We start from the raw sequence: 55,119 nt of genomic DNA on the forward strand, positions 1-55,119 counted from the left end.
TCGACCGCCCGCACCGCGCCGATCTGCCGCTTGAACAGCACGCCCCGGGTGATCGGGAAGTGCTTGACCAACTCGTCGACCGCGAGGATCGTCTCGCCGCGAACCTTGCCCGGGTCAGCGGTCATCGTGGACCTCCTGCGCGAAGTGGCACGCGCTGGTCCGGCCGTCGCCGAGGACGAGGTCGTGCGGCACCTCGTCCACGCAGACCTGCCGCGCGTACGGGCAGCGGGGGTGGAACGGGCAGCCGGAGGGGATCCGCATCAGGTTCGGCGGCAACCCCCGGATGGTCGACAGCTCCTGCCCGCGCACGTCGAGCCGGGGGATCGACTCCAACAACCCCTTGGTGTACGGGTGGGCGGGCGCCCGGTACAGCGCGCGCACGTCGGCGTGCTCGACGATCCGGCCGGCGTACATGACCGCGATCCGGTCCGCCACCCCGGCGACCACCCCGAGGTCGTGGGTGATCAGGATGAGCGCCATGCCGAGGTCCCGCCGCAGGTCGGCCAGCAGGTCCATGATCTGGGCCTGCACGGTGACGTCGAGGGCCGTGGTGGGCTCGTCGGCGATCAGCACCTTCGGGTCCAGCGCCAACGCCATGGCGATCATGACCCGTTGCCGCATCCCGCCGGAGAACTGGTGCGGGTGGTCGCCGAGCCGCTTCGCCGCGGCCGGGATCCGGACCAGGTCCATCAGCTCGACCGCCCGCCGGCGCGCGTCGGCCCGGGACAGCCCGGCCCGCTGCCGCAGCGACTCACCGATCTGCCAACCGACCGGGAAGACCGGGTTCAACGCCGACAGCGCGTCCTGGAAGATCATCGCGATTTCCGCGCCGCGCACCTGCCGGCGCTCGGACTCCGACCGGGTGAGCAGGTCCCGCCCCTGGTAGCGGATCTCACCGGCGCGGACGTACGCCGGTGGGGTGTCCAGGATGCCCATGATGGCCTGCGCGGTGACCGACTTGCCGGAGCCGGACTCGCCGAGCACGGCGAGCGTCTCGCCGGCGTCCAGGTGGTACGTCACCCCGTTGATCACCCGGGCCACACCCTCGCGGGTGCGGAACTCGACGTGCAGGTCCCGTACCTCAAGCAGGTGCCCGCCGGGCGGGGTGGGGGAGGCCGGCGTCGGCATCTGTCTCACCGCAGTTTCGGGTCGAAGGCGTCGCGGACCGCGTCGCCGAGCATGATGAAGGCGAGCACGGTCAGCGCGAGGAAGGCCGACGGCACGATCAGCGGCGTCGCCGACTCCCGCATGTGCACCCGGCCGGCGTCGATGTCGATGCCCCAGGAGATGGTCGGGGCCTTCAGGCCGATGCCGAGGAAGCTCAGCGTCGCCTCGGCCGCGATGAACGACCCGAGCGCGATGGTGAGCACCACGATGGCCGGGGCGAGCGCGTTCGGCAGGATGTGCCGCCACATGATCCGGCCGTTGCCGGCGCCGAGCATCCGGGCCGCGGCCACGTAGTCCTGCTCCCGGGCGGTGATGACCGAGGAGCGCACCACGCGGGCCGCGGTGGTCCAGCCGAGCAGCGCCAGCACCAGGATGACCGCGAACAGGCGTACCGTCTCGCCGCTTGTGCTCACGCGCTTGAGCAGCACGATGGCGGCCAGCAGCAGCGGGATGCCGAGCACGATGTCGATCACCCGGGAGAGCACCGCGTCCACCCAGCCGCCGAAGAAGCCGGCGACCATGCCGACGACGAGCGCGATCACGCCGGTGATCAGCGCCGAGAACGCGCCGACCAGCAGCGACGCGCGGGCCCCGTAGACGGCGCGGGCGAACGTGTCGCAGCCCTGGAAGTCGTACCCGAAGATCGCCCCGCCGGACGGCCCGGCATGCTGCCGGGACAGCACGCAGTCGCGCGGGTCGTTGGCGGCGAACAGCCCGGGCGCGACGGCCATCGCGGCGACCAGCGCGACGAGCAGCAGACTGAGCCAGAAGACCGGGTTGCGGCGCAGGTCCCGCCAGGCGTCGCCGGCCAGGCTGCGGGGTCGGCGCGGCTCGCCGGCCCGGTCCGGGGTGGCCGGCTCGCCGGAGACGCCGCGTCGTGCCGACTGGTCCTCGGTCGCCGCCACCGTTTCGAAGTCACTCATAGCGGATCCTCGGGTCGAGTACGGCGTAGAGCACGTCCACCACGAGGTTGGACAGCAGGTAGACCACGACGAGCACGCTGACGATGCCCACCACCAGCGGCCCGTCCTCGGTGCGGATGCCGCGGAACAGGTTGAAGCCGACACCGGGGATGTTGAACACGCCCTCGGTGATGATCGCGCCGCTCATCAGGTTGCCCAGCTCGACGCCGAGGAAGGTGACCACCGGGATGAGCGAGTTGCGCAGCACGTGCACGCCGACGATGCGCCGCCGCACCAGGCCCTTCGACCGGGCGGTGCGCACGTAGTCGGCGCGCAGGTTCTCCGACACCGACGTCCGGGTCAGCCGCAGCGCGGTGGCGAGCGACAGCGAGCCGAGCACGAGGCCGGGCAGCAGCAGCGCCCACAGCGAGGGCTGGGCGCCGGCGGTGGGCGGGAAGATCGGCCAGCGTACGCCGAGGAAGTACTGCGCCAGCGGGGCCAGCACGATCGTGGGTATGCCGAGCACCAGCAGCGTGAGCACGAGCGTCGCGTAGTCGAAGACGCCGGCCCTCCGGATGCCGGCGATCACCCCGGCGGTGACTCCGACTCCGATGGTCACGGCTATCGCGATCAGCGCCAGCTTCACGGTGACCGGCCAGGCGGCGGCGAGGATGTCGCCGATCTGCCGGCCGGTCAGCGACTCGCCGAGGTCACCCCGGAGCAGGCCGCCCAGGTAGTTGACGTAGCGGTAGAGGAAGCCGCCGATCCCGGTGGCGTCCAGGTGGTACTTCTCGGTCAGGTAGGCGCGCTGGGCCGCGGTGACGGGCCGTTCCCCGGCGAGCGCCTGGATCGGGTCGCCCTGCCCGGCGAACATCAGCGCGTAGACGATCAGCGTGGTCCCGAAGAAGGCGAGGACCATCTGGAGCAGTCGCCGCAGGATGAAGCGGAGCATGCTGGCAAGTCTGCCGAAAGCGCACGAAATGCGGGCCAATGCCAGGGCCGGGCCACCCGGTGGGGGTGGCCCGGCCCGTGCCGAGGGGTGTCAGGCGCGTTCGATCTCCAGCAGGTCCACCCGGTCGAAGAGGTCCACGTGCACGTTCGTGACCTTGGTGGAGTGGCCGAAGTTGTTCTGCCCGTACCGCAGCGGGATCACCGGCAGGTCCTGCGCGAGGAGGTCCTCCGCCGCCTGGTACTTCTTGATCGCCTCGTCCTCGGTCGCCGCGCGGGCGCCCTCGGCGAGCAGCTTGTCGAACTCCGGGTTCGAGTAGCCGTAGTAGTTCGACGAGCCGTTGGTGCTGTACAGCGGGCCCAGATAGTTCTCCATGGACGGGTAGTCCATCACCCAGCCCATCCGGAACAGGCCGACCGACTGCTTCTGCTTGAGCTTGGTCAGCAGGTCCGCGAACTTCGGCTCGGCGTTGCCCACGCACTCCACGCCCAGGTTGGCCTTGAGCTGGTTGCAGGTGGCGTCGATCCAGTCCTTGTGGCCGCCGTCGCCGTTGTAGGACAGCTCGATCTTCTGCGGGCCGCCCGCGGCCTCGTACATCGCCTTGGCCTTGGCCGGGTCGAACGCGCCGGCGGTGCCGATGGTGTTCTCCCGGTAGCCCGCGACCACGGGCGAGACGAACGAACGGGCCGGCTGCTGCGAGTCCTTGAAGATCGACGTGGTGATCTCGTCCCGGTCGATCGCCATCGAGATGGCCTTGCGCACCTCGGGCTTGCTGAACTCCTTCTGGAACGTCGGGAACGCCAGCACCTGGAGCGACGAGGCCGGACTCTGCTGGAACCGGTCGCCGAGGTCGGTGGCGGCGGTCGACAGGTTCTCGGTCGGGATCGTCTTGATCACGTCGAGGTTGTCCGCCAGCACGTCCGCGTACGCGGCGGTCGGCTGCTGGTAGATCCGGAACTCGACGCCGCCGACCTTGGGCTGCTGGCCCGGGAAGGCGTCGTAGCGCTCCACCTCGACCTTGGCGTCGTGCTGCCAGGTGCCCTTCATCTTGAACGGGCCCTGGCCGATCGGCGCCTGCTCGTAGCCCTCGGCGAGCACGCCCGGCGCGGAGAAGGCCGCCTCGGGCAGCGGGTAGAACGCCGTGTAGCCGAGCATGGTCTTGAAGTCGACGTACGGCTCGGTGAGCGTCACGGTGAAGGTCAGGTCGTCGACCTTCTTCAGGCCGCTCAGCGTCTCGGCCTTCGGCTTCTCGCCCTGAAGGTCGTCGTAGCCGGCGATCTTCTCGAAGAAGTAGCTGGAGTTCTGCCCGTTCGGGGCGTACGCGCCGTAGTTCCAGGCGTCGACGTAGTTGTCGGCGGTGACCTTCTCGCCGTTGTGGAACGTGTAGCCGGGCTTCAGCTTGATCGTCCAGACCTTGTTGTCCGACGACGTCACCGACTCGGCCGCCACCTCGTGCGGCTTGTTCGCCTCGTCGTAGTCGACGAGCGGGCTGAACAGGGCCGACAGGACCTGCGAGCCACTCGTCTCGTTGGTGTTTGTCGGCACCAGGTGCTGCGGCTCGGCGATCTCGATCCGCACGGCCGCGTCGGGGTCGCTTGCGCCGCCGCTGCCGCCGCCCGGGCCGCAGGCCGTCAGGCCCAGCGTCACCGCGAGCGGGAGAGCGGCCCAGGCCGCGAGCCTACGAACACGCATGGGGTCTCCTCGTCTCCTCACGCTGCGCGGTCGGCCCGACGTTGGGTGACTCTGCGCAACGAGCCGTAACGGTAGGTCGCGGTGCGGCGGATCGACAACGGAAGCGTTGCGAGCTGGTAACGGAGTGTGTCCCGATGTCCCGTTTCGGTCCCTGATCGGTGACCCTGAGTGACGGAACCCACGCTGCGGAGCGTGATCACCTGCGGTCGTCGTCCGGCCCGGTCGCGGGCGTGAGACGATCACGACGTGACGGCGACGATCCTGGACGGCAAGGCCACCGCGGCGGAGATCAAGGACGAACTGCGGGCGCGGGTCAAGGCGCTCGCCGAGCGCGGCATCACCCCCGGGCTCGGTACGGTCCTGGTCGGGGAGGACCCCGGCTCCCAGGCGTACGTCAACGGCAAGCACCGCGACTGCGCCGAGGTCGGCATCGCCTCGCTGCGGGTCACGCTGCCCGCCGACGCGGGCCAGGCGCAGCTCGACGCGGCGCTCGCCGAGCTGAACGCCGACCCGGCCTGCCACGGCTACATCGTCCAGCTCCCGCTCCCGGCCCACCTGGACACCCAGCGGGCGCTCGAATCCATCGACCCGGACAAGGACGCCGACGGCCTGCACCCGGTCAACCTGGGCCGACTCGTGCTCGGCTACGACGCGCCGCTGCCCTGCACCCCGCGCGGCATCGTCGAGCTGCTGCGCCGGCACGACGTGCCGCTGCGCGGCGCGAACGTCGCCGTGGTCGGCCGCGGCAACACCGTCGGCCGGCCGCTCGGCCTGCTGCTCACCCGGCGCAGCGAGAACGCCACCGTCACGCTCTGCCACACCGGCACCCTCGACCTCGCCGGGCACACCCGCGCCGCCGAGATCGTCATCGTCGCCGCCGGGGTGCCGGGACTGCTCACCGCCGACATGGTCACCCCCGGCGCGACGGTGGTGGACGTCGGCATCACCCGGGTGATCGGCGACGACGGCAAGGGGCGCTACACCGGTGACGTCGACCCGGAGGTGTTCGAGGTGGCCGGCAAGGTGGTGCCGATGCCCGGCGGAGTCGGCCCGATGACCCGGGCCATGCTGCTCACGAACGTGGTGGAGCGGGCCGAGCGGGCCGGCTGACCACCCAGACAGGTCATAACCGTCCGCCCCTCGCCCGATCGGTGCCAGGATGGCTGATACGGTCCGGGAAACCGACTGGTAACAGGGAGTGGGACGACCATGGGTAAGAAGGTCACTGTCGTCGGGGCCGGCTTCTACGGCTCCACCACGGCACAGCGTCTGGCCGAGTACGACATCTTCGACACCGTCGTGATCACCGACATCGTGGAGGGCAAGCCGGCGGGCCTCGCGCTGGACCTCAACCAGTCGCGTGCGGTCGAGGGCTTCGAGACCACAGTCGTCGGCGTCACCACCGGGCCGAACGGCGAGGGGTACGAGGCCATCGAGGGCTCCGACGTCGTCGTCATCACCGCCGGCCTGCCCCGCAAGCCGGGTATGAGCCGGATGGACCTGCTGGAGACCAACGCCAAGATCGTGCGTCAGGTCGCCGAGAACGTCGCCAAGTACGCCCCGAACGCCGTCGTCATCGTGGTGTCGAACCCGCTCGACGAGATGACCGCGCTGGCGCAGCTCGCCACGCAGTTCCCGAAGAACCGGGTACTCGGCCAGGCCGGCATGCTCGACACCGCCCGGTTCACCAACTTCGTCGCGGAGGCGCTGAGCGTACCGGTGAAGTCGGTGCGGACCCTGACCCTCGGCTCGCACGGCGACACCATGGTCCCGGTGCCGTCGCAGAGCACCGTGAACGGCAAGCCGTTGCGCGACGTCATGCCGGCCGAGCAGATCGAGGAACTGGTCGTCAAGACCCGCAACGGTGGCGCCGAGGTCGTCGCGCTGCTGAAGACCGGGTCCGCGTACTACGCCCCGTCCGCCGCCGCGGCCCGGATGGCGAAGGCCGTGGCCGAGGACTCCGGCGACGTCATGCCGGTGTGCGCGTGGGTCGACGGCGAGTACGGCATCTCCGGCGTCTACCTGGGCGTCGAGGCCGAGATCGGCGCCGGGGGCGTGAAGCGGGTCGTCGAGACCGACCTGGACGCCGACGAGCTGGCCGCCCTGAAGGAGGCCGCCGAGGCCGTCCGCGCCAAGCAGGGCGACATCTCCTCCCTCTGACACCCCAGCACCACCCGCCCAAGGGCGGCCGGCGTCCCGCCGGCCGCCCTTCCGCGTCCCCGGGCGTGCTCAGCGCGCGTACCCCCGGGGTGATTCCGGGTCCCCGAGTGTGTGCCGGCGGCATCCGGGAAGGATGCCCTCGCGACCCGTTCCGGGTGATCCCGTTCTCCCCGGGTGAGGCCGGCTGGGGCGCCCCGAGCCGTTTCCAGTACGCTCGTACTGCTTGAGCACGTGTCCCCCGAGAGGAGCGCCGGCCGATGGCGAAGATCAAGGTAAACAACCCGGTCGTGGAGATCGACGGCGACGAGATGACCCGGATCATCTGGAAGCAGATCCGGGAGCAGCTGATCCTGCCCTACCTCGACGTCGACCTGCACTACTACGACCTGTCGATCCAGTACCGCGACGAGACCGAAGACCAGGTCACCGTCGACGCCGCCAACGCCATCAAGGAGCACGGCGTCGGCGTCAAGTGCGCCACCATCACCCCGGACGAGGCCCGGGTGGAGGAGTTCGGCCTGAAGAAGATGTGGCGGTCGCCGAACGGCACCATCCGCAACATCCTCGGCGGCGTCGTGTTCCGCGAGCCGATCATCATGTCGAACGTGCCGCGGCTCGTCCCGGGCTGGACCAAGCCGATCATCATCGGCCGGCACGCGCACGGCGACCAGTACAAGGCCACCGACTTCGTCGTGCCCGGCCCGGGCAAGGTCACCATCACCTACGCCCCGGCCGACGGTGGCGCGCCGATGGAGATGGAGGTCGCCAACTTCCCCGGCGGCGGCATCGCCATGGGCATGTACAACTTCGACGAGTCGATCCGGGACTTCGCCCGCGCCTCGTTCCGGTACGGCCTCGACCGCAACTACCCGGTCTACATGTCGACCAAGAACACCATCCTCAAGGCGTACGACGGTCGGTTCAAGGACATCTTCGCCGAGGTGTTCGAGGCCGAGTTCAAGGCCGAGTTCGACGCCGCCGGGCTCACCTACGAGCACCGGCTGATCGACGACATGGTCGCCGCCGCGCTCAAGTGGGAAGGCGGGTACGTCTGGGCCTGCAAGAACTACGACGGTGACGTGCAGTCCGACACCGTCGCGCAGGGCTTCGGCTCGCTCGGCCTGATGACCTCGGTGCTGCTCTCCCCGGACGGCCGTACCGTCGAGGCCGAGGCCGCGCACGGCACCGTCACCCGGCACTACCGGCAGTACCAGAAGGGCGAGAAGACCTCCACCAACCCGATCGCCTCGATCTACGCCTGGACCCGGGGCCTGGCCCACCGGGGCAAGCTGGACGGCACCCCCGCGGTCACCGAGTTCGCCAACACGCTGGAGCAGGTCATCGTGGAGACCGTCGAGGGCGGCCAGATGACCAAGGACCTGGCGCTGCTCATCTCGCGGGACGCCCCGTGGCTGACCACCGACGAGTTCATGAGCGCGCTCGACGAGAACCTGTCCCGCAAGCTCGCGGCCTGAGATGTAAGGAAGGGCCCCTTCTTAACGCCTCGCGTTGTGGAAGGGGCCCTTATTAACACCTCCCCCCGCCTTCACGCGGCGCGCAGCAGCTCGGCGGCGCGCTCGGGGGCGATGTCGTTGATGAAGACGCCCATGCCGGACTCCGAACCGGCCAGGTACTTCAGCTTGTCCTTCGCCCGCCGGACGCTGAACAACTGCAGGTGCAGGTGGCCCAGCTCCCGGTCGACCCGCACCGGTGCCTGGTGCCAGGCCGCGATGTAGGGCATCGGCATCTCGAACAGCCCGTCGAAGCGGCGCAGCAGGTCGAGGTAGAGCGGCCCGAAGGCGTCCCGCTCGGCGTCGTCGAGCGCCGGGATGTCCGGCACCGGCCGGTGCGGGGCCAGGTGCACCTCGAACGGCCAGCGGGCCGCCGCCGGCACGTACGCGGTCCAGTGCTCGTTGCTCGCCACCACCCGGTCGCCGGCGGCGCGCTCGGCGGCCAGCACGTCGGCGTAGAGGTTGCCCCCGGTGCGTTCGGCGTGCCGCCGGGCGGCGGCGAGCAGGCTCCGGGTCCGCGGGGTGACGAAGGGATACGCGTAGATCTGCCCGTGCGGGTGGTGCAGCGTCACCCCGATCTCCACGCCCCGGTTCTCGAACGGGAACACCTGCTCCACGCCGGGCAGCGCGCTCAGCGCGGCGGTGCGGTCGGCGAGCGCGTCCAGCACCGTCCGCACCCGCAGCGGGGAGAGCCGGGCGAACGAGGCGTTGTGGTCGTCGGTGAAGCAGACCACCTCGCACCTGCCGACCCCGGGGCGGACCGGGGTGAACGGCGTGATCTCGGCGGGCTCCTCGGCCACCCGCTGGCTCAGCGACGGGAACCGGTTCTCGAAGACGACCACGTCGTACTCCGGCGCCGGGATCTCGCTGTGCCGGTCACCGCGGGAGGGGCAGAGCGGGCACTGGTCGGCCGGGGGCAGGAAGATGCGGGTCTGCCGGTGCACCGCCACCGCCACCCACTCGTCGGTCAACGGGTCGTAGCGCAGCTGCGAGGCGGGGGGCGGCGGGGGTAGTTCCCGCCGGTCCGGCTGGTCCCGTACCGTGTCGTCCCGCTCGTCGAAGTAGATCAGCTCGCGGCCGTCGGCCAGCTCGATCTGCGTACGCTTCACGCCGCCCCCCTCGTCGCCGGGACCGTCACCAGCTCACCCACCCTCTCCTCGAGTACCCGCCGTGCGTCGGGTGGCAACCGGTCGTCGGTGACCAGCACGTCCGCCGCGTCCAGGCCGACGATCGAGGAGATGCCGACCGTGCCCCACTTGGTGTGGTCGGCCAGCACCACGAGCGCGTCGGCGGCTGCCACAAGTGCCCGGTTCGTGTCCGCCTCCATCAGGTTGGGCGTGGTGAATCCGGCCCGTTCGCTGATTCCGTGCACGCCGAGGAAGAGCAGATCAAGGTGGAGCGCGGCGATCGCGGCCACGGCCAGCGGACCGACGAGCGCGTCCGACGGGGTGCGTACGCCGCCGGTGAGCACGACTGTGTGGTCCGGCCGGCCGGCGGTGTGCAGGATCTCCGCCACCGGCAGGGAGTTGGTGACCACCGTCAGGCCGGGGACGTCGATCAGGCGGCGGGCCAGCTCGGCGGTGGTGGTGCCGGCGGAGAGGGCGATCGCGGCGCCGGGGCGGACCAGCCGGGCGGCGTGGGCGGCGATGGCCGCCTTCTCGGTCGACTGGCGGACGGACTTGGCTTCGAAGCCGGGCTCGTCGGTCGAGCCGGGCCCGGCCAGCGTCGCCCCACCGTGCACCTTGGCGAGCAGGCCCTGACCGTGCAGCGTCTCCAGGTCCCGCCGGATGGTCATGTCCGACACGCCGAACTCGGCGGCCAGTTCGGTGACCCGGACCCCGCCGGCGGCGCGGACCCGTTCCAGGATGGCGGTCTGCCGCTGCCGCGCCAGCATCCCCGGTCACCTCCCGAGCCTCCCCGACCGCACGAACGTGGTCGAACGCGTTCCAACAAAGCCGAACACTACCGCGCAGGTGAAGGGGACGCGAGGTGGGACTACGGCGACGCGGGGCAGATCAGGCGGGCTGCAGGCGGGGCTCCACCCAGCCGGTCTCGGTGAGGTGCTCCATCACCCGCTGCACCGCCTCCTCGACGGTCAGGTCCGCGGTGTTGACCACCAGGTCGGCGTCGGTGGGCTCCTCGTAGGGGTCGTCGATCCCGGTCATCCCGGTGATCAGGCCGGCGCGGGCCCGGGCGTAGAGGCCCTTGCGGTCGCGCTGCTCGCAGACCGCCAGCGGGGTCGCCACGTGGACCAGCAGGAAACCCGCCCCGGCCGCCTCCGCCATCTCCCGGGCGGTCGCCCGGGCCGCCGCGTACGGCGCGATCGGGCAGCAGATGCCGACCCCGCGGTGCCGGGCGATCTCGGCGGCCACCCAGCCGATCCGGCGCACGTTGAGATCGCGGTCGGCCTTGCTGAAGCCCAGCCCGGCCGACAGCTCCCGGCGCACCACGTCGCCGTCGAGCAGCGTGAGCGTGCGATCGCCCTGCTCCCGGAGCGCGTCGGCGAGACCTCGGGCGACCGTCGACTTCCCCGAGCCGGAGAGGCCGGTCAGGAAGATCACCAGACCGCGGTGCCGTCGCGGCGGGCGGGCCCGGGCCAGTTCCCGGGCCACCGCGGGCGGAGTGTGCCACTCCGGCAGCGGGAAGCCCCGGTCGAGCAGGTCGTCGATCTCCTCCTGGCTCAGCGCCAGCCGGCGGTTGCGCGGCGGGATGTCCTCCCGCCAGCGCCACTGCCCGTCCCGGTTGTCGTACGCCAACTCCCGGGGCACCAGCACCCGCAGGCCGGCGCCGGAGAGCATGCCCTCGGTGGAGAGCAGATGGGTCACCCCGTATGCGGCGGCCACCCGGGCCCGCAGCAACGCGTCACTGATCTCGTCGGCCCGACCCGCCAGCGGCACCGCCACAAGCGTCGCCGGCGGCATCCGGTCGCGGGCCGCGAACACGCTGCGTACCAGTGCCTCGGCCGGCAGGCCACCCGTCGACTCCTCGCCCACCGGGATGAACACCAGCAGGTGCGCACCGAGCGTGCGGGCCGCGTGGGCGATCTGGGCCAACTGCGGTCGGTGCAGCGGGCGGTCGGCGAAGACACCGAGCACCCGGCCCGGTGGCAGCAGCCCCCGCACCTCGTCCGGGCCGCGCCGCAGCCGCTGGAACGGACCGTGACCGCCGTCACCCAGCCGGTGTACCGCGCCCCCGACGCCGACCGTGCCCGCGCGGGCCGGCCAGACGTCTGTCACGTCCATGGCCGCCACCGGGGCGCCCTCGCCGTCGGTGAGCACCAGCGCCCGGCTGGCCGGATCGGCCAGCTCCAGCCCTTCGACGAGCGCCGCCGGCACCTGCAACGTCACCGGCACCGGCCAGGGCGTGCCGTCGGCGAGCCGGCCGCGCCGGCCCAGCGACGCCAGGTCCGCCCGGGTCATGAAACCGCTCAACGGCGCGTACGCCCCGGTCAACAGCAGCTCGAGATCGGCCAGTTCAGCGGGTCTGGGCGCGTACGCCGGCGCATCCCGCAGCACATCCTCGGGCAGGATCCACCCGTTGCTCATCGAACCCCCAACTCGCCGGCCGGCACACAGTTTCGCAGCCCACCGGCGATCGGTCGAGAGCGCCACTCCACCCGCCGGTAACCGCACGTCCCGGGGACCGTCGGTGAACTGGTCGCGGATGGAGTCAGGGACACCGAATCCTCACCGACGGGACCCGACCGGTCGATCGGGCGACCGGCTGCCGACGCGCGCCGTCCGGCGGAGCGCCCGGCGGATCCGCCGGGCCGGGCCGGCGGGCGCGTGTGTCGGGGCGGAATCAGGGACAACCCCGAGCGTTTCCTGGTGCCCTGACGGGACCGGGGTTTCTAGGCTGTCAGCGTGACACTGCTCGCGACCGAGTCGCTGACCAAGACGTACGGAGGCCGGGTCACCGCGTTGGCCGACCTCACCGTGTCGGTCGAGCCGGGGATCATCGGGCTGGTGGGCGCCAACGGCGCCGGCAAGTCCACCCTGATCAAGATCCTGCTGGGTCTGCTCCCGCCGACCAACGGCCGGGTGCAGGTGCTCGGCCTCGACCCCACCACCGACCCGGCCGCGGTCCGCGCCCGGGTGGGCTACATGCCCGAGCACGACGCCCTCCCGCCGGACCTCTCCGCCGCCGAGCTGGTCACCCACCTGGGCCGGATGAGCGGGCTGCCGCGCACGGTCGCCCGGGAACGGGCCTCCGAGGCGCTGCGCCACGTCGGCCTGCACGAGGAGCGGCACCGGGCCGTCGGTGGCTACTCCACCGGCATGAAGCAGCGGGTGAAGCTCGCCCAGGCGCTCGTGCACGACCCCGACCTGCTGCTGCTCGACGAGCCCACGAACGGCCTCGACCCGGCCGGCCGGGACGCCATGCTCGCCCTGATCCACCGGATCGGCACCGAGTTCGGCATCTCCGTGGTCGTCTGCTCGCACCTGCTCGGCGAGGTGGAGCGGATCTGCGACACGCTCATCGCGATCGACGGCGGCCGGCTGTTGCGCGCCGACCGGGTCGCCGCGATGACCACCGCCACCGACGTGCTCGCCGTCGAGGTGAGCGAGGGTACGGAGGAGCTGGCCGCCCGACTCGCCGCGCTTGACCTGCCGGTGTCCCGGGACGGTCGGCTGCTGCTCGTCCCGCTCGCCGACGACCACACCTACGACCTGATCCTCGGCGCGGTCGCCGAGCTGGACCTGCCACTGCACCGGCTGGACCAGCGACGGCACCGGGTGGCCGAGCTCTTCGCCCCGAGGGAGCCCAGCCATGCCTGAAGCGACCGGCGTCATCCACGACATCGGCTACCAGCGCTACACCGGCCCGCGGCTGGGCCGCTGGCAGGTCTTCGGTGCGCTCTACGGCCACGGCGTGCGTACCGTCTTCGGGTTGGGCCGCAGCGCCAAGGCGAAGATCTTCCCGTGGCTGGTGGTCGCGGTGGTGACCGTGGTGGCGGCCGGGTTGACCGCGGTGCGCAGTCAGACCGGCCAGGTGGTGATGACGTACGCCCAGTTCGCCGACGCGATGAGCTGGCTGGTCATCTTCTTCGCCGCGGTGGCCGCCCCCGAGTTGGTCTCCCGCGACCTGCGCAGCGGCGTGCTGCCGCTCTACTTCTCCCGGCCGCTGCCGCGCGGCGACTACGCGCTGGCCAAGCTGCTGGCGCTTGTCACGTCGCTCTGGCTGCTGCTCGGCGGCCCGCAGTTGGTGATGTTCCTGGGCGCGGCGTTCACCACCTCGCGGGGGGTGCGCGGGGTCTGGGACGAGCTGCTCGACCTGCTGCCCGGCCTGCTCTACGCCGGCCTGTGGGCGGTGGTCTTCGCCTCGATCGCCCTGCTTGTCGCCTCGCTGACCGGCAAGCGTGCCTTCGCCGCCGGCGGCATCGTGGCGGTCTTCCTGATGACCACGCCGGTGGTCGGCGTGCTCTCCATCCTGCCGTCCCGGACGGTCAACGAGTTGGCCTTCCTCGCCTCCCCGTCGTCGCTCGTCAGTGGCGTGGGCAGTTGGGCGCTCGGCGACCTGCTGACCCAGGGAGGGGAAGGGGGCATACCGATCGGGGACTTCGGGCCGGTCTACGCCGTGGTCGCCGTGCTGCTGGTCGCCGCTTGCGTCAGCCTGCTGTTCCTGCGATACCGGAAGGTGGCCGCCCGATGACGGCGATCAGCACGCAACCGGCGGCCGGCGTGTCCGCCGCCGCGGCCAGCACCCTCGACCTGGCCGGCGTCTCCCGCTGGTACGGCAACGTCGTGGCGGTCAACGACGTCAGCATGCGGCTCGGCCCCGGGGTGACCGGCCTGCTCGGCCCGAACGGCGCCGGGAAGACCACGCTGCTGCACATGATGGCCGGTTTCCTCGCCCCGTCCCGGGGCACGGTGACGCTGGACGGGGAGCCGACCTGGCGCAACCCGGGTGTCTACCGGCGGCTCGGTCTGGTCAGCGAACGGGAGGCGGTGCACACCTTCCTCAGCGCCTACGAGTTCGTGCTGGCGAGCGCGAAGCTGCACCGGCTGCCCGACCCGGAGGCGGCGGCCCGGCGGGCGATCGAGCTGGTCGAGATGCAGGACGCGCAGGGCCGCCGGATCGGCACCTACTCCAAGGGCATGCGGCAGCGCACCCGGGTGGCCGCCGCACTCGTGCACGACCCGCAGGTGCTGCTGCTCGACGAGCCGTTCAACGGAATGGATCCCCGGCAGCGGCTGCACATGATGGGGTTGCTGCACCGGCTCGGTGACGCCGGCCGGACCATCCTGTTCAGCTCGCACATCCTGGAGGAGGTCGAGCAGGTCTCCGGCACGGTCCAGGTGATGGTCGCCGGGCGGTTGGCCGCCTCCGGCGACTACCGGACCATCCGCCGGTTGATGACCAACCGTCCGCACGTCTTCGGGGTGCGTTCCACCGACGACCGGGCGCTCGCGGTGGCGCTGATGGCCGAGAACTCGGTTTCCGGCGTCGAGTTGGACCGCACCGGCCTGACCGTGAAGGCGAGTGACTACGGCGCCTTCACCCGGGCGTTGCCCAGGATCGCACTCCGCCACGGCATCCGGGTCCGGCAGCTGCTGCCGGCGGACGAGTCGCTGGAGAGCGTCTTCTCGTATCTGGTGGAGGCCTGATGTCGACCGTTAGCTGGATCACCGCACGCGGCCTGTTCGGCCGCAGCCGGTTCCTCATGCTGCTGCCGTTGCCGCTGATCCTGGTCGGCCTGGCGGTGCTCTGCCGGTCGCTCGGCGTGGACCCGGGCCAGTGGGGGCCGCCGGTGCTCGTCGGTCTCGGCCTGGCCGTGGTGCTGCCGGTGGTCGCCCTGATCGTGGGCACCGGCGTGCTCGGTGCCGAGATCGACGACGGCACCGTGGTGCACATCCTCACCAAGCCGCTGCCCCGCTGGCAGATCGTGCTGCCGAAGCTGGCGGTGGCGGCCGTGGTCAGCGCGGTCACCGCCGGCGTCCCGCTCTACGTCGCGGGCGTGCTTGCCGACTCGGTACGCCTCGGCCTGGCCCTGGTGGCGGCCTCGGCGGCGGGCGCGTTGGCGTACTCGGCGTTGTTCCTGGCGCTCAGCCTGGTGAGCCGGCGGCCGGTGCTGGTCGGCCTGGTCTACGTGCTGATCTGGGAGGGTCTGCTCGGTCGGTTCGTCAACGGCACCAAGGTGCTCTCGATCCAGCAGTGGGTGATCGCGCTTGCCGACAAGATGGCGCCCACCCCGCTGCTCGGCACCACCGTCTCGGTGCCGGTCGCGGCCGTGCTGACCGCGCTGGTGGCGATCGGCTTCACCGCGCTGGCCATCGACCGCCTGCGTTCCTTCAGCGTGGCCGGCGAAACCAGCTAGGAAGGCGGGGGCCCCGCTTAACGCATTCGGTAGAGGCGGGGGCCCCGCTTAACACCGACGTGTTAAGAAGGGCCCCCGCCTAACCGGCGAAAGACTAGAAGGCACAGGCGATGACCAGCTCGGGCGTGCGGTCGGGCAGCAGGTCGAGCGTGGCGATCCGCCCCGCCGCGCGCAGGTCGCCGGCGATCGTGGTGAGCTGGTCGAGCAGGGCCGCCGGCCCGAGCGCCTCGGCCAGCGGCACGTCCGCCTTCATCGACAGCTTCCGTTCCGACTTGGCCCGCCGGACCTGCCCCAGCGCGTCGGCGGCCAGCCGCAGCAACTCCGGGTCACCGGGCGCGGCCATCGCGTGGCCCACCTCGTACGTGGTCGGCCACGTCGACAGGTGCACCGAGCCGTACCGCCACCAGGACCACACCTCCTCGGTGACGAACGGCAGCACCGGGGCGAAGAGCCGCAACTGCACCGACAGCGCGGTCGCCAGCGCCGCCCGCGCCGAGTCGGCCGCCGGCCCGTCGCCGTAGGCGCGTTCCTTCACCAACTCGATGTAGTCGTCGCAGAACGGCCAGAAGAACGCCTCGGTGGCCATCAAAGCGGCCGTGTGGTCGTACCCGTCGAAGGCGGTGGTCGCGGTCGCGACCACGCCGGACAGTTCGGCGAGCATCGCGGTGTCCAGCGGCTCGGTCACCGGGGCCCGCAGCGCGTCGGCGGCGCCCAGCCCGAGCGCGAAGCGGGACGCGTTGAGCAGCTTGGTGGCCAGCCGCCGACCCACCTTGACCTGCGCCGGGTCGAACGCCAGGTCCATGCCGGGCTTGCCGTTCGCGGCCCAGTAGCGCACCGCGTCGGAGCCGTGCCGCTCCAGCAGCCCCATCGGCGTGACCACGTTCCCCTTGGACTTGGACATCTTCTTCCGGTCCGGGTCGAGGATCCAGCCGGAGAGCACCGCCGTGCGCCAGGGCAGCGCGCCGTGCTCCAGATGGGACCGGACCACGGTGGCGAACAGCCAGGTCCGGATGATGTCGTGCCCCTGCGGGCGCAGGTCCATCGGGAAGACCCGGCCGAACAGGTCCGGGTCGGTCACCCAGCCGCCGACGATCTGCGGGGTCAGCGACGACGTGGCCCAGGTGTCGAGCACGTCCGGATCACCGGCGAAGCCGCCGGGCCGGCCGCGCTGCCCCTCCGTGAATCCGGGCGGCGGCTCGCTCGTCGGATCGATCGGCAACGTCGCCTCGTCCGGTGTGAGAGGGTGGTTCCAGTCCGGTTCGCCAGCGTCGTCGAGCCGGTACCACACCGGCACCGGCACGCCGAAGAACCGCTGCCGGCTGACCAGCCAGTCGCCGGTGAGGCCACCCACCCAGTGCTCGTAGCGGTGCCGCATGTGCTCCGGCACCCAGCGCAGCTCGCGCCCGCGGGCCAGCAGCTCGTCGCGCAGGTCGGCGTCCCGGCCGCCGTTGCGCAGATACCACTGCCGGGTCGACACGATCTCCAGCGGCCGGTCGCCGCGCTCGTAGAACTTCACCGGGTGGGTGATCGGGCGCGGTTCGCCGACCAGGTCACCGGCGTCGCCCAGCAGCGCCACGACCGTCCGCCGGGCGCCGTTGACCGTCTGCCCGGCCAGCGCCGCGTAGGGCTCCGCCGGCACGCCGGCCGGCGGCTCCGGCAGCAGCCGGCCGTCCCGGCCGACCACCACCCGGGTGTCCAGCCGCAGCTCCCGCCACCAGGTCACGTCCGCCAGGTCACCGAACGTGCAGACCATCGCGATGCCCGTGCCCTTGGCCGGGTCCGCCAGCGGGTGCGCGCGCACCGGCACCCGGACTCCGAACACCGGGGTACGCGCAGCCGTGCCGACCAGGTCCGCGTAGCGCTCGTCGTCGGGGTGACAGACAAGCGCCACGCAGGCCGGCAGCAGCTCCGGCCGGGTGGTGTCGATCAGCACCTCGCGCCCGCCCGGCCCGGCGAACCGCAGCCGGTGGTAGGCGCCCGGCCGCTCCCGGTCCTCCAGCTCCGCCTGGGCGACCGCGGTGCCGAACCCGACGTCCCACAGCGTCGGCGCCTCCGCCTGGTACGCCTCACCCCGGGCCAGGTTCCGCAGGAACGCGCGCTGGCTGGCCGCCCGGGCCGCCGGGCCGATCGTGGTGTACGTCAGGGACCAGTCCACCGACAGGCCGAGCCGCCGCCACAGCGCCTCGAAGACCTTCTCGTCCTCCACGGTCAGCGTCTCGCACAGCTCGATGAAGTTGCGCCGGGAGATGGCGGTCGGGTTCTTCCGGGCGTCGTCGCCGACCGGGGCGGCCGGCGGTCGCCAGCCCGGGTCGTACGGCAGCGCCGGGTCGGGCCGCACGCCGTAGACGTTCTGCACCCGGCGTTCGGTGGGCAGCCCGTTGTCGTCCCAGCCCAGCGGATAGAACACGGTCCGGCCGCGCATCCGCTGGAATCGGGCCACCGTGTCGGTGTGCGTGTAGGAGAAGACGTGCCCCATGTGCAGCTCGCCCGACACGGTCGGCGGCGGGGTGTCGATCGAGTACACGTCGGAGCGCTCCTTCGAGCGGTCGAACGCGTACGTGCCGTCGGACTGCCAGCGACGGGCCCAGGTCTCCTCGAGCCCGTCCAGGCTCGGCCGCTCAGGGACGCCGGCGCGGGCGGTCCTCGTCGTGTCGGTCATCCGCCGATGGTAGGCACCCGCACCCGGCCACTCCACGGCTTTCGCAGGGCAACCGGCCGGTGCCGCTGGGGCCAAAAGGGCCGTCTCGGGTTCCGAGCCTGGGCGGACTGGCCCTCACCGGACGGCAGGGCCGGTCCAACTGATGAAGCGGGAGAACATCTCGCCCGGCTGTGGGCCGGGGTTCGGGTTGAGCCTGAGTAGATCCCCGGTCGCGTCGAACAGCATGCCCGCCATGTAGACCGCGAGCCCTGCCCGGTCGCCCCGATACTCCATACCGAGTAAGGGGCGGACTGCGCGGGATGGGCGGTTGGGCGCAGATGGAGTCTTGTGCGGCATCGCTTGAGCGTCGCCTCCGGCTCGCCCGTTGTTAAGGTGCAACCTGCACTAAGCCGAGATGTGGTTTGACTACTTCACTTCTGGCTACCCTGCGGCCGTGCCACGCCACCTGTACGGGGCGGGCGAGATCACGGCCCGGCTGGGCGTCAGTCGCCAGCGGGCTCGGCAGATCATCGACCGGCCCGACTTCCCGAAGCCGTACGACCGGCTGGGCATGGGCGCTGTCTGGCTGAAGGCCGATGTCGAGGCTTGGATTCGAGAGCACCGCCCGCATCTCGGTGAGGTTGACGACGAGGCGTAGGCCGTCCGGCTGCCTGGCTCCGCGACAGCGGAATCCGTCCCGAGGCCCGTGGCGTGCGTGGCTCTCGCTCCTCGGCGCGTCGCCATCGAAGGAGAAACACGTTCGAGCGCCATGCCTCTGCGGCGAATGGACGTCACGCTGGGTAATCTGGTGGCATGAGTGGTGCGCAGTGGCGTAAGAGCACGAAGAGCGGCAACAACGGTGGCTCATGTGTCGAGGTCGCCGACAACCTCCCGGGCATCGTCCTGGTCCGGGACACCAAGGACCGTGACGGCGGAACGCTGACCTTCGGGCCGGAATCCTGGCAGGGCTTCGTCGACCTGGCCAAGCAGATCGGTCCCGTGGGCTGACCGAGCTTTCGCACGGTGAGCAACTCCGCCCCAGAGCGGCAGGGGTGGGATTGGCCACCCACATCTTGAGATCTGCGGAGATCTTGGTAGGAAAGTGCCCCTATGGGGGCCGTTTCGTACCAAGATCTACTCGCGCCTCGCGCCTCGCGCCTCGCGCTCAGAGCAGGGAGTCGCGCCACTGGCGGTGCAGGGCGGCGTAGCGGCCGTCGGCGGCGGCCAGCTCGGCGGGGGAGCCGTCCTCGACGATGCCGCCGGCGTCCAGCACCAGCACCCGGTCGGCGATCTCCACGGTGGAGAGCCGGTGTGCGATCACCAGCGCGGTCCGGTCGCACAGCACGTTCCGCAACGCCCGCTGCACCAGCCGTTCGGTCGGCACGTCCAGTGAGGAGGTGGCCTCGTCGAGGATCAGCACCCGGGGGTCGGCCAGGAACGCCCGGGCGAACGCGACGAGTTGCCGCTGCCCGGCGGAGAGCCGGCCGCCGCGCCGGTGCACGTCGGTGGCGTACCCGTCGGGTAGCGCGGCGATGAACTCGTGCGCGCCGATGGCCCGGGCGGCGGCGACCACGGCGGCGTCGTCGGCGTCCGGGCGGCCGAACCGGATGTTCTCCGCGACGGTGCCGCTGAACAGGTGGGTTTCCTGGGTGACGAGCACCACCGCCCGGCGCAGCTCGGCGTCGGCCAGGTCGCGCAGGTCGATCCCGTCCAGGCGGACCGCGCCGGCGTCCGGGTCGTGGAAGCGGGCCAGCAGCTTGGCGACCGTGGACTTGCCGGCGCCGGTGGGCCCGATCAGCGCGACGGTCTGCCCGGCCGGTACGGTCAGTTCCAGGCCGGACAGGATCGGCGTGTCCGGCCGGTAGCCGAAGGAGACCGAGCGGAAGTCGACCGCGCCGCGCGGCGGCCCGGCGGGCAGTGGCACCGGCCGTACCGGTTCGGCCACCGCCGGGCGCTCGTCAAGCACCCCGGCCAGCTTCTCCAGCGCCGCGGTCGCCGACTGGAGCGAGTTGTAGAACTGGCTCAGTTCCTCCATCGGCTCGAAGAAGCGGCGCAGGTAGAGCAGGAACGCGGCGAGCACGCCGACCTCGGTGTGGCCGCCCAGCACCCGCCAACCGCCGTACGCCAGCACCGTCGCGGCGGTGAGGTTGCCGATCAGCCGGATGCCCGGCGAGTAGATCGCGATCAGCCGGAACGCGCTGAGGCTGGCCCGCCGGTAGTCGTCGTTCACCGCGTCGAAGATGCGCTGGTTGCGGGTCTCGCGGCGGTACGCCTGCACCGCCCGGATCCCGCGCAGCGACTCGACGAAGTGCACGATGACGAGCGCCACGGCCTCCCGGGTGCGCCGGTACGCCCCGGCGGAGGCGCGGGCGAACCAGCGGGACAGCCAGAACAGGAACGGGAAGGCGAACAGGGTGACCGCGGCCAGCGGCAGGTCCAGCCAGAGCAGGATGCCCGCCACCGACAGCACCGACAGCACGGCCATCACCAGCCGGTCGATCCCGCCGTCCACCAGCTCGCCGATCGACTCCAGGTCGCTCGTCAGCCGGGACACCATCCGGCCGGACGTGTAGCGCTCGTGGAAGCCGACGTCGAGGCGGAGGAAGTGCGCGTACACCCGGCGGCGGAGGTCGAGCAGGACGGCCTGGCCGATCCGGGCGGCGAGGGCGAGGAACGCGCGCCGGGCCGCGTACTCGACGGCGGTGGCGACGACGAACGCGGCGGCGACCGCGACTAGCGGGCCGGGGTCGCCGGCCCGTAGCGGCCCGATGCCCCGGTCGATGCCGAGCATGACCAGGTACGGGCCGGTCATCGCGGCGGCGTTCTGGGCCAGCAGCAGCGCCACCGCCGCCGCCAGCGGGCGTCGGTGCGGGCGCAGCAGGCGGCGCAGCAGGAGCCGACTGCGGGCGCGGAGCCGGGTCACCGCCGCCGGGGACGAGTCCTCGGCGCGGCTGCGGTCGGCGTCCGGGTCGGTGGCCAGGCCCCGCCACCGGGCCAGCTCGGCATCCGGGTCGGCCGGGGGGTCGCGCGGGGCGGCGTCGCGGCGGCGGGATCGCGGGACGCGGCCGGTCACGACCGCACCAGGCCGACGCCGCCCGGCCGGCGTTCCGGCTCGGCGGAGAGCACCGCGCGGTAGGCCGGCACCCCGGCCAGCATCTCGGAGTGGGTGCCGACGGCGACGATCCGGCCGCCGTCGAGCAGCGCCACCCGGTCGGCGAGCGTCACCGTGGAGGGCCGGTGCACCACGAGCAGGGCCGTGGTGTCGTGCAGCACCTGTCGCAGGGCGGCCTCGACTAGCGCCTCGGTGTGCACGTCGAGCGCGGAGAGCGGGTCGTCGAGGACCAGCAGGGCGGGTCGGCCGAGGACCACCCGGGCCAGCGCCAGCCGCTGCCGCTGCCCGCCGGAGAGCGACAGCCCCTGCTCGCCGATCCGGGTGGCAAGCCCCCACGGCAGCTCGTACGCGAAGTCCGCCTGCGCCAGCGTCAGCGCGGCCCGGATCTCCTCCTCGCCGGCGTCCGGCCGGCCCAGGGTGAGGTTTTCCCGCACCGACATGGAGAACAGGGTCGGCTCCTCGAAGGCCACCCCGACAAGCTGGCGCAGCGAGCCGAGCCGCAGGTCGCGCACGTCGTGCCCGTCGAGCGTGAGCCGGCCGCCGGTCACCTCGTGCAGCCGGGGGACAAGCGAGAGCAGCGTGCTCTTGCCGCAGCCGGTGGCGCCGACGAGCGCGAGCGTCTCGCCCGGCTCGACGGTCAGGTCCAGCTCGTGCAGGATCGGGGTGGGCGCGCCGGGGTAACGAAAGGTCACCCGCTCGAACCGGAGCCGTCCGCGCACCTGCGACCGGTTCAGCGTCCGGGCGCGCGGTCCGTCCACGATGGCCGGGCGGGTGTCGAGAACCTCCTGGATGCGGTCGGCGGCGGTGGCGGCCTCCTGCCCATTCGCGATGATCCAGCCGAGCGACTGCACCGGCCAGATCAGCATGAGCTGGAGGCTGACGAAGGCGACGAGTTGCCCGATGGTGAGCGCGCCTCCGGCCACGGCGGCGGCGCCGGCGACCAGGACCGCGCCGAGGGTCAGGTTGGGCACGAGGTCGAACAGCGCGGAGGTACGGGCCAGCAACCGGGCCTTGCCGATCCCGGTGTCGTGCAGCCGGCGGGCGCCGACGGCGAACCGGGCCGCCAGCTCCGGACCCCGCCCGTACGCCCGCATGGTGCGCAGCCCCTGCGCGGTCTCCTCGACGAGTGTCGCCACGTCGCCCTGCTGGTCCTGCATGCGGCGGGAGGCGGCGTGGTAGTGCCGGGCGAACCGGCGGCTGATCAGGAACAGCGGCACGGCGCTTGCCGCCACCAGCAGGCCCAGCCAGAGGTGCAGCCGGATCAGCAACACCACCACGGCGGCGTAGGTGGTCAGGTTGAGCACCAGGAAGAGCAGCCCGAAGGAGAGGAACCGGCGGATCACCGAGAGGTCGCTCGTCACCCGGGAGAGCAGCTGGCCGGACTGCCAGCGGTCGTGGAAGCTGGGCGGCAGCCGTTGCAGGTGGGCGTAGAGGTCGGCCCGGATGGCGGCCTCCATGCCCACCGAGGAGGACGACTGCGTCCACCGCCGGATGAAGATCAGCACCGCCTCGGCGACGCCGAGCAGCAGCGCCAGGCCGCCGAGCCGCAGCAACCCGGCCCCGTCGTGCCGGGCCACCGGCCCGTCCACCACCCGCTGCACCACGAGCGGGACCGCCAGGCTCGCCGCGGTCGCGGCCAGCGCCGCGACAAGCAGCCAGGCGAACTCCGTCGCGTACGGGCGCAGGTAGGGCCGCAGCCGCCAGAGGTTGCGCAGCGGCTGGGACCGGGCGTCGGGATGCGCCGCGGCATTGCTGTCGCTGGGCGCGGGCACCAGCCGACGGTAGCGGCCGGGGGAGACACTCGGGGTCAGCTAGCCGTCACCCGTCCCTCATGCCCGAGAAGCCACTTCTTCACGTCCAGCCCCCAGCGGTAGCCGCCGAGCGTCCCGTCGGTGCGCAGCACCCGGTGGCAGGGCACGAAGAGCGCGGCGGCATTGCGGGCGCAGGCCGCCGCGGCGGCGCGGATCGCGGCCGGTCGACCGGCCAGCGCGGCGAACCCGGTGTAGGTCACCGGGTCGCCCGGTTTGACGTGCCGCAGCACCTGCCAGGCGTGCGTCAGGAACAAGCCGTCGGTGTGCTGCTCCACCTCGACCGCGTCGAGCGCGACCAGATCGCCGTCGAGGTAGGCCCGCACCGCGGCGGTCACCGGACCCAGGTCGGCCCGCTCCCGCAGGTCGCCGCGCAGGCTCGGATGCGTCAACGGCACCAGGGCCGTCGGGTCGGCGGTGAAGCCGGCCGCGCGTACCGCGCCGTTGGGCCCGGCGAGCACGCTCAGCGGCCCGGCGGGGGTGTCGACGACGGTGCTGTCCACAGTGGTCATGCCGCTCTCCAGAGTCGGATCGTCGCGTAGGACCGCCAGGGGCGCCAGCGGTCCGCGTACGCGGTCAGGGTCTTCGGGTCGTCGGGCAGGCCGAGCGCGGCGGCGCCGCGGCGTACGCCCAGGTCGGTGGCGAGGATGACGTCGGGATCGCCGAGCGCCCGCATGGCCAGGTAGCCCGCGGTCCACGGCCCGACGCCTGGCAGAGCGGCCAGGTGCCGGGCCGCCTCCTCGCGGTCGCCGCCGGGTTCGAGGTCCAGCTCGCCGTCCGCGACGGCCCGGGCCACCGCCCGGATCGTCGCCCGCCGGGCCGCCGGCATCCGGAACGCCTCATCCGGCGCCGCGAGCACCTCCGCCGGGGTGGGAAACGCCCGCGGACCGCCCGGTGGCCCGCCGGCGACCGGGCCGTCGGCGGGGCGGGCGCCGGCGATCAGGCGGGTGAGCGTGGTCCGGGCCGACCGGAGCGACACCTGCTGGGTGGTGACGGCGCGGACGGCCGTCTCGAAGCCGTCCACCGTGTGCGGCAGCCGGACGCCGGGCTCGGCGGCGACCGCCGGGGCCAGGGCCGGGTCGTCGGCGAGGGTGGCGTCCACCGCGACCGGGTCGGCGTCCAGGTCGAGCAGGCGCCGGCAGCGGGCCACCGCGGGCGCCAGGTCGCGCATGTCGGCCAGCCGCAGCGTGGCCGCGACGTGCCCGTCGGCCGGGGTCAGCACCGCCGTGCCGGGTCCGTGCGGCAGCCGCAGGCCCCGGTGGTACGCCCCGTCGCGGACCTCCTCGACGCCTGGTAGCGCGCGGAGCGCGAGGAAGTCCAGCAGCGCGCCGGCGTGCAGCGGTGGCCGGTAGGCCAGGCGCAGTGAGATGGTGCCGGCCCCGCCGGGCGGTTGCCGGCTGCTCCGGGCGACCCGCAGCTCGGACGGGGTGACGCCGTACACCTCGCGGATCGTGTCGTTGAACTGCCGCACGCTGCCGAACCCAGCGGCGAACGCCACCTCGGCCAGGCCGAGGCCGGTGGTCTCGACCAGGATCCGGGCGGTCTGCGCACGCTGCGCCCGGGCCAGCGCCAGCGGGCCGGCGCCCAGCTCGGCCCGGAGCATCCGGTGCAGGTGCCGTTCGGTGTAGCCTAGCCGGGTGGCCAGGCCGGGCACGCCGTCCCGGTCGACCACGCCGTCGGCGATCAGCCGCATCGCGCGACCGACCAGATCGGCCCGGACGTCCCAGTGCGGCGAGCCCGGCGCGGCGTCCGGCCGGCACCGACGGCAGGCGCGCAGCCCGGCGCCCTGCGCGGCGGCGGCCGACGGAAAGAACCGGACATTCTGCCGCTTCGGCGTCATCGCCGGACAGGACGGCCGGCAGTAGATCCCGGTCGACGTCACGCCGGTGTAGAACCAGCCGTCGAACCGCGGGTCGCGGCTGTCGACGGCCCGGTAGCACCGCTCGAAGTCCAGCTCCATGACACCGATACTGCCTCGCAGGCCACGCGCTGGGCTGGCGGGAATCGGACGTGACACGGGGCAGTTGCGCCAGCTCGGCGAAGTGGCGTGATCCCCGGCCCCCGGATGCCGCCACCTCGGCGAGGTGGCGGCGATCTTCGCGGGCGGATCGGAAAGTGTCGTAAGTGGTCGGTACCGTCCCGCCACCAACTCAAGAAGAGGTGCGGGGCATATGCGATCGGGGCGAGCACGAATCGACGCCGCGGTGGTGCAGGGCTTCTACGACCGGATGCGGGCGGTGGCACCGGCCGCCTACGGCGCGATCGAGCGGGACCGGGCCGGCGACCCCGGGCGGCCCTTCGCCGACACCGCCTGCGGGCGCCTGGCCGGTTCCCTCGACCCGGCCGGGCTGCGTGCGCTCGGCATGTGGGCGCACCACTGGTGCATGCGCTTCTACGACGACGACACCCGCGTCGGCCTGCGCCTGGTCCGGGAGATCGCCGCCCGGTCCGGCCTCGGCTGGACCGTCGACGAGGTGCGCTGGCTGCTCGACCAGTCGCACACCAGCAAGGCCGCCGCGCACCGGTTCACCCTGCCGCTCGCCGCGGCGGCGGAGCTGCCGCCCGACGCGCGGCCCGCCGCGGTGACCACCGACGACCACCGGCATCTGCCCGTCCGCTGACCGGTGCCGCCCCCGGCGGGCCGAAGCGGCGGAGTCGGCGTCGGGCGGGGCACAATGATCGCCACCGTCTTCAGCCGGAAGGACGCCCGTGCCCGCCTCCGAACCGACAATCGTCGCCACCAGCATGGGTTACGTCAGCCGGCGTCGTGGCCCGTGGGACGCCCGGCCCAGCCAGCTCTTCGACCACATGGCCGAGCTGGCGCGGGCCGGCGACACGCCCCGGGTCTGCTATCTCGGCCAGGCCGTCGGCGACCAGCCCACCGGCCTCACCGTGTTCTACGGCGCGTTCGCCGGCACCCGGTTCCGTGCGTCCCACATGGCGCTCTACCCGATGCCGAACGTCGCGGACGTACGCGCCCACCTGCTCGCCCAGGACATCATCTGGGTCGGCGGCGGCAGCGTGGCCAACCTGTGCGCGGTGTGGCAGGTGCACGGCCTGCCGGAGATCCTGCACGAGTGCTGGCAGGCCGGCGTGGTGCTGGCCGGCGTCTCCGCCGGCTCGATCTGCTGGCACGTCGGCGGCGCCACCGACAGCTACGGCCCGGACCTGCGGCCCTTCACCGACGGGCTGGCCTGGCTGCCGTACGGCAACGGCGTGCACTACGACAGCGAGGAGCAGCGCCGGCCGCTGATGCACCGGCTGGTCGCCGACGGCACGCTGCCGACCAGCCACTGCACCGACGACGGCGTCGGGCTGGTCTACCGGGGCACCCGGATGGTCGAGGCGGTGGCCGACCGGGCCGGCGTGGCCGCGTACGAGCTGGTCCGCGCCGAGGACGGCACGGTGCGGGAGACGCGGATCGAACCCCGGCTGCTGCCCACCGGGCCGGACGGCCGACCGACCGCGTAAGCTGGCTCGTCGTGAGTCTCACCATCGGCATCGTCGGCCTGCCCAACGTGGGCAAGAGCACCCTGTTCAACGCGCTTACCAAGAACGACGTGCTCGCCGCGAACTACCCGTTCGCCACCATCGAGCCGAACGTCGGCGTGGTCGGGCTCCCCGACGAACGCCTGGGCAAGCTCGCCGAGATCTTCTCCTCGCAGAAGGTGCTGCCGGCGCCGGTCTCGTTCGTCGACATCGCCGGCCTGGTCCGGGGCGCCTCCAAGGGGCAGGGCCGGGGCAACGCGTTCCTGGCCAACATCCGCGACGCCTCGGCGATCTGCCAGGTGGTGCGCGCCTTCTCCGACCCGAACGTGGTGCACGTCGACGGCAAGGTCTCCCCGGCCGACGACATCGAGACGATCAACACCGAGCTGATCCTGGCCGACCTCCAGACGCTGGAGAAGGCGCTGCCCCGACTGGAGAAGGAGGCCAAGCTCCGCAAGGACCGGGCCGCCGCCGTCGAGGCCGCGAAGAAGGCCGCCGAGGTCCTCGACAACGGCATCACCCTGTACGCGGGCGCCGCCGCCGCCAAGGTCGAGCTGGAGCACCTGCGCGAGCTGCACCTGCTCACCACCAAGCCGTTCATCTACGTCTTCAACGTCGACGAGGCCGAGCTGGGCAACGCCGCGTTCCTCGACGAGCTGCGCGCCCTGGTCGCGCCCGCCGAGGCGGTCTTCATGGACGCCAAGATCGAGTCGGAACTGGTGGACCTGCCCGAGGACGAGGCCCGCGAGCTGCTGGAGTCGATCGGGCAGTCCGAGCCGGGGCTGGACCAACTCGTCCGGGTGGGCTTCCGGACGCTCGGGCTCCAGACGTACCTCACCGCCGGCCCCAAGGAGGCGCGGGCCTGGACCGTGTCGATCGGGGCGACCGCGCCGGAGGCTGCCGGGGTGATCCACAGCGACTTCCAGCGCGGCTTCATCAAGGCCGAGGTGGTCTCCTACGACGACCTGGTCGCGGCCGGATCGATGGCGGCGGCGAAGGCCGCCGGCAAGGTCCGGATCGAGGGCAAGGAGTACGTCATGCAGGACGGCGACGTGGTGGAGTTCCGCTTCAACGTCTGATTCCGGTTCGGCGTCCGCCGCGCAGGTCGTGGCATCTTTCCTACTCGTTTGACACACTGTGGTGATGAGTGAAGCGGCCTACGGCATCGGCGAAGGACCTGCGACGCGGGTGAGCCTGTCGCTGCCCGAGGGGACGGCTGAGGCGATCCGGGCGCGGGTGGGCAAGCGGGAGTTCTCCGCGTTCATTGCCGAGGCGGTCGAGCGGGAGCTGCGCGGCCAGGTGCTCGACGAATACCTGGCCGACTACGAGAGCCGTAAGGGGCCGGTCTCCGAGAAGGCTCGCCAGCGGGCGCGGCAGGTTTTCGACGAGGTGTTCGCCGAGGAGAACGAGTGGCCCGTCGCAAGCTGATCCACGAGGGGACGCTCGTCCTCGACAGCGAAGGGCTCTCGAAGCTGCTCTCCGACGACGAGCAGGTGGTGGCACTGATCGCCGAGGCGCGCTCGCGTGGCATGGAGGCCGTGATCAGCGCACTCACCATCATCGAGGTCGCTCATGCCCGCACGAACAAGACTCGCCTGAACTGGGTGCTTTCCGGATTGCGAGTGATTCCAGTTGGCGACGAGGAAGCAAGGGCGGCGTCGAAGCTGCTGATGGATGCCGGTCTGCATGGGCACAAGTACGCGATTGATGCGGCAGTCGCCGAGGCGGCGTTGCGACAGCATCGCCCTGTGGCCATGTTGACTTCCGGCATCGACGACATGGCCAAGCTCTGCGGCGACCGTGTCCGGCTTGTATCGGTGTGAGCTCTCGCAAGGGCGTCGTCGGTCGAGCGCGCGACGTTGCGCGGTACGCAACCCGGTGGAGTTCCGCTTCAACGTCCAGATTCCGGCCTTTTCCGCAGGTCAAGAGGCTGAATTCTCGCCTTGGGTTGTGGTGCTCGGGAGCACGAAAACACCCCGGTCTACTCAGCGACGAACACGCCTACGCCGGGCAGCGTCTCGGTCATGCCCTTGATCCGTAGCACCTGCATGGCGCGGTCGATCACGGGCTCGGTCACGCCGTAGTGCCCGATCAACTCTCGCCGACCGGGCAGCTTGGCGGCAGTGCTCGCCTCCCGTGGATTGTCGCCCACCAAAGCCCAACTGATCATGAAGTTGGCGGCGCCAGATGTTACCGCTAACTTCATGATCAACGGGTCGCGAAGACGGCAGCCGTGAGCACCAACACCACGAGCACCAGGAGCGATACCACCACCGTCGCCATGCCATCGACGCTACGGCATGCGCGCCAGCTCAGGGTGACCCGAGACGGCTGACCGTTTCCTGGTGCGAGATCTTGGAAGCGGAAGGCCCCTCCAGGGGCCAATTTCTTCCAAGGTCTACCTGAACCGCCGGACCGGTCGAACGACTCACCGCCGGGGGATCGGCCAGGCCGGCCGCACGTCGCCGAGGACTACGAGCGGAGGTCGTCGACGAGCTTCTGGACCCGGGTACGGATGTCGTCGCGCACCTGACGGACGACGTCCAGGGGCTGGCCGGCGGGGTCGGTGAGCGTCCAGTCCTCGTAGCGCTTACCGGGAAACACCGGGCAGGCGTCGCCGCATCCCATGGTGACGATGACGTCGCTGGCTTCGGCCGTATCCCAGGTGAGCTTGGCGGGCGTCTGGTCGGTGATGTCGATGCCGACCTCGCGCATGGCCTCGACGGCGACGGGGTTGATCCGGTCGGCCGGCTCGCTGCCGGCGGAACGGACCTCGACGGTGTCGCCGGCGAGGTGACGCAGCCAGCCGGCGGCCATCTGGGAGCGGCCGGCGTTGTGGACGCAGACGAACAGGACGCTGGGCTTGTTGCTCATCGGGCTTCGGCCTCCGGGGCGAGGTGGGGCACGACCACGGCGTCAGCCGTGTCGGCGGCGTGCGGGTACCAGACGGCGAGGGCGGCGGTGGCGACCAGGCCGCCGACGAGCTGGGCGGCGACGAAGCCGGGCACGGACGCCGGGGCGATGCCGGCGAAGGTGTCGGTGAAGGCTCGGCCGATGGTGACGGCCGGATTGGCGAACGACGTCGACGAGGTGAACCAGTAGGCGGCCCCGATCCAGGCGCCCACGGCGGCCGGCGCGGCGGCGGTGCGGCCGGATCGGGCGAGGGCGAAGACCAGGAGGATCAGGCCGGTGGTGGCGACCACTTCGGCCAGCCACAGATTCCCTCCGGCCCGGCCGGTGCGCGACCAGGCCACGGCCGGGAGACCGAACATCAGGTCGGCCAGCACCGCGCCGGCGATGGCACCCACGGTCTGGGCGACGGCGTAGACGGCGAGGTCCCGGCCGGTGAGGCCGGTGCCGGCGCGGCGACCGAGCCACCAGTCGACGGCGGAGACGACCGGGTTGAAGTGCGCCCCGGACACCGGCCCGAAGATCAGGATCAACGCACCCAGCGCCAGGGCGGTGGCGATCGCGTTCTCCAGCAGTTGGAGACCGGTGTCGGCGGGGGAGAGCCGGGCGGCGGCGATCCCGGAGCCGACCACGGCGGCGACGAGCAGGGCGGTGCCGGCGAACTCCGCCGAGGCCCGCCGGGGCAGGGCGAGGCTCACGCGACGGTGCCGGTGGGGGCGGCGGAGATGTCGAGCAGCGCGCCGAGCTGGCGGAACGCCTCCGGCCGCACCCGGTACCACACCCACGTGCCGCGGCGCTCCGAGTCGACCAGGCCAGCCTCGCGCAGCACCTTCAGGTGGTGGGAGATGGTCGGCCCGGAGAGGTCGAACGCCGGGGTCAGGTCGCAGACGCACATCTCGGGCACCGAGGCGATCATCGACATCAGCCGCAGCCGGACCGGGTCGCCCAGGGCCTTGAACATCGGCGCGACCACCGCCGCCTGCTCGGCATCCATCGGGCGGACCGCGATCGGGGAGCAGCAGGCCACCACCGGCAGGTCTTGTTTCGACATGCCTCTAGGTTGACAGAATTCAAAACAGGGTGCAACGTGGGTCTTGCTTCGACAAACATCTAATTCGGAGGCACCCATGTCCCGTGTCCAGCTCGCCCTCCGCGTGTCCGACCTCGAAGGCTCCGTGGCCTTTTACGCAAAGCTCTTCGGCGTCGAGCCGGCGAAGCGTCGCCCCGGCTACGCCAACTTCGCGATCGAGAATCCGCCCCTGAAGCTCGTCCTCCTCGAAGGCGAGGGCGACCAGCCCACCGTCATGGACCACCTGGGCGTCGAGGTGGCGAGCACCGCCGAGGTCAACGCCGCGACCAGTCGCCTCCCCGACTCCAGCCTGATCACGCTTGAGGAGAACGACACCGAGTGCTGCTACGCCCTCCAGGACAAGGTCTGGGTACGCGGCCCCGGCAACGAGCCGTGGGAGGTCTACACCGTCAAGGCCGACTCGGCTCAGTTGGACAAAGCCACCGAGAGTGCGTGCGGCACCCCGGCCACCAGCGGAGCCGCCTCCACCTGTTGCTGATCGTCACGCCCGTGCGCGCCCGCCTCCGATCGGAAGGCGGGCGCGTGGCGCTGTGGGCGCACGGGGCAGGTGCACCGCTCCAGGGGCGACGCCATGGCCTGCTCGGCGACGGCGCCCCTCAGCGACTGCGGCCGGGCACCAATCCCAGCAGATCGATCTTGACCGCAAACGGCGTCGCGGTGTGTAGTTCGCGTCGATGGATTCCGGTCGGTGCATACGACCGAGTGGGGCTGTCGATCTCGTAGGTGTGGACCACCGGTGATCCGTCCTCGTCCTCGACCCGCCAGTAGTTCGCGATACCCGCTTCCGCGTACTTGCGCAGCTTGACGCTGCGGTCCCGATGCGCCGACTCGGGCGAGACCACCTCCACGACCAGGAGCGTCTCCTCGGGCGTGTAGAAGGTGCGGGACGGGTCGTAGGGCGCCGTCGTGGCAAGTAGATCGGGCTCGGGGCGATTCCATCTGTCGAGCCGGATCGTGATCTCCCGGTCGACCTCGACGCCGGTCGGTGCCTGCTCCGTCAGGGCGTTCACCAGCGCGGTGACCATCCGGGCGTGCCAGACCCGTTGGGGAGACATCATGAAGACGAGTGCTCCGTCGATGAGTTCGGTGTGACGCGGTGCTTCGGTGAGCTGGTCCAAGTCCTCGGAGTACCAGCCCTCCGGGCGAGGCGGGCGCATCCACTCGGGCACCGCAGTCATGACCTCATGCTAGCGCTCGGCAACGGCCCGGCCTGCGCGCTCATCCTGCCGGCGTGCCGGATGGGCAATGCCAGCGTTGCGGCACCGGCGAATGCCGCCGTGGCCTCACGATGACGCCACGGAATGGACGACGTTTGAGCAGCAACGATTCCTTGCACCGATGTCACCGCGTGCCAAAGTGATGCCATCTAGGCTTGCCGTGGTGCCATCCTGTGTGCCACAGTAGTGCCATGGACTTGACCTCGTATGTGAGCAACCTCGGGCGGGAGTTCGCCGCCCTCGCCGAAGCCGGCGGTGAAGAATCGCGTGCGCTGGTCGAGCGCCTGACCGGGCCGCTGGAGTCGGCGATCCGGATGACCCTGCTGGACGCGCTGTCGGCCGCCGCCGACGAGATCACCCGGGAACTGGCCCCGGGCTCGGTGGAGCTGCGCCTGCGCGGCCGGGACCCGGACTTCGTCGTCACGGTGCCGCCCGCCGAGCCGCTTCCCGCCGCGACCGGGGACAGCGCGGCGCCCGACATCGACCTGCCGATCGCCGAGGACGGTCCGGTCGCCCGGATCAACGTCCGCATGCCCGAGCAGCTCAAGGCCGCGGTCGAGGAGGCCGCGGCGGCGGAGGGACGATCGGTCAACGCCTGGCTGGTCCGGGCCGCCGCCGCCGGCCTGCCCCGGGCCGACCGGGAGTCGCGTCCCGAGCCGCGTCACGGCGGCAAGCGGTCCCAGCAGCGCCTGACCGGCTGGGTGCACTAGACCACACCGCACCTCTCACGTCCCCCTGACCTGCGGGGACGACCCAACGACCCGGAATGCGGGGACAACCATGCCTGTTTTCGACACGCCCGAATCGATCACCGTCACGATGGACCTCGGCGTCGCCGCCGTGTGGATCGCCGCCGGCGACCGCGCCGACACCGTGGTGGAGGTCCGCCCGAGCAACGCCGCCGACGAATCCGACGTCCAGGCCGCCGCGCAGGTACGCGTCGACTTCGCCAACGGCGCGCTCCAGGTCACCGGCCCGAGGCGCGCCTTCGACTTCTCGAAGAAGAGCCGGTCGGTGGACGTCTCGATCGAGCTGCCGAGCGACTCCCAGCTCTCCGCGCACCTGCTGATGGGCGGCGTCAGCGGCACCGGCCGGCTCGGTGAGACCCAGGTGAAGACCACCGGCGACGTCCGGCTGGAGCGGACCGGGCCGCTGCGCCTGCACACCGGTGTCGGCCACGTCGCCGTCGACGGGGTCACCGGCGACGCGGAGATCTCCACCGGCTCCGGCACGGTCCGGGTCGGCGCGGTCGAGGGCGCCGTGGCGGTCAAGAACTCGAACGGCAACACCACGATCGACGCGGCCAGCGGCGACGTGCGGGTGCGCAACGCGAACGGCGCCGTCGAGGTCACCCGCGCGGGCGCGGGCGTCGACGCGAAGACCTCCAACGGCGGCATCCGCGTCGGCGAGGTGGCGCGCGGCTCGGTCGTGCTCCGCACGGCCATGGGCGACCTGGACGTCGGGGTCGCGCCGGGCACCGCCGCGTGGCTGGAGGTCAACACCGGCTTCGGGCAGGTGCACAACCTGCTGGAGAACACCGCCCGGCCCGGCGACGCCGAGGAAACCGTCGAGGTGCGCGGCAGCACCTCCTACGGCGACATCACCATCCGCCGGTCCTGAGGGAGGCCAACCATGACCACGAACCAGATTGCCGTCACCGGGCTACGGAAGTCGTTCGGCGACCACGTCGTGCTCGACGGCATCGATCTGCGCGTACCCGAAGGAACGGTCTTCGCGCTGCTCGGCGCGAACGGCGCGGGCAAGACCACGACGGTGCGGATCCTGTCCACGCTGCTCGCCGCCGACGGCGGCGAGGCCCGGGTCGCCGGGCACGACCTCGCCCGCGAGCCGGACGCGGTGCGCGCCGCGATCGGCGTCACCGGGCAGTTCTCCGCGGTGGACAAGCTGCTCACCGGCGCGGAGAACCTGCGTCTGATGGCGGACCTGCACCACCTGCGCCGGGACGAGGGCCGGCGGCGCGTGGCCGGGCTGCTCGACCGGTTCGACCTGACCGACGCGGCCGGCAAGCCGGCGTCCACCTATTCCGGCGGGATGCTGCGTCGGCTCGACCTGGCGATGACGCTCGTCGGCAACCCGCGCGTGATCTTCCTGGACGAGCCGACCACCGGGCTGGACCCGCGCAGCCGCCGCGACATGTGGCAGATCGTCCGCGACCTGGTGGCCGACGGCGTCACCATCCTCCTGACCACGCAGTATCTGGAGGAGGCCGACGAACTGTCCGACCGGATCGCGGTCCTGGACCACGGCCGGGTGGTCGCCGAGGGCACGGCCGAGGAGTTGAAGCGCCGCATCCCCGGCGGGCACGTCCGGTTGCGGTTCGCCGACCCGCAGCGTCTCGACCAGGCGGTACGGGTGCTCGACCGGGTCACGCGCGAGCCCGACGCGCTCGCCCTGCGGGTGCCCGGCGACGGCAGCCTGCGCTCGCTGAAGGCTCTGATCGGCCGGCTCGACGACTGTGGCGTCGAGGTCGACGAGTTGTCCGTGCACACCCCCGACCTCGACGACGTCTTCCTCGCCCTCACCGACCGGAAGGTGACCACGCCATGAGCACCGCCGCCCTCAGATTCCACCCGCTGCGCGACTCGGCGACGATGCTGCGCCGCAACCTCCGGCGCATGCTGCGCTACCCGTCGATGACCGTGATGCTCGTCGGGATGCCCGTGGTCTTCCTGCTGCTCTTCGTCTACGTGCTCGGCGGCACGCTGGGGGCCGGGCTGGGCAGCGGCGGCGGGCGCGCCGAGTACGCCAACTACGTGGCGCCGGCGATCATCCTGATGACCGTGGCGGCCACGGTCCAGGGGACCGCGATCTCGATCGCCATGGACATGACCGAGGGCATCATCGCCCGGTTCCGCACCATGCACATCGCCCGGGTGTCGGTGCTGACCGGCCACGTCCTCGGCAGCATGATCCAGGCGGCGATCAGCCTGACCGTGGTGATCGGCGTGGCGTTGCTCGTCGGCTTCCGCCCCACCGCAGGTGCGGCCGGTTGGCTGGGCGCGGTCGGTCTCCTCGCGGCGGTGACGTTCGCGCTTGTCTGGTTGGCAGTCGCGCTCGGCCAGGTGAGCGAGAGCGTCGAGACGGCGAGCAACCTGCCGATGCCGCTGATCCTGCTGCCGTTCCTCGGCAGCGGGTTCGTGCCCACCGACTCGATGCCGGCCGGCCTGCGCTGGTTCGCCGAGTACCAGCCGTTCACCCCGATCATCGAGAGCCTGCGCGGGCTGCTCATGGACGAGCCGATCGGGCACGACGGCTGGATCGCGCTCGGCTGGTGCGCCGTCATCGCGCTCGGCGGCTACCTCTGGTCGAGGCGGCTGTTCAACCGCTAGACCCGGCGCGAAACCCCCGGTCCGCCGTCAGCGGATCCGGGGGCTCCGCCGTTCGATGAGCGTGACGTCCCGCCAGAGGCCGTGGTGACGGCCGATCCGCTCCCGGGTGCCGACCACCCGGAACCCGCAGGCCGCGTGCAGGGCCAGGCTCGCGGTGTTCTCCGGGAACACGCCGGACTGGATGGTCCAGACGCCGTCCGCCTCGGTGGAGGCGATCAGCGCGTCCAGCAGCATCCGGCCGACGCCGTGACCCCGCGCCTCGGGGTGCACGTAGACGGAGTGCTCGACCACCCCGGCGTAGACGCACCTGTCGGAGACCGCCGAGCAGGCCACCCAACCGAGCACCCGCCCGGACGGGTCGAGCGCCACCCACCGATGGCCGGGCAGCCGGCCGGCGGTGAACCGGTCCCAGCCCGGCGGCTCGGTCTCGAACGTGGCGTCGCCCTCGTCGATGCCGAGGCGGTAGATCTCCAGCACGGCGTCGGCGTGCGCGTCGTCCATCGCGGCAACGGTGACCGTCATCGACGGGACGCTACCGGAGGCGGTAGACGGAGATGTGCGCGCGGCTGTCCGCGTCGAACGGCGTCCGGTCCCAGTCGGCGTACCGCTCGGCGAGGTGGAGGCCGGCCCGTTCCGCCATCTCGTCGATCTGCTCCGGCCAGGCGTAGCGCATGGCGAACGGGTGCAGGTGCACGCCCTCGGCGTCGAACGTGATCGTCTGTCGCACGAACGTCTGCGCCGTCCGGTCGTACCTGTGCATCCGGATGGTCGCCGAGTCCTCGGTCACGTCGCGGACCTGGACCTGCTCGTCCCGGTCGAAGCCGGCGGGGTCCGGCACGAAGGTCTCGATGACGAACGCCCCGCCCGGGGCCAGCACCCGGGCGACGTTGCGGAAGCACGCCGCCTGACGCTCCGCGTCGACCAGGTTGAACAGCGTGTTGAAGACCAGGAAGACCAGACGGTACGGCCCGGGGACGGGCACGTCGGCCATGTCGCCGATGGTGACCGGCATGTGCTCGCCGCCCGGCTTGGCGCGCAGCCGCGCCACCATTTCCGGGGACGCCTCCACGCCCTCCACGGTCAGCCCGCGGGCGGCCAGGGGCAGGGCCACCCGGCCGGTGCCGACGGCCAGTTCGAGCACCGGACCGCCCTCGGCCAGCGGCGCGAGGAAGTCGACCGCCGGTGCGGGGTCAGGATTGCCAGGACTGTCGTAGGTTGCCGCCCAGAGTCGGCCGAAGTGACCGGGATCGTCGAAGACTGACATCACGCCAGCAGACCAGCGACCGTCCCCGGTGGACAACCGGATTACCGCGCCCGCAGCGCGTCGTCCACCCCGGTCTCCCGGCGGCCCAGGTGGACCGGATCCCGCCCGGACAGCACGTCCACCGTGGCCTTCACGCTGGCGCCGTACTCCCGGGTGGCGCTGATCCGCCACTGCCCGGCGTAGCGGCGGACGGTGTCGTCCCCGACGCCGTCGGCCTCGACGCCGACGTGCCGGCAGAGCGCCACCGCGCGGGGCAGGTGGAACGACTGGGTGACCACGGTGGCCCGCCGCACGCCGAAGACCCGCCGGGCCCGGACGCACGAGTCGTAGGTGTCGAAGCCGGCGTGGTCGAGCACCACCTTCTCGGCCGGCACGCCCCGCTCGACGAGCCAGCGGCGCATCGCGTCCGGCTCGTCGTAGTCCCAGTTCATGTGATCGCCGGAGACCAGGATCGCCTTGACCTTGCCGGCGGTGTAGAGCTGGCGGGCGATGTCCAGCCGGGCGGCCAGGAACGGCGACGGGGTGCCGTCGGGCTCCACCTTGGCGCCGAGCACCAGGGCCACCGGCGCTTCCGGCACGTCGGCGGCGGTGAACACGTGTCCGCGGGCGTCGGCGCGGATCCAGGCGACGCTCGCCGCGGTTGCCGCGGCCAGCAGCACCACGCCGGCCGCGGCGACCAGGACGAGCCGGCGGATCAGGCGTACGGCCCGCCGGTGGGTGGCGCGCCAGGCGCGCCAACGTGCGATCAGCCCCCGCATGGCGGCGATTGTGTCACGACCGGCCGGTCAGGAGATGTGGTGCAGGATGACGTTGTGTACGTGGTGGCTCTTGTCCGCGCCCCGGAACTCCACCTCGTAGGTGTGCGCGCCGACGTGCACGGCGATTGACCCGGTGGAGAAGAACGAACCACCCCAGGACTTGTTGCTCACCACGCTCACGCTGGTGATCTTCGAGTACGGGATGCTCGTGATGGCGTACCGCTTGCCGACGAAGGAGCGGTCCTGGATGATCACCCGCCGGTCGGTCAGGCCGATGAAGCCGGTGCCGGTGCCGACGGCGTCGTAGACGGCGATGATCTGCTCACCGGGCAGCAGCCCACTCTGGATCTGCTGGAACTGTTCCTTGCGGTCGTACGTCGGGCCAGACATGCCCTAGACGGTAGGGCAGGCGTGCCAGCGCTCAGTGCTCGGTGACCGCCCGGACCGCGTCCTCGATGCGCGCCGCCAGCAGCACCTCACCCTCGGTGAGTGGCTCGCCGTCGTCGTGCCCCAGCCGGATCTGGGTGTGGTCGGCCCGGCGGCTGATCTCGGGGCGCAGGCGCAGGGCGTCGGCCACCACGGCCACCCGCTCGGTGAGCGCGGCGTGCTGGGTGTCGTCGAGGACCAGCGTGCGGCGGATCTGCTCGCCCTCGCGCGTCCACCCGGACAGCAGGTCGAGTGCGTCGCTGAGGTAGTCGTGCTTCGCCCGGCTGCTGAACAGCACGCGCATCACCGCACCTCCCAGGCGTCGTTGTTGCCGGCTTGTGGCCAAATCGTCGCCATCCCGTGTCCCAGTCGACGCCCTCTAGTCTGTCGTCGCACAGATGGTGTGTCCACGCCCACACTTCCGTGTTCTGCTGGCCTGATGGCCGACTCAGCTACCCAAACCGCCGATTGATCTGGCACGCTGGTGGCCCGTGCGGACCGAACGGTGTAGCGAGGGCGGGCAGGCCGACCGGCGGGAGCCGAGAGTGGTCGTCGGAGCGGCGATCATCGTGGCGGGCCGGGTCCTCGCCTGCGAACGTTCTTCGCCGCCCGAGGTGGCGGGCCGGTGGGAGTTCCCCGGCGGCAAGGTCGAGCCGGGGGAGACCGAGACCGACGCGCTGGCCCGGGAGTGCGCCGAGGAGCTGGGCGTCCGGGTCGCGGTCGGCGCGCGGGTCGGTCGGGACGTGCGGATGGCGCACGGCCGGTCCGTCCTGCGGATCTACGCGGCCCGCCTGCTCCACGGCGACCAGCCGACCGCCCTGGAGCACGCCGAGCTGCGCTGGCTCTCCGCGGCCGAGCTGGACAGCGTCGCCTGGCTGCCGGCCGACGTGCCGATCGTGCCCGCGCTGCGCCCCCTGCTCGCCGAATCCTGACAACCGGACAGCAGGTCGGAAACGGGACGGGGGCCGGCGGCGTGTGCCGCTGGCCCCCGTCATCGTCGTGCCGCTGCTCAGTGCTTCGGCTCGTCCTGCTGCGGGTGGGCGAAGTTGAGGTGCTCCGCCGGCAGCGGGAACTCCACGTCGTCGCCGAACGGCGACGGCGCGGCGGCCCGGTCGAAGGTCAGCTCGGTCAGCGGCAGCCGGCCGCTGGCGTCGACCGCCGGGGCCGTCGGGTGCGGCACCTCGCGCTGCCAGTTGACGCCCTGCTGCGCCTGGCGCTCGGCATCGCTGTCGTGGGAGCCGCCGGCGTGCGAGTGCACCCCGCCGTGGGCCGCGCCGGCGGTCACCGCGCCGCTCGAATGCCCGCTGGTCGCGCTGGTCTGAGGCACCTGACCCCTCCGGAAGATCTTGTTACCGAGCCATACGAGGGGATCGTACCTGCGGTCGACGACCCGTTCCTTCATGGGGATGATCCCGTTGTCGGTGATCTTGATGTGCTCGGGGCAGACCTCGGTGCAGCACTTGGTGATGTTGCAGAAGCCGAGGCCCATCTCGGACTGCGCGTACTCCTTGCGGTCGGTGCGCGCGTCGAGCGGGTGCATGTCCAGCTCCGAGGCCCGGATGAAGAACCGGGGACCGGAGAACGCCTGCTTGTTCTCGTCGTGGTCACGGATCACGTGGCAGACGTTCTGGCAGAGGAAGCACTCGATGCACTTGCGGAACTCCTGCGAGCGCTCGACGTCGACCTGCTGCATCCGGTAGTCACCGGGCGCCACGTCCGCCGGGGGCGCGAACGCCGGCGTCTCCCGGGCCTTCTCGTAGTTGAACGAGACGTCGGTGACCAGGTCCCGGATCACCGGGAAGGTGCGCAGCGGGGTGACCGTGACGGTCTCCGCCTCCTCGAACGTCGACATCCGCGTCATGCAGCCCAGCCGCGGCTTGCCGTTGATCTCCATCGAGCAGGAGCCGCACTTGCCGGCCTTGCAGTTCCACCGGCACGCCAGGTCGGGCGCCTCGGTGGCCTGGAGCCGGTGGATCACGTCGAGGACGACCTCGCCCTCGTTCACCTCGACCGTGTAGTCCTTCAGGTCGCCGCCGGTCTCGTCGCCCCGCCAGATGCGGAACTGGCGCTTACTTCCCATCAGTTGTTCGCCTCCTCGGTGAGGGCGTCGAACTCGGCGAGTTCCTCGTCGGTCAGATACTTGGACAGCTCGGCCCGGTCGAAGAGCCCGATCAACTCCGGCCGCATCGTCGGCAGCGGTTTGTGGGTCAGCCGGACGGCGTCACCGTCGAGCGAGCAGACCAGGTTGACCCGCCGCCACGTCGGGTCCATCGCCGGGTAGTCCTCCCGGGTGTGGCCGCCGCGCGACTCCTGCCGCTCCAACGCCGCCTTCGCGGTGCACTCGGACACCACGAGCATGTTGCGCAGGTCGAGCGCCAGGTGCCAGCCCGGGTTGTAGCGCCGGCCGCCGACCGCGCTCACCTTCGCCACCCGTTCCCGCAGCTCGGCCAGCCGGCCCAGCGCGTCGGCCAGTTCGCCCTCCCGCCGGATGATGCCGACCAGGTCCCCCATCACCACCTGGAGATCCTGCTGGAGCTGGTAGGGGCTCTCGCCGGTGTCGCGCTGCAACGGCGCCAGCGCCGTCTCCACCGCGGCCTCCACCGCCGCCACCGACACCGCCGGGCGTGCGCTGAGCCCGTCGGCGTACGTCGCGGCGTGCCCGCCCGCCCGCTTGCCGAAGACCAGCAGGTCGGACAGGGAGTTGCCGCCGAGCCGGTTGGAGCCGTGCATGCCACCGGAGACCTCACCGGCGGCGAAGAGCCCGCGTACGGTGCCCGCCGCCGCGCCGGTGTCGGGGTCCACCTCGACACCGCCCATCACGTAGTGGCAGGTCGGCCCGACCTCCATCGGCTCCTTGGTGATGTCGACGTCGGCCAGCTCCTTGAACTGGTGGTACATCGACGGCAGCCGGCGGCGGATCTCCTCCGCCGACTTGCGGGAGGCGATGTCGAGGTAGACGCCGCCGGCCGGCGTACCCCGGCCCTCCTTGACCTCGGTGTTGATCGCCCGGGCGACCTCGTCGCGGGGCAGCAGCTCCGGCGGACGCCTGTTGTTGTCCGGGTCGGTGTACCAGCGGTCCGCCTCCTCCTCCGTCTCCGCGTACTGCTTGCGGAAGACGTCCGGGACGTAGTCGAACATGAACCGCTTGCCGTCGGAGTTCTTCAGCACGCCGCCGTCGCCGCGCACCGACTCGGTGACCAGGATGCCCTTCACCGAGGGCGGCCAGACCATGCCGGTCGGGTGGAACTGGAGGAACTCCATGTTGATCAGCGTGGCCCCGGAACGCAGCGCCAGCGCGTGACCGTCACCGGTGTATTCCCAGGAGTTCGAGGTGACCTTGTAGGACCGGCCGACGCCGCCGGTGGCCAGCACCACGGCCGGCGCCTCGAACAGGACGAACTCGCCGGACTCCCGGTAGTAGCCGAACGCCCCGGCGACGCGGTCGCCGTCGAGCAGCAGCTCGGTGATCGTGGTCTCGGAGAAGACCCGGATCCGGGCGTCGTAGCTGCCGAACTCGCGCTTGTCCTCCTGCTGGAGAGAAACGATCTTCTGCTGGAGCGTGCGGATCAGCTCCAGGCCGGTCCGGTCGCCCACGTGCGCCAGGCGCGGATATTCGTGGCCGCCGAAGTTGCGCTGCGAGATCTTGCCGTCCTTCGTCCGGTCGAACAGCGCGCCGTACGTCTCCAGCTCCCAGATCCGCTGCGGCGACTCCTTGGCGTGCAGTTCGGCCATCCGGAAGTTGTTGAGGAACTTGCCGCCCCGCATGGTGTCCCGGAAGTGCACCTGCCAGTTGTCCCGCGAGTTCACGTTGCCCATCGCCGCCGCGGCGCCGCCCTCGGCCATCACCGTGTGGGCCTTGCCGAACAGCGACTTCGAGATGATCGCGGTCTTCTTACCGGCCAGCCGGGCCTCGATCGCCGCGCGCAGGCCGGCGCCGCCGGCCCCGATCACGACGACGTCGTAGTGGTGTCGTTCGATTCGCGTCTCAGTCATGTCCAGGCTCTCAGTTGATGAACCGCAGGTCGTTGAACCAGCCGGCGGCCACCGCCATCACGTAGAAGTCGGTGAGCGCCAGGGTGCCCAGGGTGATCCAGGCGAGCTGCATGTGCCGGACGTTCAACCACGACACGCCGGTCCACGCCTTGTAGCGCACCGGGTGCTTGGAGAAGTGCTTGAGCCGGCCGCCGATGATGTGCCGGCAGGAGTGGCAGGAGATGGTGTACGCCCACAGCATCACCACGTTCACCAGCAGCACGATGTTGCCCAGGCCGAAGCCGAAGCCCTCCGGGGAGTGGAAGGCGTAGATCGCGTCCCAGGTGTTGATCAGCGAGATGATCGCGGCGGCGTAGAAGAAGTAGCGGTGCAGGTTCTGCCCGAGCAGCGGGAACCGGGTCTCACCGCTGTAGGAATCGTGCCCGTCCGGCACCGCGCAGGCCGGCGGCGACAGCCAGAACGACCGGTAGTAGGCCTTGCGGTAGTAGTAGCAGGTCAGCCGGAACAGCAGCAGGAACGGCAGGGTCAGCGCCGCGTCCGGGATGATCCACCAGCCGGGCAGGAAGCTGCCGAAGTGTGAGGAGCCCTCGACGCACCGCTCGGTCACACAAGGTGAGTAGAACGGCGTCAGATAGTGGTATTGGTCGACCCAGTACCACTTGTGCATGAAGACCCGGACGGTCGCGTAGATGACCCAGGCACTGAGCCCGACGACGGTGATCAGTGGCGCGAGCCACCAGCGGTCGGTCCGCAACGTCTTCGCCGCGATGGCGGCACGCGCCCGCGCGCCCCGCGGCTGCGACCTCGGCGCCCTGGCCGACGTAGTTGTCATTTCGAGTCATCTCCCTGACGTCACTGTCACGTCCTGCGCACACGCGGGACCACGCCCCGAAACCGGCGCGGTCAAGTGACACACGTTACGCCGATCTTCACGGCCCGGCCGCGCAACGCAGTGTCCCGTGTGTCCCGCTGGTTGGAAAGACCCGAATCATAATCAAGATGCGCGGCGCGCCGACCGGTCACCTGGCGGAGCCGACCGGTCAGCCGGACGCGCCGCCGGTGAAGTTCCACGAGGCCAACCGCAGCGCCGGCGCCTCCGACCAGAACCCTTCGACGCGGTCCGGCTGGCGGACCGCACACCGGCCGAGGCCGAGCACCCGACCCGGCCCCAGCGCGCGCGGATAGGACTCGGTGAACCGGAAGTCGCGCACCGCCCTGGTCGGCACGCCGTCCTCGATCAGCCACACACCGTTGCGGGTCAGCCCGGTGATCACCAACTGCTTCGGATCCAGCACCCGCGTGTACCAGAAGTCGCTCACCAGCAACCCGCGCCGCACGCCGGCGACCAGGGCCGCCGTGTCCGGGTCACCCACCGCACCGGTCACCCCGGCGCTCACCGGCCCGGCCACCACCCCGCCGGCCGGACTCCCCGCCGGCAGCAGGCGGACGTTGCGCGCGATCGGGCCGAACGTCGACCCGCCGGGCATGCCGTGCCCGGTGGACCCGGCGCCCGCCTCGGCCCCGCTGCGCCGGTCGTGCGCCACCGCCCCGGTGGTGCCCGCCTCCACCAGGGGCAACGCCCGCCGGGGCGTGCCCTCCAGGTCGAACGGCAGCATCGAGGCGTGCAACGGGTCGTCCACAAGCGTCACCGCCGGATCGAACTGGGCCGTGCCCGGCTCGGCGAAGGACTGCCCCTCGGTGTGCCGCTTGCCGTTGAAGCCGTACCAGGCGAGGTTGTGCAGCAGGTCCGCCACGGCCGCCGGCTCCAACACCACCTCGTACCGCCCCGCCGGCAACTCGACCGGGTCGGCCGCGGCCCGCGCCTTGGCCGCCGCGCGGGCGCCGAGCGCGGCGCCGTCCAGGTCGTCGAGGCGGTCGGCGCAGTGCCGGGCCACCCCGTCCGCGCCGCCGGTGCGGGCGATGCCGTCCATGGTCGCCTCGGCCGCCTGCCCCACCGCCGAGTGCCCGGCGGAGTTGACGAACGCCCCGGACAAGTACGCCGTGCGGCAGTAGCCGGCCGCCTCCAACCCCTCGACCGCGTCCACGAACGCGCGTACCCGGGTGGCCCGGTCGTCGGGGGACGCGAACGCGGTGGCCAGGTCGACGGCCGGGCCGGACGGCGTCGGGGTCGGCGCGGTGAGCCCCGGCCAGGCCGGGTCGAGCGGGGCGAGCCGGGCCGCCGCCCGGGTCCGCTCGACGAGCGCGGCCAGCCCGTCCGGGTCGACCCGACTGCCGCCGCCCGTGGCGGTCCGGCCGTCCACGTGCAGCCGCAGGTGCACGGCGGTGCCGTTCTCGGCCACGTTCTGGTGGATGAACGAGTTGGCGAACCGGGTCAGGGCCAGCTCGGAGCGGGTGACGAGCACCTCGACCTCGGCGGCCGGTCCGGCCGCGCGCCCGACCAGCTCCACCACCCGGGCCGCGAGATCGCTCACGCCGTGCCGACCGGGCGTGCGCTCACGGCCCTCGCTGCGCTCGGTGCGTTCGCTCACGCGCGCACCCCCACGCGGACGCCGCGGAACCGGGCCGGCGCGGCCGGGTGACCGGTGTGCCCGACCTGGCCGGGCTGCCCCTTGCCGCAGTTGGGCGTGCCCCAGGCGACGCTTTCCGAGGAGAGCATGTCCATCGAGCGCCAGAAGACCGGCCCGATGCCGGTGTAGGTCGGGTTGCGCAGCATCCGCCCCCGGCGGCCGTTGCGCACCTCCCAGCCGACCTCGCAGCCGAACTGGAAGTTGAGCCGCTTGTCGTCGATCGACCAGGACCTGTTGATGTCCATCAGCACCCCGTCGTCGGTGGCCGCGATGATCTCGTCGAGCGTGTGCGGGCCCGGTTCGAGGCCCACGTTCGTCATCCGCACCATCGGCAGCCGGGCCCAGCCGTCGGCGCGTACGCTGCCGCCGTGATCCAGGCCGGCGACGGCGGCCGAGTCGCGGCCGGCGAGCACGCCCACCCACCGGCCCTCGCGGACCGCGTCCCGGCGGACCGCCGGGGAACCCTCGTCGTCGAAGCCGAAGCTGCCGAGCGCGCCCGGGATGGTCGGGTCGATGGTCACGTTCATCAGCTCCGAGCCGTAGCGCAGCGAGCCGAGGCGGGTCAGGTCGAGCCAGGAGGTGCCGGCGAAGGCCGCCTCCCAGCCGAGGATGCGGTCCAGCTCGATGGCGTGCCCGACCGACTCGTGGATCTGCAACGCGAGCTGCTCGCCGCCGAGGATCAGGTCGGTCTCGCCGGCCGGGCACTCCGGCGCGGTGAGCAGCTCCCGGGACTCCTCCGCGATCCGGGCCGCGTGCGCGGCCAGGTCGAGCGAGGTGACCAGCTCCCAGCCGGTGGTGCCGTACTGCCCGCGGTAGCTCGGGTAGGACCGGCGTTGGGTCTCGCCGTCGCCGATCGAGGTGGCCGAGATGCCGCCGCCGCACTCCCGGATGTGCTGGTCGATCCGGTGGCCCTCGCTGGAGACGAACCACTTCGTCGTGTCCCAGATCTGGTAGAGCCCCTCGGCCAGGTCGGCGCCGTGCTCCCGCATCGTGGCGGTGGCGCCGACAAGCAGGTCGCCCTTTGTCGACAGCGGCACCCCGAGCGGGTCGACCGCGCACTCCGAGGCCCAGCTCGCCACCGCCGCGTCGACAGGCACCAGGTCGATCGGCGGGCCGGGAACCCGCGCGCTCGCGGCGGCGATCACCGCGGCGCGCCGGCCGGCGTCGCGGGCCGCGGCGTCGGACAGCTCGGGTACGGCGTGGAAGCCCCACCCGGAGCCGACCAGGGCGCGCACGCCCAGCCCGATGCTCTCGTGCTGGGTCAGCTCCTCGACGTCGCCGTTGCGGGCCGACATCGACTCGTAGCGGCGGTGCATCACCCGGGCGTCGGCGTAGCGGGCGCCCGCGTCGAGGGCGGCCTGCACGGCGGCGGTCGCCGCATCGAATCCCATGCGCCGACCCTAGGCGAGCGCACCGACATCCGTCAGGGGACGAGATCCTCCGGCCGGATCGTGGCCCGGACGGGTTCGGACAGTTCCAGCACGTCGCCGGGCTTGGTCACCGACACCTCCCGGTAGTGCCGCCCCTGCCGTCGGTAGAGGTGCAGCGTGCCGTTCTCCTGCTCGACGAGCAGGTACCACTCGATCTCGGCAGCGGCGTAGTAGTGCATCTTGAGCACCTTGTCGGTGGCCGCGTTGCCGGGTGAGATGACCTCGCAGACGAGCTGCACGTCCCGCGCCTCGATCATCGGCTCGTCGAAGTCGATCGGCTCGGTGACGACCAGATCGGGAATGGGGATCCGGCCCGGCCGGAGCCGGACGTTCACGGTCTCCAACAGTTCCAGGCCCACGCGGCGCGCCGCCGTCTCCAGCAGGTTGCCGAGGTCGCGTTGGATCCGCTGGTGTCGCGGGGTTGGTGCCGGCGTCACGTGAAGGCTCCCGTCGAAGAGTTCGACGCGTTGCTGCGTCTCCCCGAGAGAGAGGTATTCCTCTTCGGTCCACGGGCCGTCGTGGTCGAACACCGCCGCCGTCATGGCTGACCTCCACCTCGCGTCGCCGGCATCGTGGCCGCTGCACGCGTTTCATCGTCGCGCTTCGCGTCCGCCGCCGGAGCAACGCTGCCGAGTCGTGCGGTCAACCGAGCAGATCCTCCGGCCGGATAGTGACGCGTACGGGTTGGTGCAGGTTCAGTGTGTCGCCCCGCTTCGCAACGGAATGCTCGACGTAGTGCGTGTCCTGCCGCCGGTAGAGGCGCATGGTCAACGTGTCCTGTTCGACCAGCAGGTACCACTCGATCTGCGCTGCGGCGTAGTAGTGCATCTTGAGCACCTTGTCGGTCGCCGCGTGGCTAGGTGAGATGACCTCGCAGACCAGACGGACGTCGCTGGCCTCGATCACCGGTATGCGCAGGTCGATGTCGTCGGTGATGACCAGGTCGGGGATGGGGATGCGTCCAGGCCGCAGTCGTACGTTCACGGCTTCGAGCACCCGCAGGCCGGCCTTTCGCACCGGCGCGCGGAAGATCGCGCGAAGTTCACCGGAGATGTTCTGATGCAGCGGGGTGGGACCAGGGGTCACGTAGAGGCTCCAGTCGAAGAGTTCGACGCGTTGCTGCGTCTCCCCGAGAGAGAGGTATTCCTCTTCGGTCCACGGGCCGTCGTGGTCGAACACCGCCGCCGTCATGGCTGACCTCCATCTCGTGTCGGCCGGGATCGTCAACCGTTCGCTCGGGACATCGTCGCACCTGCGGTGCGGTGACCGTGTCGCTACGGTGAGCCATGCCTGGTGAATGTCCCAGGTGGCGGGCTGCGGGTCGGAGACCCAGTCGTTACGCTCTGACCGCTGACAGACCGCTCGATGTAGCTTATTTTCGCCTCCAGAGGGTTGCTGTAGGTTCTCTTCATTACCGAAGGGGAGGCGGTCATGAGCAGGTCGGAGACGGCGCTGTCCGGGGAGCCGGACCGCCCCGAGGTGCCGGAGCAACGCACCGCCGACGCGCCGTATCTCCAGGTCACGGACCTGCGGGTGCGGTTCGACACCGAGGACGGTGTGGTCCGGGCCGTGGACGGGGTGTCGTTCGCCGTCCAGCGGGGTCGCACGCTTGGCATCGTGGGCGAGTCCGGCTCCGGCAAGAGCGTGACGTCGTTGGCGATCCTCGGGCTGCACAACTCCACGCGCGCCACCATCACCGGGGAGATCTCCGTCGGCGGGCGTCAGCTTGTCGGCCTGCCCGAGGAGGAGGTACGGCGGCTGCGGGGCCGGGACATGGCGATGATCTTCCAGGATCCGCTGTCGGCGTTGCACCCCTACTTCACGGTGGGCAGGCAGATCGCCGAGGCGTACCGGGTGCACCACCCGAAGGCCGGCCGACGGGAGGCCCGGACGCGGGCGGTGGACATGCTGGGCCGGGTGGGCATCCCGCAGCCCGAGCGGCGGTACGAGCAGTATCCGCACGAGTTCTCCGGCGGCATGCGGCAGCGCGCGATGATCGCGATGGCCCTGGTCAACGACCCGGACCTGCTGATCGCCGACGAGCCGACCACGGCGTTGGACGTGACCGTGCAGGCGCAGATCCTGGACCTCCTCGCCGACCTCCAGGCGGAGTTCCGCTCGGCGATCATCCTGATCACCCACGACCTGGGCGTGGTGTCGCAGGTCGCCGACGACGTGCTTGTCATGTACGGGGGACGGGCGGTGGAGCGGGGCAGCGTGGCGCAGGTGCTGCGGGCGCCGCAGCATCCGTACACCTGGGGGTTGCTGTCGAGCGTGCCGTCGTTGCACGGCGACGCGGACGCGGACCTGGTGCCCATCCCGGGCAACCCGCCCAGCCTGATCAACCTGCCGCCGGGGTGCGCGTTCCACCCGCGGTGCCGGTACGCCGACGTCAACGGCGACCGGTCCCGCACCGCGGTCCCGCGGTTGCGCGACGCCGGCCAGCCGGGGCATCTGGTGGCCTGTCACCTGTCCGCGGCGGACCGGCAGCGGATCCACCGCGACGAGATCGCCCAGGGGGGAGTGGTCCGATGAGCATCGATGCGACAGCCGGCCGGTCGGCCCCGACCACGACGCCGGCCGAGACCGGGCCGCTGCTGTCGGTACGCGGGCTGACCAAACACTTCCCCGTCCGCGAGGGACTGCGGGGCAGGGGGGCGGTGCGGGCGGTCGACGGGCTCGACTTCGACGTGCGGCCGGGGGAGACCCTCGGCCTGGTGGGGGAGTCGGGGTGCGGCAAGACCACCACCGGGCGCATGCTGGTGCGGCTGCTGGAACCGACCGCCGGCAGCATCATGTTCGCCGGCCGGGACATCACCCACGCCGGCCGCCGTGAGCTGCGCTCGCTGCGGCAGGACCTGCAGGTCATCTTCCAGGACCCGTACGCGTCGTTGAACCCCCGCCACACCGTCGGGCGGATCGTGGCGATGCCGTTGCAGGTCAACCGGATCACCCCGCCCGGCGGGGTGCGGAAGCGGGTCCAGGAGCTGCTGGAACTCGTCGGGTTGAACCCGGAGCACTACAACAGGTACCCGCACGAGTTCTCCGGCGGGCAACGTCAACGCATCGGCATCGCCCGGGCGCTGGCCCTGGAACCGAAACTCATCGTCGCCGACGAACCCGTCAGCGCGCTCGACGTCTCCATCCAGGCGCAGGTCATCAACCTGCTGCGCGACCTGCAACGCGACCTCGACCTGGCGTTCGTGTTCATCGCCCACGACCTGGCCGTGATCCGCCACTTCAGCCACCGCGTGGCAGTCATGTACCTCGGCCGGATCGTCGAGATCGGCGACCGGGACGCCATCTACACCCGCCCGCAACACCCGTACACCCGGGCGTTGCTGTCGGCCATCCCCGACGTCACCACGCTCGGACCGGCCGGCCGCATCCGCCTCACCGGTGACGTGCCCACGCCGCTCAACCCGCCCTCCGGCTGCCGCTTCCGCACCCGCTGCTGGAAGGCCACCGACCGCTGCGCCACCGAAGAACCCGCGCTCGTCACCCGCGACGGCGGCAGCCAACTCACCGCCTGCCACTACTCGGAGAGCGGGCCGGTGCGAGCCGCCGAGCCGGCCGGCGGCGGCGTTGTCGAGCCGGGGACGGTCGGGGGCGGCGACACCCCGGAACTCAAGGAGGTGGCGGAATGAGCCTGTCCCCGGTCGAGGGCGTCGCGCTCGCCGAGATCGACTCACCGGGTGACGGCGACGAGCGCCGGGACCGGGAGTTCGTCGGCCGCTCGCCCGGCCAGCTCGCCCTGGCGCGGCTGCGGCGGGACCGCACCGCCCTGGTCAGCGGCGCGCTGCTGGTCTTCTTCGTGCTCGTCGCGCTCGCCGTCCCGCTGATCCAGGCGCTGTACGGGGTGGGGCCGAAGGAGCAGTTCCAGAGCCGGCTCGACGGCTACGGCATGCCGCTCGGTTACGCCGGTGGCGTCACCGGCGAGCACTGGTTCGGGCTGGAACCCGGCCTGGGCCGGGACATCTTCGTCCGGATGGTGCACGGCCTGCGCACGTCGCTGTTCATCGCGTTCGCCGCCGCCGTGCTGACCGCCGTGATCGGCGTGACACTGGGTACGCTCGCCGGCTACCTGGGCGGCTGGCTGGACACGGTGATCAACTGGATCACCGACCTGACCCTGGCCATGCCGTTCCTGATCATCGCGCTGGCGCTGATGCCGACCGTGGCGCTGCGCTTCTACGGCCCACGGGAGGCCGTCCCGGCGTACTTCCAGATCGGGGTGCTCATCGCGATCTTCGCGCTGTTCGGCTGGACCAGCACCGCCCGCCTGGTCCGGGGTCAGATCATCGCGCTGCGCGAGCGCGAGTTCGTGGAGGCGGCCCGGGCCAGCGGCGCCGGGCTGGGACACATGCTGTTCCGGCAGTTGCTGCCGAACGTCTGGGCGCCGATCCTGGTCGCCTTCTCGCTCGCGGTGCCGCAATACATCACGAGCGAGGCGGCACTGTCGTTCATCGGCGTCGGGCTGACCGACGAGACGCCGAGCTTCGGGCGGATGATCTACCGCAGCCTCGACTACCTCCAGACCGACCCGGCGTACGTCTTCTTCCCCGGCATCACGATCTTCGCGCTCGTGTTCGCCTTCAACCTCTTCGGCGACGCGCTGCGCGACGCGCTCGACCCGAAGTCGTCCCGGTAGGAGGCCGACCCATGACGCGTTTCCTCGTCCGCCGGCTGCTCTCGGCCGCGCTCACGCTCTTCGCGGTGAGCGTGCTCAGCTTCCTGATGTTCTTCGCCCTGCCCCGCGACCCGGTCAGCGGCATGTGCCCGAAGAACTGCAACCCGGAGCGGCTGGAACGGGTCCGCCAGGAGTTGGGCCTGCGCGATCCGCTGATCAGCCAGTACGCCGGTTACATGAAGGGCATCGTCACCGGCCGGGACCTGGGCAGCGCCCAGGGCGGTAGGTGCGACGCGCCCTGCCTCGGCTGGTCGTACGTCTCCAACGAGGCCGTCTCGGACACCATCGCCCGGGTGCTGCCGGTGACGCTGAGCATCGTCATCCCGGCCGCCGTCCTGTGGCTGTTGCTCGGCGTCGGCCTGGGCATGCTCTCGGCGCTGCGCCGCGGTAGCTGGCTGGACCGGGCGGCGATCGGCTTCTCCCTGACCGGCGCCTCCCTCCAGCTCTACTTCGTCGGCGCGGTGCTGCTCATCGTCTTCGTCTACAACCTGCGGCTGCTGCCGGTGCCCCGCTACACATCGCTCTTCGACGATCCGCTGAAGTGGGGCAGCGGGCTGGTGCTGGCCTGGATGGCGCTCGCCTTCCTCTTCTCCGCCATCTACGCCCGACTGTCCCGGGCCCAGATGCTGGAGACGCTGTCGGAGGACTTCGTCCGCACCGCGCGGGCCAAGGGCCTGGCCAAACGATCCGTCTACGGCCGGCACGCGCTGCGCGCCGCGATCACGCCGGTGGTGACCATCGCCGGGCTGGACGTCGGCGGCGCGCTCGGCGGGACCGTGATCACCGAGACGACCTTCGGCCTGAACGGGATGGGTCGGACCGCCGTCGACGCGGTCCGCGCCGGTGATCTGCCGACCATCATGGCGACCGTGCTGATCGCGGCCGTCTTCGTGGTGCTGGCGAACGTGGTGGTGGACCTGCTCTACGCCGTCATCGATCCCCGGGTGCGGCTGGGCTGAACGAACCCATCGAAACCAATTCCTGGAGGTAGAAGATGAGACGACCACGCGCAGTGGCCGCCGTCGGCGCCATCGCACTCGTGGTGGGGCTGGGCGCCTGCTCGAAGAACACGGGCGAGGGCACCGAGGTCGACGGCAACCGGCAGCAGACCGGCGTCATCGCGACCGACCCGAAGGACTCGCAGGGGCCGGCGGCGGAGGTGGACGGCGCGGCCAAGGGCGGCACGTTCACCATCATCCGGGAGACCTCCATCTCCCACCTGGACCCGCAGCGGACGTACTCGTTCGCCGGCCTGATGGCCAGCCCGCTCTTCGCGCGCTACCTGACCACCTGGAAGGACGACGGCAAGGGCGGCCTGGTCCTGGTGGGCGACCTGGCCGAGACCCCGGGCAAGAACGTCAACGACGACTGCAAGGTCTGGGAGTTCACCATCAAGGACGGGGTGAAGTTCGAGGACGGCAGCCCGATCACCGCCAAGGAGATCGCGTACGGCATCGCCCGCTCCTTCGACCCGGACCTCACCAGCGGTCCGACCTACATCCAGGAGTGGTTGGCCGACAGCCCGCAGTACGACACCAAGTGGGACTTCAAGAAGAACAAGACGTCGCTGCCGCCGGGTCTGACCACGCCGGACGACAAGACCCTGCGCTTCGAGTTCGCCAAGCCCCGCTGCGACCTGCCGTTCGCGGTCTCGCTGCCCACCACCGCGCCGCTGAAGCCGGAGAAGGACACCGGGGTCAACCTGGACCAGCGGCCGTTCTCGTCCGGCCCCTACAAGATCGCCAACAACCAGGTCGGCGTCCAGCTCACGCTGGACCGCAACCCGAACTGGGACCCGAAGACCGACCCGGTGCGGCACCAGTACCCGGACCAGTTCGTCTGGACCTTCGGCCCGACCGCGGACGCCGCCAACAACCGGGTGATCGCCGACAACGGCGCCGACCAGAGCGCGATCGCCTTCAACTCGGTGCCCGCCTCGCTCGTCGCCAAGGTCGCCGGTGACGCCGCGCTGAAGTCGCGGACGCTGCTGTCCCCGACCCCGAGCGCCAACCAGCTCGTGATCAACACCCAGCGGGTCAAGGACCTGAAGATCCGCCAGGCGCTCAACTACGCGATCGACCGCGAGGGCATGGTCAAGGCGCTCGGCGGACAGACCGTCGCCCAGCCGATCACCACCCTGATGCCGCCTTCCACCATCGGCTACAAGGCGTACGACGCCTACCCGGCGGGCGCCAACGGCAACACGGAGAAGGCGAAGGAACTGCTCGGCGGTCAGACGCCCGAGCTGGTCCTCGGCGTCGCCGACAACACCACCGAGCAGCAGCAGGCGGTGCAGCTCAAGGGCAACCTGGAGCGCGCCGGCTTCAAGATCACGGTCCGGAACATCCCGGACGACTCGAAGCTGGACGAGATCAAGAAGAAGGACAACCCGTGGGACCTCTACATCGGTAACTGGGCCGCCGACTGGCCGAGCGGCGCCTCGATCCTGCCGGTGCTCTACGACGGCCGCACCATCAAGGCCGAGGGCAACAGCAACCAGTCCTACTTCAACGACGACGCGATCAACGCCGAGATGGACCGGATCCTGGCCATGCCCCCGGCCGACCAGGGCCCGGAGTGGGGCAAGCTCGACGAGCGGATCATGAAGGAGTTCGCGCCCGTGGTCCCGCTCTACGTCGACGTGGCGTACAACGTGCACGGCTCCAAGGCCGGCGGCGTCTTCATCTCCTCCGTCTTCGGCTACCCGAACTTCATCAACGCCTACGTCAAGCAGTAGCGGCGGCGCGCCCGGCACGCGAGTGTTAATAGGGGGCCCCGCCTATACCGAATGCGTTAAGCGGGGCCCCCGCCTTACAGGTGGTGGAGGAGGAAATCCAGCTCCAGGGGGAGGAGGCGCTCCGCGACGCCGCCCGCCGCCAGGTGGCTGGCACCGGTCAGCGGCAGGACGGCATGCGGGCGGCCGGTGGACAGCAGCGCGGCCGAGAGCCGCAGCGTGTGCGCGGCCAGCACGTTGTCGTCGACCAGGCCGTGCACCAGCAGCATGGGCCGGGCCTCGGCCGGGTCGCCGAACGGCTCGGCGGCCAGCTCGACCAGCGAGTGGTGGGCGTAGACGTCCATGCCGTCCTCCGGCAGGCCCAGGTAACGCTCGGTGTAGGCGGTGTCGTACCAGGCCCAGTCGGTGACCGGCGCGCCGACGATCGCACACTTGAACAGCTCCGGATGGCGCAGCACCGCCAGGCCGGCGAGCCAGCCGCCGAACGACCATCCGCGCACCGCCACCCGGTCCAGGTCCAGGTCGGGGTGCTTGCCGGCGAGCGCGGTAAGCGCGTCCACCTGGTCGCTCAGGATCACGTCCGCGACCCGGCGGTGGATCGCCTTCTCGAACGAGGGCGCGATACCAGGCGTACCCCGGTTGTCGACGGTCACCACGGCGAAGCCCTGATCGGCCCACCACTGTCGTTCCAGCCAGGCGCCCCGCGCGGCGACGACCTCCTGGTGCCCCGGGCCGCCGTAGACGTCCACCAGCACCGGCAGCCGGGTGCCCTTCACGTGCTCGGCCGGGTAGAGCACGGCGCTCGGGAGCCGCCTGTCGGTCACCCGCACCAGCGTCGGTCGGGGAGCGTACGACGGGACGGCGGCGAGCGAACGCAACTCGCCCACCTCACGGTCGCCGTGCCAGATCCGCCAGCGGACCCCGGCGTGCTCGAGCGACGCGACCCCCACCGCGAGCGTGGACCCGCCGATCGCGGCGGTGTGCCAGCCGGGGTCGCTGCCCATCCGGCGGGCGTCCATCCCGCCGCCGATGGTGGTCCGCACCCGGTAGAGGTGGCTCTGGCTCGGCTCGCCCTCGCTCGCCTCGACGAGCAGGTCGGCGGCCGTGTTCGGGCCGCCCGGCAACCGTCCGACCACCCGCCGTACGTACAGCGAGGGCGGGGTGAGCAGCGTGCCGTCGGCGAACAGGCAGCGGGCGTCGTACCCGTCGTGGGCCAGCTCGCCCCCGACCAGCACCCGCCCGTCGGGCAGGTGCGCCGGCGTGCCGGGGATCGGCTCCACCCAGCGCGGGTCGGCCAGCTCGGCGTGCACCTGCGTCTCGCCGGTGCGCGGGTCCACCGCGAGCACCAGGCCGTGCTGCTGCGAGCGGCGCAGCACCGTGATCAGGGGCCCGCCGTCCGCCCACTCCACCGCGCTCAGATAGGGGTAGGTCTCCCGGTCCCAGTGCACGTCGACCCAGCCGTCGTCGAGGTCGAGCAGGTGCAGGCTGACCTCCGCGTTCGGGCCACCCGCCCGGGGGTACGCCACCGACGTCGGCGGGCTCGCCGGGTCGGCCGGGTCGTGCAGGTACCAGCGGGGCAGGCGGGACTCGTCGACCCGGGCGGCCAACACCGAGCGCCCGTCCGGGGCCCACCAGTAGCCCCGGTACCTGCGGAACTCCTCGGCCGCGATGTGCTCGGCCAGCCCCCAGGTCACCCCGCTGTCCTCGCCGGCGAGCAGGTTGTCCGTACCGTCCGGTTCGACCACCCGGAGCTGACCCCGGCGGACGCCCTCGGCGGTGTCGGTGACGTAGGCCAGCCGCTCGCCGGTCGGGTCGGGCCGGGGGTCGATCACCGGCCCGACGGTGGCCACCTCGACCACGTCGCCGTGCCCCAGGTCGGCCCGGAACAGCCGCCCGGCCAGCGCGAACACGGCCACCCGACCGGCCGCGTCGAGCGCGTACGAGCCGATGCCGCCGGCGCTGAGCCGCAGCCGCTCGCGCAGC

At 71.6% G+C, this 55,119-nt stretch carries 55 protein-coding genes and 1 pseudogene (2 of these 56 cut by a window edge); 25 read left to right on the plus strand and 31 right to left on the minus strand.

Translation table 11 applies throughout. The features are described from left to right. From O7602_RS03065 to O7602_RS03085, 5 genes are all read right to left on the minus strand, one after another. Nucleotides 1–125, minus strand: the 5' portion of a protein-coding gene (locus O7602_RS03065; protein ID WP_281586713.1) for a dipeptide ABC transporter ATP-binding protein. 898 nt of this gene lie to the left of the window's left edge; the window shows 125 of its 1,023 coding nt (coding positions 1–125); the start codon lies at nt 123–125; the stop codon falls past the left edge of the window. Then, nucleotides 115–1,128 carry an ABC transporter ATP-binding protein gene (locus O7602_RS03070; RefSeq protein WP_281586714.1) on the minus strand — a complete coding sequence of 338 codons (1,014 nt, stop codon included), beginning with the start codon at nt 1,126–1,128 and terminating at the stop codon, nt 115–117. The genes O7602_RS03065 and O7602_RS03070 overlap by 11 nt, the downstream gene beginning before the upstream one ends. A gap of 5 nt (nt 1,129–1,133) precedes the next feature. Beyond that, nucleotides 1,134–2,090, minus strand: coding sequence for an ABC transporter permease (locus O7602_RS03075; RefSeq protein WP_281586715.1), 957 nt, complete (start codon nt 2,088–2,090; stop codon nt 1,134–1,136). After that, nucleotides 2,083–3,021, minus strand: coding sequence for an ABC transporter permease (locus O7602_RS03080; protein WP_281586716.1), 939 nt, complete (start codon nt 3,019–3,021; stop codon nt 2,083–2,085). The genes O7602_RS03075 and O7602_RS03080 overlap by 8 nt, the downstream gene beginning before the upstream one ends. 90 nt (nt 3,022–3,111) lie before the next feature. Then, nucleotides 3,112–4,710, minus strand: coding sequence for an ABC transporter substrate-binding protein (locus tag O7602_RS03085; RefSeq protein ID WP_281586717.1), 1,599 nt, complete (start codon nt 4,708–4,710; stop codon nt 3,112–3,114). Between the two features lie 246 nt (nt 4,711–4,956). On the opposite strand from O7602_RS03085, the gene O7602_RS03090 reads away from it, so the two are divergent. The 3 genes from O7602_RS03090 to O7602_RS03100 all read left to right on the plus strand — a co-directional run bounded on the left by O7602_RS03090 (nt 4,957) and on the right by O7602_RS03100 (nt 8,345). Then, nucleotides 4,957–5,820, plus strand: a complete 864-nt coding sequence (locus tag O7602_RS03090; RefSeq protein WP_281586718.1) for a bifunctional methylenetetrahydrofolate dehydrogenase/methenyltetrahydrofolate cyclohydrolase — start codon at nt 4,957–4,959, stop codon at nt 5,818–5,820. A gap of 99 nt (nt 5,821–5,919) precedes the next feature. After that, the gene (locus O7602_RS03095) at nt 5,920–6,870 is read left to right on the plus strand and encodes a malate dehydrogenase (RefSeq protein WP_281586719.1); all 951 of its coding nucleotides are present in this window, start codon (nt 5,920–5,922) and stop codon (nt 6,868–6,870) included. Nucleotides 6,871–7,127: 257 nt separating this feature from the next. Continuing rightward, nucleotides 7,128–8,345, plus strand: a complete 1,218-nt coding sequence (locus O7602_RS03100; protein WP_281586720.1) for an NADP-dependent isocitrate dehydrogenase — start codon at nt 7,128–7,130, stop codon at nt 8,343–8,345. A 71-nt stretch (nt 8,346–8,416) separates the two neighbouring features. On the opposite strand, the gene galT is transcribed toward O7602_RS03100, so the two are convergent. The 3 genes from galT to cysC all read right to left on the minus strand — a co-directional run bounded on the left by galT (nt 8,417) and on the right by cysC (nt 11,926). Then, nucleotides 8,417–9,490 carry a galactose-1-phosphate uridylyltransferase gene (galT, locus tag O7602_RS03105; protein WP_281586721.1) on the minus strand — a complete coding sequence of 358 codons (1,074 nt, stop codon included), beginning with the start codon at nt 9,488–9,490 and terminating at the stop codon, nt 8,417–8,419. Further along, the gene (locus O7602_RS03110) at nt 9,487–10,275 is read right to left on the minus strand and encodes a DeoR/GlpR family DNA-binding transcription regulator (RefSeq protein WP_281586722.1); all 789 of its coding nucleotides are present in this window, start codon (nt 10,273–10,275) and stop codon (nt 9,487–9,489) included. The genes galT and O7602_RS03110 overlap by 4 nt, the downstream gene beginning before the upstream one ends. Before the next feature lie 121 nt (nt 10,276–10,396). Further along, a complete protein-coding gene (gene cysC / locus O7602_RS03115) occupies nt 10,397–11,926 on the minus strand; it encodes an adenylyl-sulfate kinase (RefSeq protein WP_281586723.1) in 1,530 nt (509 codons plus the stop codon). Between the two features lie 318 nt (nt 11,927–12,244). Between cysC and O7602_RS03120 the strand changes: the two genes are divergently transcribed. Genes O7602_RS03120 through O7602_RS03135 form a run of 4 tightly spaced genes read left to right on the plus strand, consistent with a single transcriptional unit; the run spans nt 12,245 to nt 15,699 of the window. Beyond that, nucleotides 12,245–13,159 carry an ABC transporter ATP-binding protein gene (locus tag O7602_RS03120; RefSeq protein WP_281586724.1) on the plus strand — a complete coding sequence of 305 codons (915 nt, stop codon included), beginning with the start codon at nt 12,245–12,247 and terminating at the stop codon, nt 13,157–13,159. Next, nucleotides 13,152–14,033, plus strand: coding sequence for an ABC transporter permease subunit (locus O7602_RS03125; protein ID WP_281586725.1), 882 nt, complete (start codon nt 13,152–13,154; stop codon nt 14,031–14,033). The genes O7602_RS03120 and O7602_RS03125 overlap by 8 nt, the downstream gene beginning before the upstream one ends. After that, nucleotides 14,030–14,989 carry an ABC transporter ATP-binding protein gene (locus tag O7602_RS03130; protein ID WP_281586726.1) on the plus strand — a complete coding sequence of 320 codons (960 nt, stop codon included), beginning with the start codon at nt 14,030–14,032 and terminating at the stop codon, nt 14,987–14,989. The genes O7602_RS03125 and O7602_RS03130 overlap by 4 nt, the downstream gene beginning before the upstream one ends. Next, nucleotides 14,989–15,699, plus strand: a complete 711-nt coding sequence (locus O7602_RS03135) for an ABC transporter permease subunit (protein WP_281586727.1) — start codon at nt 14,989–14,991, stop codon at nt 15,697–15,699. Before O7602_RS03130 ends, O7602_RS03135 begins: the two co-directional genes overlap by 1 nt. A 94-nt stretch (nt 15,700–15,793) precedes the next feature. Here O7602_RS03135 and valS read toward each other — a convergent pair whose 3' ends face one another. After that, entirely contained in the window at nt 15,794–18,358 is a 2,565-nt protein-coding gene (gene valS, locus O7602_RS03140) for a valine--tRNA ligase (protein ID WP_281586728.1), read from the minus strand. A 433-nt stretch (nt 18,359–18,791) separates the two neighbouring features. On the opposite strand from valS, the gene O7602_RS03145 reads away from it, so the two are divergent. Both O7602_RS03145 and O7602_RS03150 read left to right on the plus strand, forming a co-directional pair. Next, nucleotides 18,792–18,995, plus strand: a complete 204-nt coding sequence (locus O7602_RS03145) for a DNA-binding protein (protein ID WP_281586729.1) — start codon at nt 18,792–18,794, stop codon at nt 18,993–18,995. 155 nt (nt 18,996–19,150) lie between these two features. Continuing rightward, nucleotides 19,151–19,345, plus strand: a complete 195-nt coding sequence (locus tag O7602_RS03150; RefSeq protein ID WP_281586730.1) for a DUF397 domain-containing protein — start codon at nt 19,151–19,153, stop codon at nt 19,343–19,345. A gap of 157 nt (nt 19,346–19,502) precedes the next feature. On the opposite strand, the gene O7602_RS03155 is transcribed toward O7602_RS03150, so the two are convergent. The 4 genes from O7602_RS03155 to O7602_RS03170 all read right to left on the minus strand — a co-directional run bounded on the left by O7602_RS03155 (nt 19,503) and on the right by O7602_RS03170 (nt 25,217). After that, nucleotides 19,503–21,335 (minus strand): ABC transporter ATP-binding protein, encoded by a 1,833-nt coding sequence (locus O7602_RS03155; RefSeq protein WP_281590088.1) that lies wholly within the window; start codon nt 21,333–21,335, stop codon nt 19,503–19,505. A gap of 71 nt (nt 21,336–21,406) precedes the next feature. After that, entirely contained in the window at nt 21,407–23,221 is a 1,815-nt protein-coding gene (locus tag O7602_RS03160) for an ABC transporter ATP-binding protein (RefSeq protein ID WP_281586731.1), read from the minus strand. A 35-nt stretch (nt 23,222–23,256) separates the two neighbouring features. Beyond that, nucleotides 23,257–23,769, minus strand: coding sequence for a methylated-DNA--[protein]-cysteine S-methyltransferase (locus tag O7602_RS03165; RefSeq protein WP_281586732.1), 513 nt, complete (start codon nt 23,767–23,769; stop codon nt 23,257–23,259). Beyond that, complete coding sequence (locus O7602_RS03170; RefSeq protein WP_281586733.1) at nt 23,766–25,217, minus strand: AlkA N-terminal domain-containing protein; 1,452 nt, start codon at nt 25,215–25,217, stop codon at nt 23,766–23,768. Before O7602_RS03170 ends, O7602_RS03165 begins: the two co-directional genes overlap by 4 nt. 211 nt (nt 25,218–25,428) lie before the next feature. Here O7602_RS03170 and O7602_RS03175 point away from each other — a divergent pair, with 211 nt between their 5' ends. The 5 genes from O7602_RS03175 (at nt 25,429) to O7602_RS03195 (ending at nt 28,569) form a co-directional block, all read left to right on the plus strand. Then, the gene (locus O7602_RS03175; protein ID WP_281586734.1) at nt 25,429–25,878 is read left to right on the plus strand and encodes a hypothetical protein; all 450 of its coding nucleotides are present in this window, start codon (nt 25,429–25,431) and stop codon (nt 25,876–25,878) included. Between the two features lie 88 nt (nt 25,879–25,966). After that, entirely contained in the window at nt 25,967–26,728 is a 762-nt protein-coding gene (locus O7602_RS03180) for a peptidase E (protein WP_281586735.1), read from the plus strand. Nucleotides 26,729–26,739: 11 nt separating this feature from the next. Next, complete coding sequence (ychF, locus tag O7602_RS03185) at nt 26,740–27,825, plus strand: redox-regulated ATPase YchF (protein WP_281586736.1); 1,086 nt, start codon at nt 26,740–26,742, stop codon at nt 27,823–27,825. A gap of 64 nt (nt 27,826–27,889) precedes the next feature. Further along, the gene (locus tag O7602_RS03190; protein WP_281586737.1) at nt 27,890–28,174 is read left to right on the plus strand and encodes a hypothetical protein; all 285 of its coding nucleotides are present in this window, start codon (nt 27,890–27,892) and stop codon (nt 28,172–28,174) included. Further along, nucleotides 28,156–28,569: a hypothetical protein gene (locus O7602_RS03195; protein WP_281586738.1), complete on the plus strand. Its 414-nt coding sequence runs from the start codon at nt 28,156–28,158 to the stop codon at nt 28,567–28,569. Before O7602_RS03190 ends, O7602_RS03195 begins: the two co-directional genes overlap by 19 nt. A gap of 158 nt (nt 28,570–28,727) precedes the next feature. Here O7602_RS03195 and O7602_RS03200 read toward each other — a convergent pair. From O7602_RS03200 to O7602_RS03215, 4 genes and pseudogenes are all read right to left on the minus strand, one after another. After that, nucleotides 28,728–28,865 (minus strand): annotated as a pseudogene (locus tag O7602_RS03200) (GntR family transcriptional regulator); the annotation flags it as partial. 353 nt (nt 28,866–29,218) lie between these two features. Beyond that, a complete protein-coding gene (locus tag O7602_RS03205; protein WP_281586740.1) occupies nt 29,219–29,620 on the minus strand; it encodes an arsenate reductase ArsC in 402 nt (133 codons plus the stop codon). Continuing rightward, nucleotides 29,617–30,354, minus strand: a complete 738-nt coding sequence (locus O7602_RS03210) for an aquaporin (protein ID WP_281586741.1) — start codon at nt 30,352–30,354, stop codon at nt 29,617–29,619. Before O7602_RS03210 ends, O7602_RS03205 begins: the two co-directional genes overlap by 4 nt. Beyond that, a complete protein-coding gene (locus tag O7602_RS03215; RefSeq protein WP_281586742.1) occupies nt 30,351–30,707 on the minus strand; it encodes a metalloregulator ArsR/SmtB family transcription factor in 357 nt (118 codons plus the stop codon). The genes O7602_RS03210 and O7602_RS03215 overlap by 4 nt, the downstream gene beginning before the upstream one ends. A 76-nt stretch (nt 30,708–30,783) precedes the next feature. Here O7602_RS03215 and O7602_RS03220 point away from each other — a divergent pair, with 76 nt between their 5' ends. Next, on the plus strand, nt 30,784–31,224 hold the full coding sequence (locus O7602_RS03220) for an ArsI/CadI family heavy metal resistance metalloenzyme (protein ID WP_281586743.1): 441 nt from the start codon (nt 30,784–30,786) through the stop codon (nt 31,222–31,224). Between the two features lie 118 nt (nt 31,225–31,342). Here the strand turns inward: O7602_RS03220 and O7602_RS03225 are convergent, their stop codons facing one another. After that, entirely contained in the window at nt 31,343–31,924 is a 582-nt protein-coding gene (locus tag O7602_RS03225; protein WP_281586744.1) for a Uma2 family endonuclease, read from the minus strand. 230 nt (nt 31,925–32,154) lie between these two features. Here O7602_RS03225 and O7602_RS03230 point away from each other — a divergent pair, with 230 nt between their 5' ends. The 4 genes from O7602_RS03230 (at nt 32,155) to O7602_RS03245 (ending at nt 35,313) form a co-directional block, all read left to right on the plus strand. Then, nucleotides 32,155–32,673, plus strand: coding sequence for a ribbon-helix-helix protein, CopG family (locus tag O7602_RS03230; RefSeq protein WP_281586745.1), 519 nt, complete (start codon nt 32,155–32,157; stop codon nt 32,671–32,673). A gap of 70 nt (nt 32,674–32,743) precedes the next feature. Then, a complete protein-coding gene (locus tag O7602_RS03235; RefSeq protein WP_281586746.1) occupies nt 32,744–33,583 on the plus strand; it encodes a DUF4097 family beta strand repeat-containing protein in 840 nt (279 codons plus the stop codon). Nucleotides 33,584–33,595: 12 nt separating this feature from the next. Beyond that, nucleotides 33,596–34,531, plus strand: a complete 936-nt coding sequence (locus O7602_RS03240) for an ATP-binding cassette domain-containing protein (RefSeq protein WP_281586747.1) — start codon at nt 33,596–33,598, stop codon at nt 34,529–34,531. After that, nucleotides 34,528–35,313, plus strand: coding sequence for an ABC transporter permease (locus tag O7602_RS03245; RefSeq protein ID WP_281586748.1), 786 nt, complete (start codon nt 34,528–34,530; stop codon nt 35,311–35,313). Before O7602_RS03240 ends, O7602_RS03245 begins: the two co-directional genes overlap by 4 nt. A 27-nt stretch (nt 35,314–35,340) precedes the next feature. Here O7602_RS03245 and O7602_RS03250 read toward each other — a convergent pair whose 3' ends face one another. The 5 genes from O7602_RS03250 to O7602_RS03270 are packed head-to-tail and all read right to left on the minus strand — an operon-like array spanning nt 35,341 to nt 38,065. Next, nucleotides 35,341–35,835, minus strand: a complete 495-nt coding sequence (locus O7602_RS03250) for a GNAT family N-acetyltransferase (protein ID WP_281586749.1) — start codon at nt 35,833–35,835, stop codon at nt 35,341–35,343. Nucleotides 35,836–35,845: 10 nt separating this feature from the next. After that, nucleotides 35,846–36,577 carry a class I SAM-dependent methyltransferase gene (locus O7602_RS03255; protein WP_281586750.1) on the minus strand — a complete coding sequence of 244 codons (732 nt, stop codon included), beginning with the start codon at nt 36,575–36,577 and terminating at the stop codon, nt 35,846–35,848. A 41-nt stretch (nt 36,578–36,618) separates the two neighbouring features. Beyond that, the gene (locus tag O7602_RS03260; RefSeq protein WP_281586751.1) at nt 36,619–37,335 is read right to left on the minus strand and encodes an ElyC/SanA/YdcF family protein; all 717 of its coding nucleotides are present in this window, start codon (nt 37,333–37,335) and stop codon (nt 36,619–36,621) included. A gap of 27 nt (nt 37,336–37,362) precedes the next feature. After that, a complete protein-coding gene (locus O7602_RS03265) occupies nt 37,363–37,725 on the minus strand; it encodes a PH domain-containing protein (RefSeq protein ID WP_281586752.1) in 363 nt (120 codons plus the stop codon). 31 nt (nt 37,726–37,756) lie between these two features. Beyond that, complete coding sequence (locus O7602_RS03270; RefSeq protein ID WP_281586753.1) at nt 37,757–38,065, minus strand: 4a-hydroxytetrahydrobiopterin dehydratase; 309 nt, start codon at nt 38,063–38,065, stop codon at nt 37,757–37,759. Nucleotides 38,066–38,252: 187 nt separating this feature from the next. Here O7602_RS03270 and O7602_RS03275 point away from each other — a divergent pair, with 187 nt between their 5' ends. Beyond that, nucleotides 38,253–38,693 carry a (deoxy)nucleoside triphosphate pyrophosphohydrolase gene (locus O7602_RS03275; protein WP_281586754.1) on the plus strand — a complete coding sequence of 147 codons (441 nt, stop codon included), beginning with the start codon at nt 38,253–38,255 and terminating at the stop codon, nt 38,691–38,693. A gap of 77 nt (nt 38,694–38,770) precedes the next feature. On the opposite strand, the gene O7602_RS03280 is transcribed toward O7602_RS03275, so the two are convergent. The 7 genes from O7602_RS03280 to O7602_RS03310 all read right to left on the minus strand — a co-directional run bounded on the left by O7602_RS03280 (nt 38,771) and on the right by O7602_RS03310 (nt 46,903). Next, nucleotides 38,771–39,841 (minus strand): succinate dehydrogenase/fumarate reductase iron-sulfur subunit, encoded by a 1,071-nt coding sequence (locus O7602_RS03280; RefSeq protein ID WP_281586755.1) that lies wholly within the window; start codon nt 39,839–39,841, stop codon nt 38,771–38,773. Continuing rightward, nucleotides 39,841–41,754, minus strand: a complete 1,914-nt coding sequence (locus O7602_RS03285) for a fumarate reductase/succinate dehydrogenase flavoprotein subunit (protein WP_281586756.1) — start codon at nt 41,752–41,754, stop codon at nt 39,841–39,843. The genes O7602_RS03280 and O7602_RS03285 overlap by 1 nt, the downstream gene beginning before the upstream one ends. Nucleotides 41,755–41,764: 10 nt before the next feature. After that, the gene (locus O7602_RS03290; protein WP_281586757.1) at nt 41,765–42,586 is read right to left on the minus strand and encodes a hypothetical protein; all 822 of its coding nucleotides are present in this window, start codon (nt 42,584–42,586) and stop codon (nt 41,765–41,767) included. A gap of 208 nt (nt 42,587–42,794) precedes the next feature. Beyond that, entirely contained in the window at nt 42,795–44,186 is a 1,392-nt protein-coding gene (locus O7602_RS03295) for a metallopeptidase TldD-related protein (protein ID WP_281590090.1), read from the minus strand. Nucleotides 44,187–44,239: 53 nt separating this feature from the next. Continuing rightward, on the minus strand, nt 44,240–45,673 hold the full coding sequence (locus O7602_RS03300) for a TldD/PmbA family protein (RefSeq protein WP_281586758.1): 1,434 nt from the start codon (nt 45,671–45,673) through the stop codon (nt 44,240–44,242). A 32-nt stretch (nt 45,674–45,705) separates the two neighbouring features. Further along, nucleotides 45,706–46,254 (minus strand): Uma2 family endonuclease, encoded by a 549-nt coding sequence (locus tag O7602_RS03305; protein WP_281586759.1) that lies wholly within the window; start codon nt 46,252–46,254, stop codon nt 45,706–45,708. A 100-nt stretch (nt 46,255–46,354) separates the two neighbouring features. After that, complete coding sequence (locus O7602_RS03310; RefSeq protein WP_281586760.1) at nt 46,355–46,903, minus strand: Uma2 family endonuclease; 549 nt, start codon at nt 46,901–46,903, stop codon at nt 46,355–46,357. Between the two features lie 240 nt (nt 46,904–47,143). Between O7602_RS03310 and O7602_RS03315 the strand changes: the two genes are divergently transcribed. The 5 genes from O7602_RS03315 to O7602_RS03335 are packed head-to-tail and all read left to right on the plus strand — an operon-like array spanning nt 47,144 to nt 53,139. Further along, nucleotides 47,144–48,247, plus strand: coding sequence for an ABC transporter ATP-binding protein (locus O7602_RS03315; protein WP_281586761.1), 1,104 nt, complete (start codon nt 47,144–47,146; stop codon nt 48,245–48,247). Next, the gene (locus O7602_RS03320; protein WP_281586762.1) at nt 48,244–49,359 is read left to right on the plus strand and encodes a dipeptide ABC transporter ATP-binding protein; all 1,116 of its coding nucleotides are present in this window, start codon (nt 48,244–48,246) and stop codon (nt 49,357–49,359) included. The genes O7602_RS03315 and O7602_RS03320 overlap by 4 nt, the downstream gene beginning before the upstream one ends. Beyond that, nucleotides 49,356–50,363, plus strand: coding sequence for an ABC transporter permease (locus O7602_RS03325; RefSeq protein WP_281586763.1), 1,008 nt, complete (start codon nt 49,356–49,358; stop codon nt 50,361–50,363). The genes O7602_RS03320 and O7602_RS03325 overlap by 4 nt, the downstream gene beginning before the upstream one ends. Nucleotides 50,364–50,374: 11 nt before the next feature. Further along, on the plus strand, nt 50,375–51,361 hold the full coding sequence (locus tag O7602_RS03330; protein WP_281586764.1) for an ABC transporter permease: 987 nt from the start codon (nt 50,375–50,377) through the stop codon (nt 51,359–51,361). Nucleotides 51,362–51,396: 35 nt separating this feature from the next. After that, nucleotides 51,397–53,139 (plus strand): ABC transporter substrate-binding protein, encoded by a 1,743-nt coding sequence (locus tag O7602_RS03335; RefSeq protein ID WP_281586765.1) that lies wholly within the window; start codon nt 51,397–51,399, stop codon nt 53,137–53,139. A gap of 74 nt (nt 53,140–53,213) precedes the next feature. Here the strand turns inward: O7602_RS03335 and O7602_RS03340 are convergent, their stop codons facing one another. Further along, nucleotides 53,214–55,119, minus strand: the 3' portion of a protein-coding gene (locus O7602_RS03340; protein WP_281586766.1) for a prolyl oligopeptidase family serine peptidase. It continues 239 nt past the right edge of the window; the window shows 1,906 of its 2,145 coding nt (coding positions 240–2,145); its start codon lies off the right edge, out of view; its stop codon occupies nt 53,214–53,216.

The organism is Micromonospora sp. WMMD1128 (genome assembly GCF_027497235.1).
In the GTDB taxonomy this organism is placed as follows: domain Bacteria; phylum Actinomycetota; class Actinomycetes; order Mycobacteriales; family Micromonosporaceae; genus Micromonospora.

Coding starts and splice junctions, on each gene's coding strand:
- O7602_RS03070 (WP_281586714.1), bottom strand. CDS start 1,128: ATGCCGACGCCGGCCTCCCCCACCCCGCCCGGCGGGCACCTGCTTGAG.
- O7602_RS03075 (WP_281586715.1), bottom strand. CDS start 2,090: ATGAGTGACTTCGAAACGGTGGCGGCGACCGAGGACCAGTCGGCACGA.
- O7602_RS03080 (WP_281586716.1), bottom strand. CDS start 3,021: ATGCTCCGCTTCATCCTGCGGCGACTGCTCCAGATGGTCCTCGCCTTC.
- O7602_RS03085 (WP_281586717.1), bottom strand. CDS start 4,710: ATGCGTGTTCGTAGGCTCGCGGCCTGGGCCGCTCTCCCGCTCGCGGTG.
- O7602_RS03095 (WP_281586719.1), top strand. CDS start 5,920: ATGGGTAAGAAGGTCACTGTCGTCGGGGCCGGCTTCTACGGCTCCACC.
- O7602_RS03100 (WP_281586720.1), top strand. CDS start 7,128: ATGGCGAAGATCAAGGTAAACAACCCGGTCGTGGAGATCGACGGCGAC.
- O7602_RS03110 (WP_281586722.1), bottom strand. CDS start 10,275: ATGCTGGCGCGGCAGCGGCAGACCGCCATCCTGGAACGGGTCCGCGCC.
- cysC (WP_281586723.1), bottom strand. CDS start 11,926: ATGAGCAACGGGTGGATCCTGCCCGAGGATGTGCTGCGGGATGCGCCG.
- O7602_RS03125 (WP_281586725.1), top strand. CDS start 13,152: ATGCCTGAAGCGACCGGCGTCATCCACGACATCGGCTACCAGCGCTAC.
- O7602_RS03130 (WP_281586726.1), top strand. CDS start 14,030: ATGACGGCGATCAGCACGCAACCGGCGGCCGGCGTGTCCGCCGCCGCG.
- O7602_RS03135 (WP_281586727.1), top strand. CDS start 14,989: ATGTCGACCGTTAGCTGGATCACCGCACGCGGCCTGTTCGGCCGCAGC.
- valS (WP_281586728.1), bottom strand. CDS start 18,358: ATGACCGACACGACGAGGACCGCCCGCGCCGGCGTCCCTGAGCGGCCG.
- O7602_RS03150 (WP_281586730.1), top strand. CDS start 19,151: ATGAGTGGTGCGCAGTGGCGTAAGAGCACGAAGAGCGGCAACAACGGT.
- O7602_RS03165 (WP_281586732.1), bottom strand. CDS start 23,769: ATGACCACTGTGGACAGCACCGTCGTCGACACCCCCGCCGGGCCGCTG.
- O7602_RS03170 (WP_281586733.1), bottom strand. CDS start 25,217: ATGGAGCTGGACTTCGAGCGGTGCTACCGGGCCGTCGACAGCCGCGAC.
- O7602_RS03175 (WP_281586734.1), top strand. CDS start 25,429: ATGCGATCGGGGCGAGCACGAATCGACGCCGCGGTGGTGCAGGGCTTC.
- O7602_RS03190 (WP_281586737.1), top strand. CDS start 27,890: ATGAGTGAAGCGGCCTACGGCATCGGCGAAGGACCTGCGACGCGGGTG.
- O7602_RS03205 (WP_281586740.1), bottom strand. CDS start 29,620: ATGAGCAACAAGCCCAGCGTCCTGTTCGTCTGCGTCCACAACGCCGGC.
- O7602_RS03215 (WP_281586742.1), bottom strand. CDS start 30,707: ATGTCGAAACAAGACCTGCCGGTGGTGGCCTGCTGCTCCCCGATCGCG.
- O7602_RS03220 (WP_281586743.1), top strand. CDS start 30,784: ATGTCCCGTGTCCAGCTCGCCCTCCGCGTGTCCGACCTCGAAGGCTCC.
- O7602_RS03225 (WP_281586744.1), bottom strand. CDS start 31,924: ATGACTGCGGTGCCCGAGTGGATGCGCCCGCCTCGCCCGGAGGGCTGG.
- O7602_RS03230 (WP_281586745.1), top strand. CDS start 32,155: ATGGACTTGACCTCGTATGTGAGCAACCTCGGGCGGGAGTTCGCCGCC.
- O7602_RS03235 (WP_281586746.1), top strand. CDS start 32,744: ATGCCTGTTTTCGACACGCCCGAATCGATCACCGTCACGATGGACCTC.
- O7602_RS03240 (WP_281586747.1), top strand. CDS start 33,596: ATGACCACGAACCAGATTGCCGTCACCGGGCTACGGAAGTCGTTCGGC.
- O7602_RS03245 (WP_281586748.1), top strand. CDS start 34,528: ATGAGCACCGCCGCCCTCAGATTCCACCCGCTGCGCGACTCGGCGACG.
- O7602_RS03250 (WP_281586749.1), bottom strand. CDS start 35,835: ATGACGGTCACCGTTGCCGCGATGGACGACGCGCACGCCGACGCCGTG.
- O7602_RS03255 (WP_281586750.1), bottom strand. CDS start 36,577: ATGTCAGTCTTCGACGATCCCGGTCACTTCGGCCGACTCTGGGCGGCA.
- O7602_RS03260 (WP_281586751.1), bottom strand. CDS start 37,335: ATGCGGGGGCTGATCGCACGTTGGCGCGCCTGGCGCGCCACCCACCGG.
- O7602_RS03265 (WP_281586752.1), bottom strand. CDS start 37,725: ATGTCTGGCCCGACGTACGACCGCAAGGAACAGTTCCAGCAGATCCAG.
- O7602_RS03270 (WP_281586753.1), bottom strand. CDS start 38,065: ATGCGCGTGCTGTTCAGCAGCCGGGCGAAGCACGACTACCTCAGCGAC.
- O7602_RS03280 (WP_281586755.1), bottom strand. CDS start 39,841: ATGGGAAGTAAGCGCCAGTTCCGCATCTGGCGGGGCGACGAGACCGGC.
- O7602_RS03285 (WP_281586756.1), bottom strand. CDS start 41,754: ATGACTGAGACGCGAATCGAACGACACCACTACGACGTCGTCGTGATC.
- O7602_RS03290 (WP_281586757.1), bottom strand. CDS start 42,586: ATGACAACTACGTCGGCCAGGGCGCCGAGGTCGCAGCCGCGGGGCGCG.
- O7602_RS03300 (WP_281586758.1), bottom strand. CDS start 45,673: ATGGGATTCGATGCGGCGACCGCCGCCGTGCAGGCCGCCCTCGACGCG.
- O7602_RS03305 (WP_281586759.1), bottom strand. CDS start 46,254: ATGACGGCGGCGGTGTTCGACCACGACGGCCCGTGGACCGAAGAGGAA.
- O7602_RS03310 (WP_281586760.1), bottom strand. CDS start 46,903: ATGACGGCGGCGGTGTTCGACCACGACGGCCCGTGGACCGAAGAGGAA.
- O7602_RS03315 (WP_281586761.1), top strand. CDS start 47,144: ATGAGCAGGTCGGAGACGGCGCTGTCCGGGGAGCCGGACCGCCCCGAG.
- O7602_RS03320 (WP_281586762.1), top strand. CDS start 48,244: ATGAGCATCGATGCGACAGCCGGCCGGTCGGCCCCGACCACGACGCCG.
- O7602_RS03325 (WP_281586763.1), top strand. CDS start 49,356: ATGAGCCTGTCCCCGGTCGAGGGCGTCGCGCTCGCCGAGATCGACTCA.
- O7602_RS03330 (WP_281586764.1), top strand. CDS start 50,375: ATGACGCGTTTCCTCGTCCGCCGGCTGCTCTCGGCCGCGCTCACGCTC.
- O7602_RS03335 (WP_281586765.1), top strand. CDS start 51,397: ATGAGACGACCACGCGCAGTGGCCGCCGTCGGCGCCATCGCACTCGTG.